Raw genomic sequence first — 57,671 nt, forward strand, 5'->3', positions numbered from 1 at the left:
TGCTATTATAAGCAGTGGTGCAAGCTTTCACAGATTTGCCAGACCCTACTTGCTGACCTCATTGTTTATTGCTGTGGTCTCATTGGGGGTCAATCACTTTGTATTACCGTGGGCGAATATCAAGAAAAATCAACTGGAAGCTTATACTTACAACACCGCAAATAAAGAAAAAATTCTGGGTACAGCTCCTGTTTCTGCTCAGCTGAGTAAAATGGAGTATATCTTTATCAACTCATGGAATAAGAGAGAGAAAAGAGGCTACGGTTTTCTCTACCAGAAATTTGATAAAAACAGAAAATTAATTTATGAGCTGAAATCTACCGATGTTTTCTGGGAACAGGAGAAAAAGAATTTTGTGCTCAACAGCTATCTGGAAAAAACCATCAACAAGGATGATTCCGAGAAACTGGGGCATGGTTTTGAGATAAGAAAAAATTTCGGACAGGATCCTGAAGAATTATTTCCAAATGAGCTTTTAGGACAGAATAAAACTACTCCGGAACTTATTAAATTCATTGAAAGAGAAAAAGAAAAAGGAAACAGCAATCTCAACTCTCACCTGAACGAGTTTCACCAGCGTACTTCAATGCCTGTTTCCATTATTATTCTTACTTTTCTGGCACTTTCGCTTTCTTCACAAAAGAAAAGAGGCGGTTTAGGAATTAATCTCGCTATAGGAATTTCTCTGGCTTTTGTTTTTGTATTTTCTTTTGAAGCATTAAAAGTGGTTTCAGAAAACAAGAGTATGTCTCCGGCATTGGCAATGTGGTTTCCAAACATTGTGTTTCTTCCGGTTACTTTATTTTTGTACCTGAAGCGAGCCAATCAGTAAAGGAGTTTAATCTCTTTCAAATAGAAAGACTGCACTCCGGTTTCTAATTCAATGCAGATTTTTCCATTTTTTTCGGCGTTTCTTATGATGCCATTTTGTTTTAATCCATCTATTTCAAAAACAGAAACTTTGTCTTTCCGGAATAAGTGTTCGTTCAGATGGCTCATAATTTCATCTTCTGACGGAATGTTTTTTAGCTTTTCAACAAAGAAAGAATGAAAATTTTCAGCAAAGATTTTCATGCTAAATCGTTGTCCTGTTTGCGTTAGAAGCGATCCGGCATTAGATATTTCATCAAAGTTTTCCTGTAAGATATTAATTCCGATTCCTGTAATGAAATAAACCTCTTGATTGATGTTTTTTTTTTCAATTAAAATACCGGCAATTTTCTTTTTATTTAAAATAATATCATTCGGCCATTTGATCTGCACTTCCTTTCCTGTGAGTTGGGAAACGTACGTCTGCACGCAAATTGCGGTATAATAATTGAACAGAAAATCCGAATTATCGAAAGCTGAATTTTTTACTGCTAATGTATAGGCAAGATTCTTTTCTGAAGAAGAAATCCATCGGTTTCCATATTGTCCTCTTCCTTTTGTCTGACAGAAAGTATAAAGAGCTGTAAAATCCAAATCATGATAAAGTAAAACATTGCTTATTTCGTCATTAGTAGAAGAACATTTATTTACGTAAAAAAGGTCATCCATTTAAGAAAACTTTAAGACTTTAAAGGGCTAAAAATAAGGCTAAAGTGAAAGAAAAACAATAAATTTGCAGATTATATATACATTAATGAGTAAAACAGCAGAAAAGCAAGCACTAATAGATAAAATTATTGAGGCTATCCAAGATGTAAAAGGGGAGGATATCATGATTTTTGACCTTTCCAATATCGAAAATTCAGTAGCAGAAACATTCATCATCTGCAACGGAAATTCAAACACACAGGTTTCGGCATTAGCAGGAAGTGTTGAGAAGAAAGTAAGAAACGAGCTTCACGACAGACCTTGGCATGTAGAAGGGACAGAAAATGCAATGTGGGTTTTGGTAGATTATGTTTCGGTGGTAGTACATATTTTTCAGAAGCAGACCAGAGAATATTATGACATTGAAGAACTCTGGGGTGATGCTAAAATCACAAAAATTGAAAACGCAATATAAATTTTAAAAGTAATAAATGAATAATAAAGGATTTAACTGGTTTTTCCCAATAATAATTATAGCTCTTTTGCTGTTTTTTGTTGCTAATTCATTTGGTGACAGCGGTGCAAAATCTATGGATGAGGATACGTTTTTCAGAACAATGCAGGCGGGAAAAGTTCAGAAAGTTTTAATAGATAAGCAGGCACAAAAGGCAGATGTTTATCTAACAAAAGAAGCAAAAACAGAAAGTGTACAGGCTAAAGATAAAGCACCCACTGCATTTCCTTCTTTTGGGATGTCTCCGAAAGCGGATTATACATTAAAGTATGGTGATCTACAGTTGTTTCTGTCAAAGTTTGAAACGCTGAAATCAGAAAACCCGGCTTTGAAAACAACCAAAGATTATGCAGAAGGCGAAAGTCCATTGATGGGATTTCTTATTCAGGCACTGGTATGGATTGGTATTTTGGGACTTTTTTATTTCATCCTTTTCAGAAAGATGGGAAGCAGCGGCGGTCCTGGTGGACAAATTTTCTCAATTGGAAAGTCTAAAGCTAAACTTTTTGACGAAAAAGAAAGAATCCAGGTGACATTCAAAGATGTTGCAGGATTGGAAGGTGCAAAAGAAGAAGTACAGGAAGTTGTAGATTTTCTTAAAAATTCTGAAAAATATACAAAATTGGGAGGTAAAATTCCTAAAGGAGTACTTTTGGTGGGTCCTCCGGGTACTGGTAAAACCTTGCTGGCGAAAGCAGTTGCAGGTGAAGCAAAAGTGCCTTTCTTTTCTCTTTCGGGTTCAGATTTTGTGGAAATGTTCGTTGGAGTTGGAGCTTCCAGAGTAAGAGATCTTTTTGCTCAGGCGAAAGCAAAGTCTCCGGCAATTATTTTCATTGATGAGATTGATGCCATCGGACGGGCAAGAGGAAAGAACAATTTTTCAGGCGGAAACGATGAAAGAGAAAATACCCTGAATCAGCTTTTAACAGAAATGGATGGTTTCGGAACAGATACCAACGTAATTGTAATGGCGGCAACCAACAGAGCAGATATTTTAGATAAAGCGTTGATGAGAGCTGGTCGTTTTGACCGTTCCATTTTTGTAGATTTGCCGGAACTTCATGAAAGAAGACAGATTTTTGATGTTCATTTGAGTAAAATAAAGATGGACGATACTGTAGACAGAGAGTTTTTAGCAAAGCAGACTCCTGGTTTCAGTGGGGCAGATATAGCGAATGTTTGTAATGAAGCAGCACTTATTGCGGCAAGAAACAATCACGAAGCTGTTACTAAACAGGATTTCCTTGATGCGGTTGACAGAATCATCGGTGGTCTTGAGAAGAAAAACAAAGCAATCAAACCTTCTGAAAAGAAAAGAGTAGCTTACCACGAAGCAGGACACGCAACAATTTCATGGTTGGTAGAGCATGCGTCTCCGCTATTGAAAGTAACCATTGTCCCAAGAGGGCGCTCGTTAGGAGCAGCATGGTATCTTCCGGAAGAAAGACAGCTTACGACAACCGAGCAAATGCTTGATGAAATGTGTGCTACATTAGGAGGAAGAGCTGCAGAGCAGGTTATTTTTAATAACATTTCTACAGGAGCACTTTCAGATCTCGAAACGGTAACAAAAAGAGCTCAGGCGATGGTGACAATTTATGGTTTGAGTCCTAATATCGGTAACATTTCTTACTATGACAGCTCGGGACAATCTGAGTACAATTTCGGAAAACCTTATTCTGAGGAAACAGCTACCAAAATTGATGCTGAGATTAAATTAATTATTGAAAATCAGTATCATAGAGCAGTGCAGATTCTTAGAGATAATAAAGATAAACTGGATGCTTTGGCAGGAAAGTTACTTGAGAAAGAAGTGATTTTCCGTGAAGATCTGGAAGAAATTTTCGGAAAAAGAGCGTGGGATCCTGAATTGACAGAGAAGCCGGTTACCAATACAATTCCGGAAAACAGACTGGAGCCAAATAATGACGAAGGCAATATTGCCGAAGGAGAAATACAAGCACCGGAAAGCCCTACACAGATTTAAAAATTTGGTTAATATTAAACATAATTCCCGATAAATAAATATTTGTCGGGAATTTTTTGTTTTTAAGTCATATTATTAGATTCTTTAGGATTATATTTTCTATTTTTGTACTAAGTTGACTAAAAATATACTAAGTTGAGTTTATTTAAAAGAATTGTAAGCAAACTTACCAATCAGCCTGAAGATGAGGAGAAGCAAAGCCTGGAAAAACTTGGAGATTCGCTGAAAAATGCTGATCTCGATTATAAGTTTGCGCAGTTGTTTACTCATTCGGGTGGGTTTTTCAACTATTGTGCAGATGAGGCTGAAGCATTGCAGACCTTGAATCAGATTATTAAGATTGAAGGAATCAGTTCGTTGTTTTGTTGCGATAAGGATTTGCAGGGCTTTCTGAATGTTTTGAAGACCAGCTATAATGCGGAACTTCAGCAGTCGAATGATGCCGCATTTATTACCTGCGAATATTTAATCGCTTATGACGGCAGGATTATGCTTTCTCATAATAATATTTTGCACTACCATTCCTCAAGGCTTCCCGGTAAGATTATCATTATAGCAAATGTTTCTCAGATTGTCAATAATCTGAATGATGCTATGGGAAAAATAAAACGTACCGGAAATATCAAAAACCTTACATCAATCAGCGGAAATCATTCTAAACTGGATGCGGCTGCCAATAACAATACGAAGCTTTTTTTACTTCTACTGGAAGATTAATAAGCAGATTAAATTTTAAATTTTGGACAAAAATCTTATTCAGAGAACACTTTCGGGGCTTGTTTATGTAGCCGTAATTTTTCTTTGTACCACTCCGTTCGGAGCGCAGCTTCTGGATGCGGTTTCTCCCGGACTTGTAAAGCAGCAGTATCTGTTTTATGGCTTGATGAGTTTCTTTTTGCTCGTAGGAACTTGGGAGTGCATCAGGATTATGCAATTTGGAAAAGGATATGAAAAATGGATTGTTTTCCCTATCGTATTATTCATCTTCTATACTTTTTCTAAAAGATTTTTTCATCACGATTTTTACTTTAATTTCAGATTATACGAAATCCTTGCGCTGTCTTTAGTGATCATTGCAATCGTTACCTTATTCAAATTTTCAAGCGAATTATATTTTGACAGCGGAAAACTCATCTTTACTGCCATCTATGTGGGACTGCCGTTTTCACTAGCTTTAGGATTACCTAAATTTTCAAACTTTGATGATACTTTTACCCTTGAAGTATTTTTTCTGTTTCTCCTGATCTGGAGCAGCGATACCTTTGCGTATTTGGTAGGAAAATTTTTTGGAAAACATAAAATGGCACCTAAAATTTCACCTAAAAAAACATGGGAAGGCTATGCAGGTGGAGTGGTTCTAACCTTAGTTTTGTCTTATTTTGTTGAAATGTATCAGCCTCAGCTTCGCGGAAACTGGATGATAGTAGGATTTCTGATTGCTGCATTTGCACCTTTGGGAGATTTAGTAGAAAGCCAGCTGAAAAGAAATTTCGGGGTGAAAGACAGTGGCAATATTATCCCGGGACACGGCGGAGTTTTAGACAGGCTTGATAGTTTTATCATTTGTGTTCCTGTCGTATATTTGTACTTTATTTTAGAAAAATTTATTTAATCGTAAAAGATCATCATCTACTTATAAAATCTACACATGAAACTACATAAAGAATCAAAAGGAACAATTGCAGTAGCAACCATAGTCTTTGCCGTCATTGCTGCAGTATCTATCTATTATCTGGAAATGTTTTCCCTGTTAATTATTGTGCCTTTACTGGTAATTTACAGTCTGGTTTTTTGGTTCTTCAGAGTTCCCAACCGTGATATTCTTGATCATGTTGAAAACGTAATTGCCCCAGTGGACGGAAAAGTAGTCATGATTAAAGAAGTAGAAGAATCAGAATTTTTAAACGAAAAAGCCATTCAGATTTCTATTTTTATGTCGCCGCTTAATGTACATATCTGCAGATTTCCGGTATCGGGAAAAGTGATTTACAAGCAATATCATCCGGGAAAGTATTTGGTAGCGTGGCACGAAAAATCTTCTACAGAAAATGAAAGAACCACCGTTGCTGTAGAAAGTTTAACCAATCATAAAGTCGTTTTCAGACAAATTGCAGGCTACGTTGCCAGAAGAATTGTTTTTTACTGTAATGAAGGGGATAATGCAAAAGCAGGACATGAATTTGGCTTTATTAAATTCGGATCAAGAATGGATGTATTCTTACCATTAGATACAGAAATCATCTGCAAAATTGGGGATAAAACAAAAGGCGGAATTGATGTGATTGCTAAAATGAGAGACTGATTTTACAGAAGATACATTTGAAAAAGCCTTGTCAAGACCTCAAACTTTGACAAGGCTTTTTTTTGCATAATACCCCAATCTTTCAATTGTCCCGAAAACTTCTTGCAGGGGTGCTACAAGCTTTCGGGAACGTCCGAAAGTTTTATTTTGCCTGTTTCTAGCAGCTTCATCATTGCCCTTGCTGTTAATGTTTTGGAAACCGAAACTACATGAAGCGGAGTATTTTTGTCAATAGGTTTTTGGTTATTTTCTCTGGCAAAACCTCGGTAATTTTCATAAATAATCTGATCTCCCTGTGCAACGAGAACCCTTCCGCTCAGATTATCCTGCGCCCAGATTTTTTTTGTAATACTGGTCAATTTATCCCGGAAGAAATTTTTTATTGGAAATCTGAATGTTATCATTTTCAAAAACTTTTTTACCAAAACCTTTAAAGGATTTAGTAAAATCCACGAAAGCTTTTTATTTTTCCTCCGTTAGCTTTTAGGTATAACAAAAAATCAACTTATTTCAACTTCAAAGTAGTGTGCTTTTCTACGCTTGTGACGTTTTCGGGAGTCCATGGGATACGTTTGACCAGCGGATGTTCCCGAACCGGACAATCCATGATTTGGCAGATAGAACATGAGATAGGTTTACAATCGTCCATGTGAAAATTAAACTCTACCGTTCTGTTAGTGTTTCTAGCCAAAAGAAGGATCACGTTTTCCATCTCATTGTGTGCCTCACGAAGACTGTAATACCAAGGCAGCGTAATGTGCGCATCAATGTGAAGGGATGACCCGAATTGCTGAATTTTCATGTTGTGAATATCTATCCATTCTGTTTTTCGGTTGTTTTCCAGGAGTTCGATGATTTTATTGAGAAGTTCAGGATCCTGCTCATCCATAATTCCGCTCAGAGACTTTCTGACGATTTTATATCCTACGAAAATGATGTATAATCCAAACAGTAGCGCAACCAATGAATCAATCCAATAAATCTTAGTGAAATATACAATGATTAAACTTGCGACAACGCCCAAAGTAGTAATGGTGTCGGACTGCAAATGCTTTCCGGAAGAAATAAGAACCAGTGAATTTTCTTTTTCGCCTTTTTTGATAGAAATATAGCCGAGAAGGTAGTTGATTATGGCTGTAGCAGAAATAATGGCAATTCCCCAGTCGAGTTCGCTGAGAATTTTTCCACGGATCAAACTATTGATCCCTTCATAGATAATCATTAATCCTGCAATAGAAATGAGTGCGCCTTCAATTCCGGAGGTGACAAATTCTACTTTTCCGTGACCGTAAGGATGATCTTCATCTTTTGGTTTTGCTGCGAGATAGAGCGAATATAATCCCATAAATGCACTGATGACATTGACAATACTTTCCATCGCATCAGAAAAAACAGAGTCGGAATCAGTAAGTTTCCATGCAATGATTTTTCCTATAAACAGAAGAATCCCAAATGCTGCAATGATTTTCTGAAATCCTATTTTATCGTTATTTATTTTATTTGCTATCATTTTACCGTTCAATTTTGAACAATTTTATTTTCGTAAATGGATTAGCCTATCCTTTTAGGGGTTGTTTTTAGGCTAACAGCTGAAAGCGATTTGCTATAAGCTTATTATTTGATAAAAAAAAGAATCTCGTTTGAGACTCTTTTTCTTTTTTGTTAGTTTATACTAAGTTGTTTGCTACCAAGTATTCTGCAATCTGTACAGCGTTGGTTGCTGCGCCTTTCCGCAGATTGTCTGCGACAATCCACAGGTTGAGTGTTTTCGGTTGCGAAAGATCTCTTCGGATTCTTCCCACGAAAACTTCATCTTTTCCTTCAGAATATAAAGGCATTGGATATTCGTTGTTTTTTACGTTATCCATTACAACAACTCCCGGAGTTTCAGATAAGATTTTTCTTACTTCATCCAGATCAAATTCATTTTCAAATTCGATATTCACGCTTTCAGAATGTCCTCCCTGAACCGGAACTCTTACAGCTGTTGCTGTCAAATTGAAAGTGTCATCACCCAAAATCTTTTTAGGCTCTTTCATGAGTTTAATTTCTTCTTTGGTGTAATCATCCTCTGCAAAAACATCGCAATGTGGCAAAGCATTTTTGAAGATTTGGTAAGGATAAACTTTTTCTGCACTGTTATCTCCCGAAATTTCGGCATTCAATTGATCTACAGCTGCTTTACCCGTTCCTGTCACCGACTGATAAGTAGAAACGATGACTCTTTTTAAGTCATATTTTTTATTCAGCGGACCTAAAACCATAACCAACTGGATCGTAGAACAGTTCGGATTGGCGATGATCTTGTCTTCCTTCGTTAGAACATTTGCATTGATTTCCGGAACCACCAGTTTTTTAGTAGGATCCATTCTCCATGCTGAAGAATTATCAATAACCGTAGTTCCTGCTTCAGCGAAAAGAGGAGCAAACTCCAGAGAAGTTCCGCCTCCTGCCGAGAAAATAGCGATTTCAGGTTTGGCAGCTATAGCGTCGTTCATGCTTACGATGGTAAATTCATCCTGTTTATACTTCACCTTTTTACCAATAGATTTTTCCGAAGCTACCGGAATTAATTCTGTGATAGGGAAGTTTCTCTCTTCGAGAACTTTAAGCATAACCTGACCCACCATTCCGGTAGAGCCTACTACAGCTACTTTCATTTTGTAATTAAAAATTTAAGATTAAATTATATTGCTTGCCTGAAAATCAAATCTGGCAAAAGATTTTTTATCCGAATAATCTGCCCCACTGGAAAGCCCAAAGCATTAATGCTACAGCTATCAACGCCATGATAACCCAACTCATATTGAGCCTGTCATTTGTTTTAAACTTTTTGTTGACAATCGTTAATAATACAGCAGCAATGATCATTGCAGTAGGATGCTCAACATAGGTATTTCTGGCAACAGCATCTTTCATCAATATTCCTGCTTCTTTCGCAGCTTTGAAACCGGGTGAAAAGAAAAAAAGCATTACCAGACCTATCAAAGCCTGAGTATGAAAAAAAATCATTGTAAAAAGCGTAGACTTTCTCAAAAGCTTTGAGATTTTCCCGGAATATCCGAACATGGCTGCCAAAAGTGCTACGACAAAAACTGTAGTGGCAAGTAAGATTAAATAAGCAAAACCACGGTGTGCCTGAAGCATGATGTTGAAATCCATAATGTATATTTTTATTAGATGCAAATATAAAAAATCCCAGCGATAAAGCCGGGATTTGGTATGTAATAAAAGTTATAATTATTAGAATCTATAAGAGATAGAAGCTGCCCAAGTAGTTCCTGTACCAAAATATACTTGATTTGCCGTAGCAACACCATTATACATATAGCCTAACTGTTGATAAGAAAGCTTTTGTGAGTTTACAGTTCCGTCTTGTAATCTTGTAGGAATATCGTCAGCATGGATTGAATTTCTACCTTCAGAAATATATACAGTATCTAGTAAGTTATAAACGTTAGCAGAAAGTATTAGTTTATTATTGTTTCTAAGGTTGAATGCATAAGAAGCTCCAAGATCAAAAATGTTATATGAAGGAAGTTCTAATGCTCCTTTTTTAGCTGCGTCAGGAACGACACCATTTACAATTTCGTAATTTCTGTTGATTGAGATCTGAGAATATAAGCGTCCTGCATATCTCCAGTTGGCATAAACATTCATTTGTTTAACAGGATGTACAGTAATACCTAAAGCGGCAGTTGTTTGAGCTGCATCTGAAACTTTTACATCATCTAGAGCTAAAGTGATTTCATTGCTGCCATTTGCATTATTTACTGGCTGGTTATTGTTGTCAAAGAAATTTCCGGTTGGGTTATTCTTATATCTCCAATCACCATAAGAGAACATACCTGTTAAGTCAATATACTCATTTACTTTATAGCTTGCTTCAAACTCTGCACCCATGTGTACTTGTTTTACTCCTAACATATTGGCATATCCGTTATCACCTGAAGCAAGAGGGATTCCTCCAATTCTAAGGAAACGGTCGTCCCAAGAGGTGTAATAAAGGTTTACGTTGGCTCTTAGTCCGGATAAGTTCCTGAATCCATATCCTAATTCTACCGAGCCTATTTTTTCGTTAGTAGCATTTGGATTTAAAACTTGTTGGTTATCAACATATACAGAGCTAAATTGAGGTTGCTTTGAATAGTATCCTGCATTTACAAAAACATTGTGATTTTCATTAATGTTGTAGTTTGCGCCTCCTTTCACATTGTATCCTGTGAAATTATTGTATCCTGTTTTTCTGTAAACAACCTGACCTGTAGGAACATTTGGCTGTCTAGTAACTCCGTCAATAATCCAATTATCAATTCTTTGGTAGCCTTGGCTAGAAAATGATCCCTGTATAAATGCGGAAATTACATCATTAGAATATTCAACCTGACCAAAAGCACCTAACCATCTAACCTGACCATCGTAATTTCTGCTGGCAATCTGTGATTTATCTTTAACGGCTTTAGCAAAAGGATTTGCAGAAGGTGTTGCGTTTTGAGAATCAGTAACACTATAAAAAGGTTGTAAATTTAAGTTTTGATTCTCACGGTATTCGTTATTTCCTAAAAAGTCGGTGATAACACCTGGATGGTAACCATAATAATATCTACCATCAATACCTACTTGGAAATTCCAGTTTTCATTTACTTTATGCTGGAAATTAGATAAAATTCCATACCAGTCATGAGAGTTTACGTGTGCTCTTCTTACTAGACCATTTGATCTGGTAGCAATTCCCGGTGTTGCATTAACCTTGTTGATATTTGCAGTAGGCTGTGCAGGATTCCAGATCACTTGTTGACCTTGATTCCAGGCAACTATATCATCCCATCTAATTTGACCATCCGCAGTTTTAGGTAGACTAAAAATACTAGTACCGTTGATATTTCCTAAGAAACCGGTTCCTCCACCTCGCCCCCAAGATCCATAACCGACCGTTGATAGTTTAGATTTTGAAGAAATATTCCAATCCCAGTTAATTGATGCAACAGGTTTAGAATAATAATTCGTGTTAGTAGAAAACTGATCACCGTTCAAAAACCCCCAGTTTGAATTGTATCTTCGGTTTGGCTCACCGTCTTTACCATATTTCAAATAAGTTTCAATAGTGTTGGTAAAGTTTTGATTATGCCATTGCGGTGCACCGGTAAATGTAAATTGAAAATCGTGTTTTTTGTTAGGTTGGAAACCTAAAGCAAAGTAATAGTTATAAGCTTCAAAATCTGAACCATCAATATACATTGCTCCTGCTGTTCTACTCATTAAGAATGATGCTGACCATCCTTTATCAGACTTACCAGTATTATATGAAAATAAGGCTTTATGATAGCCATCATTACCTAATCCTACGGTAACATTACCTTCTCTTCTTTTGTCAGCAGCTCTTGTAATAATATTAACTGTGCCCCCTACAGATGCAATCGCTAATTTTGATGCTCCCAAACCTCTTTGAATTTGCATGGCTGAAGTAACATCCGATAGACCCATCCAGTTTGACCAATAAACAGAACCGTTTTCCATATCATTAACCGGAACACCATTAATCATGACAGCTGTGTTATTTGTGTCAAAACCTCTAACATTCATACGTCCGTCTCCAAATCCACCGCCTCCTTTAGTAGCATACACAGAAGGTGTATATGCAAGAACTTCAGGGAATTCTTGATTTCCTAATCTTTCCTGGATTTGTGCTTCTTTAATGGTGGAAACAGCAACCGGAGTTTTTCTGTCTTTTGCAAGATCGGCAACACCGGTAAGTACAACCTCTTCAATGTCTTTAGAAGATGCTGCTGTATCTCTCACCTGTTGTGCATAATAAACACTCGCTGTTGATAATGTGATTATCGCAGTAAGCATTGATTTGTTGATTAATTTCATAATCGTAAGTAATAGTTAGAATTAATTTTTCTGCAAAATTCGACAAATAAAATTTAACTATTATTAACTTTATGTTAATTTTTAATCAGTCTTAATAATGGTAAAGTATTGTTTTTCAGTATATTAAATTTTTATTCAATTTTAATATGAAAAAAATCATATTATTTATTTTTTAATAAAAGGGGGTAGATTTTATTAAAAATACAATGTTTTACATAATTGCTTTCAAACTGAGATCAATATTCTCTGCTGAATGTGTCAGCGCACCAGCGGAGATAAATGTAACTCCGGTTGCAGCTATGTCTTTTAGCTGATCTCTGGTGATTCCTCCGGAGGCTTCACTTTCACATGATCCATTAATTAATTTTACTGCTTTAGTCATAGTGGCAATATCCATATTATCAAGCATAATTCGGTCTACTTTAGCATTGATAGCTTCTTTCACCTCTTCAAGGTTTCGTGTTTCAACTTCAATCTTAAGCTTTTTCTTATTTTTTTTAATGTAGTCTTTTGCCATTTTTACCGCCTTGGTAATACTTCCGTTATAATCAATGTGATTATCTTTCAGCATGATCATATCGTATAAGCCGTATCTGTGATTGGTGCCTCCTCCTATAGAAACTGCCCATTTTTCACAAACTCTGAAATTTGGAGTGGTTTTTCTGGTGTCTAGAAGTTTGGTTTTAGAACCAATCAATCGTGAATCCCAATCGTGAGTTAAAGTTGCAATTCCGCTCATTCTCTGCATGCAATTCAAAACCAATCTTTCTGTTGAGAGAATTGATCTTGCGCTTCCGGACACAATAAAAGCAACATCTCCAATTTTTGCGGTTTCTCCATCTTTGATGAATGTTTCTACTTTTAAATTTTCGTCAAATGTTTTAAATATGATTTCTGCAAGCTCAACTCCTGCCAGGATGCAGTCTTGTTTTACCAAAAGTTTTGCATTTTGCTCAAGGCTTTTAGGAATAGTAGAAAGAGTAGAATGGTCTCCATCCTGAATGTCTTCTTCCAGAGCACGTTTGATGAATTGTTTTAAAACTTTATCTGTAGCGTAGTTTGGTCTTTTCATTATATTAAATGATAATCAATTATTTAAACTAAATCCTTATTGTAAAATGCACCTCTATTCTGAGTCATTTCCATGGACTGGGTAATGATCAAATGGGCAACGGTAGTAAGATTTCTTAATTCTGAAAGCTGGGGCGAAAGAATAGAGTAGTGATAGATCTCGTCTACAGCAGCTGCAATTTCTGCGTGCTTTTGTAGCGCCATTTTCAATCTGCTGTTGCTGCGTACAATTCCTACAAGATCGCTCATCATTTCCTGAAGCTGCTTTCTTAAGTAGGAAACAATCACCATCTCATCAATGATTTTCATACCTTCTTCGTTCCATTCCGGAACTGCTTTCAGATCATCAAAGTTGAAGTTATTTTCTTTTAGCAGTTCTACGGTTTTTATGGCTGCATTATGCCCAAAAACCAGACCTTCCAGAAGTGAATTGGAGGCAAGCCGGTTGGCTCCGTGTAACCCGGAATTGGTACATTCTCCTACAGCAAACAAGTTTTTTATAGAAGACTGCCCGTCTTTGTCAATTTCAATTCCGCCCATTAGATAATGGCATGCAGGAACTACAGGTATCAGTTGGGTGAAAGGATCAATTCCTTCATCTTTACATTTTTTATAAATATTAGGAAAATGCTCAAGAAATTTTTCATGATTCATTTTACGGCAGTCCAAACCCACAAATTCGTCTCCGGTGATTTTCATTTCAGCATCAATAGCTCTAGCCACAATATCTCTGGATGCTAATTCTTCACGCTCATCGTATTTGTGCATAAATTTTTCGCCCCTTTTGGTTCGTAATTTTGCACCGTCACCTCGTACTGCTTCAGAAATTAAAAACAACATTCCGTCAATTTTACTGTATAAAGCTGTTGGGTGAAACTGATAATACTGCATATTGGTGACCTTTCCTTTGGCACGTGCAACAAAAGCAATTCCGTCTCCTGTAGCAATGGTAGGATTGGTGGTGTTTTTATAAACGTGTCCTGCACCTCCGGTAGCCACAAGGGTAATTTTGGATGTTATTTTTTTGATGGTTTTAGATTTTTCGTCTAAAATATAGGCTCCATAACAATTGATCTCATCTTCGTTTAATTCTTTTCCGGGAATGTGATGCTGAGTAATAATATCAATAACATAATGATGATCTAAAATCTCAAGATTCGGATTGTTTTTAACGGTCTGAAGTAAAGCTCTTTCGATTTCAAATCCTGTGATATCTTTGTGGTGTACAATTCTGTTTTCTGTATGTCCGCCTTCTCTGCCTAGTGTAAATTCACCGTTTTTTTTATCAAAATTGGCTCCCCATTCTACAATTTCTCTGAATCTTGCAGGAGCTTCTTTTACTACCATTTCAACAACGCTGCGTTGATTTTCGCCATCTCCGGCACGCATTGTATCGTCAATATGTTTTTCGAAATTATCATTTTTAAAATCTGTCACAACAGCCAAGCCGCCCTGTGCATACTTTGTATTGCTTTCATCTTCATCAGATTTTGTTACAATAATGATTTTCGCATCCGGGAGCTGTTCGGATATTTTAATAGCATAAGACAGACCGGAAATTCCGGAACCAATCACTAATACATCTGCTTTTATCATATAGGAGATTTCAGATATTCTTTTAATTAAATAAATTTAAACAATTTTTCGTTTGGCTTTCTCACTTTTTTCATGTGCTGGAATTGGTCTTCTTCCGAGCGGTAACCTAGAGCCAGTGTTACGGTAACTTTTTCTATTTCGGAATCAATTTCTAATACTTCTTCTAAAACATCCTGTCTGAAGCCCTCCATAGGACATGTGTCTACATTTTCTAATGCAGCTGCGTACATCAGATTTGCCAAAACAATGTACGATTGTTTTTCTGCCCAGTTCGAAAGTTGGTTTTCAGTCTGTTGGCTGATATGCTGATTGATGCTGTTCTTAAATGATGTGAGTTGCTCAGTGGGAATGTTTCTTACTTCTGAAATATGATTAAAATATCCGTTAATATAATGATCTTCAATCATTTTTTTGGAAACAATCACGATAAGATGGGAACAGCTTGTGATTTGAGAAGGATTATAAAAAGCGGGAACAAGCTTCTGCAGCATACTATTGCTTTGTACAACGAAAATTTTGTAAGGCTGTAATCCCTGTGAACTGGCAGAGAGTTTACCCGATTCTAAAATATTTAAAAGAATACTTTCAGGTACCTTTAAATCGGGATTAAATTTCTTTACAGAATATCTTCTGCTGAGTGCTTCCAAATAATTCATAACACAAATTTAGCAATTGAATATGAATAATATCGTTTTGAAAAACACTATTAGCAAAATTTTAAATAAAAAACCACCCTTTCGAGAGGATGGTTCTAATTATAATATAATAATGAAAAAAAATTATTCTCGGTTTTTTAATAATACCCATCCGTTATAAGTTGTCGGAGTATTATTTTTATCATTTTCGATCCACGAAATAGTGTACCAATAAGTTCCTGTTGATAATTTTTTACCACCGGAAGTTCCGTCCCATTTGTAGTTTCTCAGTTTTCCTGCTTCATACTTCATATTGCCATATCTGTCATACACCGTGAATGTCAGATTTTTCTTGTAAGCAAGCTCGGTGTAATCAATAATATCATTCACATTGTCTCCATTGGGTGTGATGACGTTAACAAGATTAGGAATGGTAATCTGTACCTCAGCAGGAGTACAATTATAGAAATCTTTCACATAAAACTTATTTTCCCCTCTCGGAAGATCTGTGAAAATATTAGAATCCTGCCAATTGATGCCATTGATGGAAAACTGGTAAGGAGCAGTGCCTCCCAAAACATTCACAGTAGCTGTATTGTTTTTAATATCAATGCTGGAAATGACTGGATTTACCGCAACTTTCACGTCAGCAGTCTGAAAAGTATAGCAGTTTCCTGTTTTTAGCCTTACCCAATAAGTTCCGGCGGGAACACCTTGTATTGATTGTGTGGTTGCGCCTGTACTCCAAAGATATTCTGAAAAACCAGGACCAGCATCCAGCGTTGCTCTTTCATAAATGCAAATTGTTTTATCTTTTAAAACACTTGATTTTACCGGTGGAATAACCTTTAGTGTTATTTTTTTGATAATGAAACAGTTACTAATGGCGGTTACCTTTACAAAAACTTCTGAATTAGAAGATATGTATGCGATTGGATTGACGATTTCATTGGTTCCATTTAAAGCATTGTCAAAAGAAGTGTAAAACTTCTTTGTAATTCCGGTATCACTTGTAACATCTGCTGATGTAAGATTAAACAATCCTGTTGCAGTATTTGTTTCTATAAAACAAGATTCCAGCACAGCATCCTGTACAACGGGAAGAGGATGAAAGCTTAATGTAATTTCTGCATTTCCCGTACATCCTTCCGGAGTGGTAACTTTTACATATACTTTACCAGGTCCAGAAACATAAGCTGTAGGATTGGTGATTTCGTTGATTCCGGCATTAAGATCTGCCAAAGTTTTGAAGTATTTTTTAGTAACACCGTTTACACCTGTTACATTGGCAGAGGTAAGGTTAAATACCGCAGTAGCTGCACCATTGTTATTACAAGCAGAAATTGTTCTGTTGGTTGCGCTGAAATTTCCTAAAGTAAGTTGAATGCTTCCATCAGGATTGTCACAGAGCAATGCTGAATTATCTTTGATAATTACGTTTACAGTCGTATTGGCATTAAACTGATAATTGGAAGGATTTGCAACAGGAGTTCCTCCAACCGAATAAGTGAATGTGTATCCCGAAGGATTTGCAACAAATTGAGAATTAAATGAAGTTAAATTTACAGTTCCGAAACCAGTTGTAGGATTAGGACATGCTTGTTGTGAAACAGAGGGTTGTGAAATACTTACTTTATCGGTGAAAACTTTTACATTTTTTATTGAATGTCTTGCGCTTGCAGCTCCTGTAGAAGCGGAAAATCCAAAATATCCTTGTGTCATTCCAACGGCAGCACCTGAGGGAGCAAAAGATTGATCTACTACCAGATTATTGTCAATTTTAATTTTTATAATCCAATTGTTGATATTAGCAGGGTCAACTTCACCGGTTACTTCAACATGTTTATAAGTTGTTCCTGTAAAAGGTTGTGTAGTGATAAGATCTGCAGTATGGAAAGTGCTTCCCGGTGTATTATTAAATTCAATATTAGAACCTGCAGTATTATTCGTCCCGTAAAGTACGTGGACTTTACTCATTTGTGCTTCGGTAGTATTGTTGAAAATATCAAAACCTACCATAAGACCTGTTGCGTTAGCCGGAATTCCCAATCCGCCTCCAGAAGTGTAAGATGCCGGAGGATTGGCAAGATACCAAAATGCCAGACCGTCACCTCTGCCGTAGGAAGGGGTTCCGTTTCCATCAATTCTAAAATCAAATTCTACTCGCCATTTGTCGCAATATTTTAAGTTAATAGGCGCATTAAGCTTAATACCGCCAACCTGCGATGTCTGATCTGCTGTAAGCTGGATGAAATCTGTATTTACGGCAGCAGAAGGAACTACATCCCATCCCGTTGTATTAACAGGGTTTCCGGTAAGCTGATAGGTTTGTGAGAATAGTTTTCCTAATGTACAAAAAATGAAAAAAGGTACATAAAAGAATAGATTTTTATTCATGTATTAGTTTTACTTAAAATTAGTAATGTAAAGATATTAATTATCTGCCAATAAATGAATGTGGTGTGTTAAATTTATTGAAATTGATAATTATTTCTCAATAAATTTAAAAGTAATTAATGAAAAGGGTAATAGATCTTTAAAAAAATTAGATTATTGAAATAAATTGTCCGTACTAGGGTTTTCAAAATAATGATCTATTTCTAAGTTGTGTGAAGCAGCAGCGGCTACGGCAAGTTTATCACAAAGTTCGTTTTCAAAATGACCGGCATGACCTTTTATCCAGTGTATCGTAGGTTTATGTAGATTAAAAAGAATAATAAATCTTTTCCACAAATCAGGGTTTTTTACATTTTTCCAGCCTCTTTTCAGCCATCCGGAAATCCAGTTCTGATTGACGGCATCTGAAACATACTTACTGTCTGTAAATATGTGAATATCATTTTCAGTCGATTTCAGCTTTTCTAATGCAGTGATGACAGCCAGAAGTTCCATCCTGTTATTGGTTGTCTTTCTGAAACCTTTTGAGAATGTTTTCTGATAGTTTTTTTCGGGAACTTTCATCAGGATTCCATAACCTCCTTTGCCGGGATTTCCACTGCATGCTCCATCGGTGTAAATTTCAATTCTCATAGAATAAGTCAGGATAAGGATCAGGTATAGATAATTGTTGATTTAGTTTTGCCTTAATTGATTCTTAAAATTAAAAAGGAAAATCATCTTCATCATCAAAATCATTCATAGAAGACCCTGAAAGTTTAGAATTGTCAGGCAGGTCAAATGCAGCGCCGGGCTGAATGGTCGTTTTAATTTTATCAAAACCGCTTGGTTCTCCTAATAAATTATTATTATAACCAATTGCACCTGTCCCGCCATCGAAAGCAGCTTCAATATCGCCGAATTTTGCAAAATGTTTTAAGAAAGATAATCTTACATCCGCCGTTGCACCGTTTCTGTGTTTTGCAATGATGAGTTCTGCCTGATTTTCGGTAGAAGTTTCCTGCCCTTCTTCGTCATTATCCCAAACTGCAATTTTATAATATTCTGGTCTGAAGATGAAAGATACAATATCTGCGTCCTGCTCAATAGCTCCGGATTCTCTCAAATCAGAAAGCTGAGGTCTTTTTCCCGGGCGTGTTTCCACACTACGAGATAGCTGAGAAAGTGCAATTACAGGCACATTTAATTCTTTGGCAATCGCTTTTAGGGAACGTGAAATCATAGAGATTTCCTGCTCTCGGTTTCCGGTACCCTTTCCTCCGCCACCTGCAGTCATCAGCTGAAGATAATCCACCATGATAAGTCTTACGCCATGCTGCATTACCAGTCTTCTGCATTTTGCACGGAAATCGAATATAGAAAGAGAAGGGGTTTCGTCAATGTAAAGAGGAGCATTTTCCAGCTCAGATACATTTGAGAATAGTCTCTGCCATTCTTCATCATCCAAAGTTCCTTTTCTCAGTTTTTCTGACGAAATTCTTGTCTCTGAAGCAATCATTCTGGTAATCAACTGTACCGATGCCATTTCGAGAGAGAAAAGAGCCATTGGAATTTTGTGGCCTACAGCAATATTTCTTGCCATCGACAATAGGAATGCCGTTTTTCCCATTGCGGGACGGGCTGCAATAATGATAAGGTCAGAATTTTGCCAGCCTCCGGTTTCTTTATCCACATCTCTGAATCCTGAAGGTACTCCGGAAAGTCCTTCTTTGTCTTTCAGCGATTTGATGGTGTCAATAGCTTGTTTTACTAAAGAGTTGGCGGTGTCAAATCCTTTTTTTATGGTACCGTTGGTAATTTCAAAAAAAGACTGCTCGGCTTTGTCTAAAAGTTCAAAAACGTCTGTTGATTCTTTGTATGATGAATCAATGACATTTGCTGATACATTGATTAAGCTTCTGAGGATATACTTCTCCAGAATTACTCTTACGTGATACTCAATATGCGCGGAAGAACTTACTCCCATCGTAAGCTCAATGATATAATGATCACCTCCTGCAGCATTCAGTTTGTCTGTTTTTTTTAACTCCTGAATGACCGTCATAATGTCGACCGGATGATTGCCTTCATACAATTTTAGCAATGCAGAAAAGATCACCTGATGTCTCGGATCATAAAAAACTTCAGGGGTGAGAAGATCAATAGAATAATCGAGTCCTTTTTTATCAATTAAAAAAGTACCGATTACCAGTCTTTCAAAATCTACTGCATTGGGAGGCATTTTTCCGTCTGCAATCGACAATTCTCTAGCAAAATTACCTTGTGTAAGTGAAGAGAGTGTTTCTTTCTGCGCCATATTGCAAAGATAGTTTATTTCAAAAAAATAATTTGAAATGAGTAACTAATATTTCTATGTTAATAACTTTAAAAAAGCTTTGAAATAAAGAGCTGGGATAGTGTTGATAAAAAAATCACCCCGATGATGAGGTGATATTTTTTTATAGAAAGATGATATAATTATTCTCTGTTTTTGATAAGAACCCATCCGTCATACTTCGTAGGGGTACTGTTTGGATCGTTTTCATTCCACGTAATAGTGTACCAATAAGTACCTGTATTTAGTTTCTTACCACCAGAAGTGCCATCCCATTTGTAGTTTCTTACTTTATCTGCTTGATAAATTTTATTTCCGTATCTGTTATAAACGGTAAATACTAAATTCTTTTTATAAGCCAAAGCAGAATAGTCAACCGCATCATTTACATTATCACCGTTTGGAGTGATTGCATTGACAAGGTTTGGTACGGTAAGCTGAACCTGAATAGGGGTACAATCATAGCTGTCTCTTAAGAATATTTTATTTTCACCTCTAGGTAAATCAGTAAAAACATTTGAAGACTGCCAGTTGATTCCGTCTAAAGAATATTCATAAGGTGCAGTTCCTCCTGAAGCATTTACTGTAATTGTGTTGTTTTTTATATCCACACTTGCAATAACAGGTTGAGGTGTAGGATAAACATTTACTTGCTGAAGTGTGAAGCAATTTCCTGTTTTTAGTTTTACCCAGTATGATCCCACGGCAACGCCCTGTATAGATTGTGTAGTAGCTCCTGTGCTCCATTCGTAAGCTGCAAATCCGGGACCAGCATCTAAAGTAGTTCTGTCCTCCATACAGATTGTTTTGTCTTTCAGAACAGTAGATTTTACAGGCGGAATCACTTTTAAAGTAATCGTTGTAATGTAGTAACATTCATTTTCATTAATAACTCTTACATAGACTTCTCCCGCAGCAGAAATGTAATTCGTAGGATTTGTGATCTCATTTGTACCGGCCAATGCATCTGCTTTAGTTTTATAAAACTTTTTGTTAGTTCCTGTAGCAGTTGTTACAACCGCTTGAGTAAGATCATATTGAGCCGTATTAAAAGCATTTTCAATAAAACAAGATTCTAATGTTGCAGGTGTTAAAGGAATAGGGGGGTAGTATTCTAAAGTTATCTCTGCATTTGCTGAACATCCGTCTGTTGTGGTTATTTTTACGTATATTTTTTTAGGAGCAGAAGAAGAATAATATGAAGGAGAAATTATCTCATTGGTTCCTGCGTTGAGATCAGCTAAAGTTGGGAAATATTTTTTAACTGCAGTAGGGTCTGAATACACGTTACCCGTTGTAAGATTAAAAATTGCTGAACCAGCGCCGTTGTTGTTACATCCTTTTACAGTTACGTTATTAGTTATAATCGGACCAACTTCAAATTTAATTGTGCCTGTCTGTGTACAATCGTTTAGAGGATTGGAAGGATTGGTAGGGTCAAGATAATGAATGGCATAATAGTATGTATTGGTCGTATTTACGCTAATTGGTGCTGTAATTGGATTTGAATTTGTTAATGCATCATTGGATGATGTATGGTAACTTACTGAAAAGTTCGGATTTCCATTAACTATACCCGTAGAAAGAGTTGAGAAATTGAATGTTGAGGGATTAGAACAAATATATACAATTCCGTTATTTGCAGGACCTGGAGGTAGAAAAGGATTGGGTGTAAGTGTTGGATCTGTAAAAGGGGATGTTAAAGTAGCTGTGCCACCCCAAGTTAATGAAAAACCATAAGGATTACTAGGAATATAATTGTCAATTAGCAAGTAATAAGTTTCCCCTGCTAAGACAGGAAGAGCATCTTCCCATTTATCTCCGGTAATTGTTGAACTTAGTCCTGTAGCACCAGTAGTTCCAGAAAAGTTGCATCTTATCGCATTACCAAAGTCCCAAGTTGCACAATTAATATTAGGACCGTAAACTGCAAAATCATAATCATAATGAGTGACTCCCGGAACAGTATTAGGGTCAATAGTAAATTCAATAGTACCACTGGTTGCAGCCGTAAAAACATACCAAACTGAATAATGTTCAAGTCCCAAACAACTTCCTGAAGTTTGCTCAACAACATTTCCATTACTGCCAGGGTTATAGTTAATGTTTGAGTTTCCGCACACAGGTATTGCTGAAATACAATCTGATTGCGAATAGAAGAACTGCGATAATGTTATAATAAAAAGAAGTAATATTTTTTTCATTTTTAAATGATATTTAGAACAAATTTACTTAAAAATTTATTTGTGGAATGTAATATTTATAATTATAATTAAAAAAAAGCCGCATTAAGCGGCTTTCAGTAAAGTCTGATTATATTTTATTCTCTGTTTTTTACCATCAGCCAACCAGAATATTTGATGGGTGTTTTGGCTTTGTCGTTTTCATTCCATGTTACAGAATACCAATAGTTTCCGGTAGAAACTCTTTTGCTGCCATTGGTAGTTCCGTTCCATTTGTAGCCGTTTGTTTTGTCAGCCTGATAAACTTTTGCCCCATATCTGTCAAAAATACTAAGGACAAGATTTTGTTTTCCTGCCAATGCAGAATAATCAATTTCATCATTTATTCCGTCTCCGTTCGGTGTAATAACATTTACTAAGTTTGGAACGACAATGTTTACCTGTATTGGTTCACAATCATACGAATCTTTTACATAAATGGTGTGATCGCCTCTTGTGATGTCAGTAAATACATTAGAATCCTGCCAGTTTACATTATCAATAGAATACATATAACCTGGTGTTCCTCCTGTTGCATTCACGGTAATAGTCGTTGTTGAAATATCAATATTAGATACTACAGGCTGCTCAGAAGCATATACTTTTACAGTTTGTGTAGAAGTACAGTCTCCCGTTTTCAGTTTTACCCAGTAAGTACCCACTGCAACATCAGAAATTGTCTGGGTCGTTGCACCCGTACTCCAAAGATATGAGCTGAATCCCGGACCTGCATCTAGTGTTGTCTTATCTTCAAAACAAATTACTTTGTCTTGTAAAACTGTAGAATATACCGGAGGGAAAACAATTAAATTTACTTTCGCAACAGTAAAGCACCCGTTACCATCCGTAACCCTGATATATATCACTCCTGTTGGAGCAATGTAATTGGTGATGTTAGTGATTTCGTTTGTTGAATTTATTGCATCCGTCATTGATGGGAAATACTTTTTGGTAGTTCCGGTTGGATTATTAATTAATGCAGTTTCCAGATTAAATGATCCTGTTGCAGGATTTCCTTCAATAAAGCAAGTTCTCAGTGTAGCTTCTGTAACTGTAATGACAGGGTAAAACTGCAACTTGATCTCTGCAATATCTGTACACCCAAAAGGTGTAGTAATCAATACAAAAACTGAACCTCCAGCAGATGTATACTGATAAGGATTGGCTATTTCTATATTATTGTTAAGATCATACATTGAAGCATAATACTTCTTAACATACGTAGGATCATTGATAACATCCGCTGTCGTAAGGTTGAACACTGCCTGTCCTGTATTATTGTTATTACATTCTGTAAGCGTATCATCGGTAGCAACGATAGTTCCGTCCTTGAATTTAAACTCGCCTGTCTGTTTACACTTATTGATGGGGTTATTCGGATTGGTAGGATCAGTATAAGTTATACTGTAATAATAAGTATCTGTTGTGTTTACGGTAATTGGAGTTGTGATAGGATTGTCTCCTGTCAGCAAATCATTGGTATTATAATGATAGTTTACCGTAAAGTTGGTATTGCCATTAATGATCCCGTTGGTTAAAGAACTAAAATCAAAAGTTGCCGGATTTGAACAAACAATAATTTCATTAGGAAGAGTAGGGTCTGCATTAGGTAAACCTGGAGCAATAAAAGGATTCGTAATGAGTGTAGGATCATTAAATGGTGATGCTAATGTAGCTGTACCTCCCCACGTAAGCGAAAATCCGTTTGGGCTATTTGAATAATTGTCAATAACCAAATAATATGTTTCACCGGGTAAAACATTCATAAAACCACTCCATTGTGCATTAACGGCAGGGTGTACTGTAGTAAGATTAAGTCCTGTTGGTCCATCAAGACCGGAAAAGTTACAGCGAATAGGTGCGCCTAAATTACTGCATGCTTTATTAGGTCCGTATACTCCAAAGTCATAATCATCATCGAATACATTAGGGTTTATGGTAAAAGTAAGCGTTCCGCCTGTTTTAATAGTGAAAGTATACCATACGGAAAAGTTTTCATCGTCACTCAAACATCCTCCTAAATCTTCAAGGATATTACCCGGTCCGGAAGGAGTATAGGATATTCCCGAGTTTCCACAAACTGTAATCGCTGTAGGACAGTCGGACTGTGCAGAAATCATCTGGGAAATAATTATTAAAAAAATGAGTAAAGTTTTTTTCATTTTGAAAATTTTTTAAACACAAATATAAAAAAAATAACAACCTAATGGTAAGTTTTTTATTTTGTATGTATTGTTAACGATAGATTTATTTTAATATTGCATTTTTCTCAATCTTGAGTTAGAAATCCCAACTATTGCAGCAATAAGCACGGTCATACTGCCTCCCAGAATAACCGATCTTACCACTCCAAAAAGTTTTGCAGCCAGACCGCTTTCAAATTGTCCCATCTCATTACTTGACATAATGAAAATAGAATTGGCACTCAAAACTCTTCCCCGAATATGATCCGGAGTTTTAAGCTGAACAATTGTACCTCGGATCACTACTGAAATTCCATCCAGCATACCGCTCAGAACGAGAAATATAAATGAAAGCCAGTAATATTCTGTTAATCCGAATCCTATAATGCACAACCCAAAGCCTGCAACAACAGCCAGTAAAATTTTCCCCTGATTTTTTCTTAGTGGCACCAGGGAAAGAGTTGTAATAATAATCATTGAGCCAATATCAGACGCAGCATTTAATAACCCTAAGCCATTTGCCCCGGATTTTAAAATATCAGTAGCAAAAACAGGAATCATGGCAACCGCGCCACCAAAAAGTACGGCAAACATATCCAGACAAAGTGCTCCTAAAATTTCTTTGGTTTTAAAAATATAGGAAACTCCTTCTTTGATGCTTTCCATTACTTTTATTTCTTCTTTTTTATGCTCAGAAAATTGGGGTTTAAGCTTCCAGAAAAAAAATGAAGCCAAAATCATGAAACCAATTACAGCGACCAGAGTCCATTTAATTCCGTAAAATTCAATTAAAAATCCGCCTGCTGCATGACCGCAAACAGATGAAATCAAAAATGTTGCCTGATTTAATGTAATCGCATTGGGAAGATTCACTTTTTTTACAATTTTAGGAATCATTGAAGGCACGATGGGACCGATAAAGGCTCTTGCAATTCCGGTGAGAAAAATCACTGCGTAAATAAAGTAGGTGATTTCATGTCCGGAAAAGTGAAGTTTAACATTCAGAAAAGCAGGGATGAGCAAAAGACTGATGAGAAATACATAGGCATAGTTACAGATGAGTAGTAGCTTCTTTTTCTCGTTCATGTCGATAACATGACCTGCGTATAATGCACAGCTAACGGCAGGAATAACCTCCGAAAGCCCTATTAAACCAATGGAAAACGGATCTTTTGTAAGCTGATAAACCCACCATCCCAATAATGTTGCCAACATTCTGAATGCTAAAACAATAAAAAATCTTCCGGTGAGAAGATTTCTGAATTCTATATTTTGTAATGTTTTGAGCGGTAATGAAGAAATCATGATGCAAAAATAGCCCTAAATCTTCATTTAAGGCTATGGTATTTTTTATTTTTCAAATGATAAATAAAATATCTGCTGAGAGATAAGGTCTATTTTAATCTGCACGCGAAGAGCTGATCACAATAGCGGCTGCAGCGGCTGCACCAATTACTACTGCTCCTGCTGTTACTCTTGCTTTTGATCTGTCTTTTACTGAAGCAATATTGGTTTTTGGAATTATTACTTCCGTGCTGTCTTTTTTGCCTTTTGTACCAATGATGTTGTCACCTGCTATATTTCGGAATAAAATCGTTTGCTTTTTTGAGCCGTCTCTTGGAGTCACTACATATATTTTTCCTGCTTCAAGATTAGAGTAATTATTTTTTGCAACATCTTCGCTGTATTTTGTAGTAGCGCATGATGATATCACAAATAACGACGTTAATAAAGATGATTTTAAAAGTACAGATGCTTTCATTATAATTTTTTAGTTTTTCAAATTTATAATTTTTTTTGAATATATGTTTTTGTATTGAAGAAAATATGGTTAAATTTTATAAATTTTCAGCAAATCTGCAATTTTTCTGTCATTTGCCAGTCTGGGGATTTTATTTTGTCCACCCAGTTTTCCCTCAGATTTTGCATACTCATTGAAGGCATTTTTCTTAAGCTTGGAAATCTTGAGCTTCTGCAGAATATTTCCGGAAATCAGATCATCATAATAAGAGTTTCTTTTTCTGAGCTGGTTGTCAAGTTCTGTGGTAAATAAATCCAAATTTTGCGGTTCTTTCTCAAACTCAATAAACCATTCATGATAAGGTAAATTATTTTCAGGATTAACTTCAGGAGCGAGGTGAAATTCTGTAATCTGTGCAGGATGCTTTTCCAATGCGGCTTTCATGGCTTCTTCCACTTCAAAGGCAATGACATGTTCACCAAAAGCTGAAGTAAAATGTTTGGTTCTTCCGCTTACCAGAATTCTGTGCGGTTTTTTATCAATAAACCTTACCACATCACCAATAGAGTATGCCCAAAGTCCGGAGTTGGTCGTAAGAATCAATGCATAATCTTTATTAAGCTCAACATCTTTCAATGTCAGTCTTTTGGCGTCGGGTTTACCATATTCTTCCAGCGGAATAAATTCATAAAAAATTCCATGGTTGGTTAAAAGCAATAAACCCTCTTTGGTATAATCATCCTGAAATGCAAAAAAACCTTCAGATGCAGGAAAAGTCTGGACGATATCTACGTTGCCGCCAAGAAGTTCTTCCATTTTATCTCGGTAAGGTTCGTAATTTACACCTCCGGTAACGATCAGCTGAAGATTAGGGAAGATCTGTTTGATTTTTTTACCGTGTTTTTCAATCAGTTTTTCAAAATACATAATAAGCCACGGCGGAATTCCCGAAATCAAAGTCATGTTTTCTTTTTCGGTTTCTTCTACAATTTTATCTACCTTGGTTTCCCAGTCTTCTATCATGTTGGTTTCCCAGCTTGGCAAGCGGTTTTTCTGAAGGTAATTAGGAATATGATGGGCTACAATTCCCGAAAGTCTGCCGGTTTTGATTCCAAAAACCTCCTTCAGCTCAGGACTTCCCTGCAGAAAAATCATTTTTCCGCCTACAAAATCGGCGTTATTTTTTTTTGCGATGTAATGGAAAAGTGCACTTTGAGCTCCTTTTACCTGATAAGGCATTCCTTCTTTTGAGATGGGAATATATTTCGCGCCGGAAGTAGTCCCTGAAGTTTTTGCAAAATATTCGGGAGTTTCTGTCCAGAGAATATTTCGCTGTCCTTTTTTTACTTTTTCAATATAAGGTTTCAGGTCTTCATAATCAGCGACAGGAACTCTATTCTGAAAATCCTCTACAGAACGGATGTCTTCAAAACCATGGGTTCGCCCAAAAAGTGTTTTTTCTGCATGTTGCACAAGCGAAAGCAATAATTGCTCCTGATTTTTTTCTGCATTCACTTTAAAATCTTCTGCCTTTCTTACGCTTTTCTTTGCCCAGATTAATGCTGCTTGTTTTTTGAGAAAATTTAACATGGTTCAAATTTATAAATAAGTAAAGATATGGCGTGAAAATATTGGCATGATTAGCTAAATTACTTTAAATAAACTATTATCTTGCTTATTTTTGATGATATTGAAAGTCTTAGTTCACCCAATTATGGATAGTCAGAAAATTTGATTAGATTTCAAAATGATTATAAAAAATGCTGATTCAAAAATCGAATCAGCATTATAATTACTTATTAATTTTATATCTTTTATCAGGGGTTCCATCCTTTTTCAGTTTCTTATTCTCCTTGTACCTTTTGTCTGGTGTTCCGTCTTTTTTAAGTTTTACCGAGGGTTTTACAGCTGATGTTTCGGCTGCTTTTAAGGGTTTTACCTGTTTGGTTACGATGGTTTTAGAAGTTTTTACGGCAGGCGCGGTCTGTTGTGCCGAAGCAAATCCTAATCCTATTACCAGAGATAAGGCTGTTAAGAATTTTTTCATTAGTTTGAATTTTTGATTACAGTAAAATTAAATAAAAACTCAATACAAAATTTATTTTCAATAATGAATTTGAATTTTATTACCAAAAAATCCGCTTTCTTTGAAGCGGATTTTTAAGTTTATTTTTACAATTTATTATCTTGTACAGTTAGCTCTCCAGGTTTTTCCATCTGCAGTGTAAAGCATTTTCAATTCGTTATTGTCAATTCTTACATATACCAAAGCGTTTGAATTAACCATCACTAAGGTATTGTCTCCTTGTTTTTCAAATTCAAGACCATTCAGATCAGGAATTCCGTTTGAAAATCTGAAATTATATTTTGTCCCACTGGCAATTTTTGTTACGAATACTTCCCCATTGTCTGTAGAGATATTGTTTTGATCATCTGTGTAGGAAATACTTCCCTTGTATGTTCCTGCAAAAAAGTCGTTGTCTGCGGGGTCATCATCGCTTCTGCACGAGGTGATTGACGTTACTGCAAAAAGGAGAACGAATACTCCTAAAATTTTGAATACATTTTTCATAATACTTATTTTTTTGGTTTATGGAGTAAGATTTTCCAAACATTGTGCCTAAACTTGGTTTTGATATATTTTTTTAACTCTTTTTGGAATACATTGGTTAAATTTTAAGATAAATCAAATTTTATGTTAAAATTTATCTTGTTCAATGATCATTGGGATAAATTTAAAACAAACCTTTACCTTTGCAGACACATTTGTACGGTTTCGGAAAACTCCCGAAATCGTTTTTGTCGTTTTACAGATTATTTATGCAGTTAAAAAATATCAGCGAAAACTTTTTGCCGGATTTGTTGAAAAAAGAATTTGGGAAAGAAATTTTGCAATCTACAGACAATCATCCTCATCTTTTAGTAAAAGGAAGTGCAGGCTCTTCGGCTTCGGTTGTAGCAGCAGAAGTTTTCCTGACATTAAACAAAACTATACTTTTTCTTCTTGATGAAAAAGAAGAAGCACTATATGCCAATACGGAAATGGAAGATTTGTTGGGTCATGAAAATGTACTTTATTTTCCCGCCACTCATCTTGAACCTTATCAGGTAGAAAAAACCCAAAATGCCAATCTGGTTCTTCGTACGGAAGTTCTTAATAAGATAAACTCTGATCAATCTCCAAAAATGATTGTGGCATTTATGGGCGCTTTATCTGAAAAAGTGCTTAAAAAAGAAGATTTTAAAGCCATTTCGCATCATATAAAAGTTGGCGATCAGCTTAATTTTGATTTTGTGGACGAGCTTTTGAACCATTACCAGTTTCATCAGACAGATTTTGTATCTGAGCCTGGAGAATTTTCTGTCCGCGGAGGAATTGTAGATGTTTTTTCTTATTCCAACGAAAAGCCTTACAGAATCACATTTTTTGGCAATGAAGTAGAAAATATTAAAACTTTCGACATAGAAACTCAGCTTTCGGTAGATAAAGTGAATGATTTTCAGCTGGTTTCCAATATGAATTTTTCAGTTTCGGGAACGAAAGTTTCTTTGCTTGAAATTCTTCCCAAGGATACGGTGATAGCTTCTAAAAATGCAGTCGTAGGTCTTCAGAAAATCAAATCATTTTATGAGAAGTCGCTGGAAAAATATGAAAACTTAAACAAGGATATTTCGCACAGAACGCCAAATGAACTTTTTATTTCGGATGAAGATTTCTTGTTTGATTATAAAAAATTTAAAACCATAGACTTCAGCAGTGTCGGAATTGATGCCATGAAGTCTTTTGACGTAAAATTAAATCAGACTACTCAGCCTTCGTTTCATAAGAATTTTGAAATGCTTATTGAAAATCTTCTTGAAAAGCAGGAACAAGATTATGATCTGTGGATTTCTTTTTCATCAGAAAAACAAAAAGACAGGCTCGAATCTATTTTTGAAGAGTTGGGACATCAGGTTTCTTTCAAAAGTTTTAAATCTGAACTTCATGAAGGTTTTGTAGATCAGGATCATAAAATTCTGATATACACAGATCACCAGATTTTTGATCGCTATCAAAGATACAAAGCCAAAAATGCTTTTGCCAAATCTGAGCAGTTGACGCTGAAAGATTTAATGTCTTTAAAAATAGGAGATTATATTGCCCATATTGATCATGGAATTGGTAAATTCATGGGTTTGGTGAAGGTAAACAATGACGGGAAAATTCAGGAATGTTTCAAACTGACTTACAAAAACGGAGATTTATTGTATGTAAGCATTCATTCTTTGCATAAAATTTCAAAATATAACGGTCCCGACGGAAAAGAAGTGGTACTGAGCAAACTGGGATCTCCTGCCTGGAAATCGTTGAAACAGAAAACTAAAGCCAAAGTAAAACAGATTGCTTTTGATTTGATTAAATTATATGCAGAAAGGAAAACAGCAAAAGGTTTTGCATTCAGTCCCGATTCATACCTTCAGAATGAGCTGGAAGCAAGTTTTGTATACGAAGATACGCCCGATCAGGAAAAAGCAACCATTGATGTGAAAAGTGATATGGAAGATGATGGCGTGATGGATCGCCTGGTTTGTGGAGATGTAGGTTTCGGTAAAACTGAAGTCGCTATTCGTGCTGCTTTTAAAGCGGCAACAGACGGAAAGCAGGTTGCGGTTTTGGTTCCGACTACCATTCTTGCATTTCAGCACTACAGAAGTTTTAAAGACAGGCTAAAGGATTTTCCGGTTAATATATCCTACATGAATCGTTTCAGAACGACAAAACAGAAAAACGAAACGATTGAAGGTTTAAAAAACGGAAAAGTAGATATTGTGATTGGAACACATCAGCTGACCTCCGAGAAAGTGAAATTCAAAGATTTGGGTTTATTGATCATTGATGAAGAGCATAAATTTGGTGTTGCCGTAAAAGATAAACTTAAAACTTTAAAGAGTAATATAGATACTCTTACTCTAACCGCAACTCCGATTCCGAGAACATTACAGTTTTCTTTGATGGCAGCAAGAGATTTATCGGTGATCAAAACCCCTCCTCCCAACAGGCAGCCAGTCGACACACAGATTATTGGCTTTAATGAGGAGCTGATCCGTGATGCGGTGTCTTATGAGCTGCAAAGAGACGGACAAGTCTATTTTATCAACAATAGAGTTGAAAACTTAAAAGATATTGCCGGGCTTATTCAAAGATTGGTTCCTGACGCAAGAGTAATCACCGGTCATGGTCAGATGGACGGAAAACAGCTGGAACAGAATGTTCTGGATTTTATGGAAGGTAAATATGACGTGTTGGTTTCTACTACCATTGTAGAAAGTGGGGTAGACGTTCCGAATGCGAATACGATTTTCATCAATGATGCACAGCGTTTCGGAATGGCAGATCTTCACCAGATGAGAGGGAGGGTAGGACGAAGCAACAGAAAGGCGTTCTGTTATCTCATTACACCGCCTTTTGATATGATGACTTCTGATGCGCGGAAAAGACTGGAAGCTATTGAACAGTTTTCGGATTTGGGAAGCGGTTTCCAGATTGCGATGAAAGATCTTGAAATTCGCGGAGCCGGAGATTTGCTAGGTGGTGAACAGAGCGGATTTATCAACGAAATGGGTTTTGAAACGTACCAAAAGTTGATGCAAGAAGCATTGGAAGAGCTTAAAGATGATAAAGATTTTGAAAATTTGTTTGAAAATGAAGAAGAAAGGCAAAAATTATTCAAGTCTGTAAAAGAAGTGAATATTGATACTGATTTAGAATTGATGCTTCCTGATTCTTATGTGTCGAGCACCGAAGAAAGATTACAGCTTTATCAGAAACTGGCTGAAATTAATAATGAAACAGATCTGCAGAAATTTGAATCTGAACTGAAAGACCGTTTCGGAGAGTTACCCAAAGAGGCGGTTAACTTACTGAAAAGTGTGTCATTAAAATGGCTTGCTTCAGATATTGGTTTTGAGAAAATTGTCATGAAAAACGGAATTTTTCTAGGCTATTTTCCCGGAAATCCACAAGATAAGTTTTATCAGACCGATAAATTCCGTCATATTATTTCGTATCTCACCCAAAATCCTGCTCAGGCTCAGCTCAAAGAGAAAATAGCAAAAGACGGAAATCAACTGATGATGCGAAAAGATAAAGTGAAAAATGTGGATGAAGTGAATGTATTGCTTCGATCTATTTTGGGACAGTGATTATTGTTTAGTTTATTTGATGTTTAATAAAATTATTTTTTTAATGCGAAATTTTCAATTTATATCCTTTGATTTTGAAAAATAATTATATTTGTGCCAAAATAAATTAAAACTATGATTAAAAATTATTTTGTTAAAGCTGCCGCAATTCTTGCGATGGGTTTTATGTTTTCTTGCGATAATACGACAGACGATCCTATTAACAACAATAAGAACAATCCAAATAATCCCAATAACGGAGGCGGAAGTACTGCCACAATTACTGGACCGAGGATTTTACATAAAATCACTGCAAACAACATCATCAATCAGGAGTATGTCACCAATGGGACAATACTTGAAAAAGCAATTTTTAAAGAAACAAGTGCGGCTAATTCTTATATCATAGCAAAAGTTACCTACACATCAGGTAAAATTACGAAAGTTAAGTTTGATCAGGAAGTTAACGGCTCTGTTCCTGCAAATAATATATCGCAAGAATATAATATCACTTACGATGCTAGCGGGAAAATCAATTTCACGACCTGCTATAGAACAATAGCTGGAGTTCCAAACTTTGATAGCGAATATACCTATACTTATGACGGAACCGGCAAAATGACAAAAATTGTTGAAAAGAAAAAATCAGGAAATGCTTACTCATTCTTTTTCAATTATAATATCACCTATACTGGCAACAATATTTCAAAAATGATTATGGAAAATGGAATGACCAATTCTGCGGGAGTTCCGGATATGTCAACAGTGTTTACATCAACCTATAATTATAGTAGTTATGACAGTAAAATAAATCCGTATAATACGTTACCAAAAGAATTTTTTGTTGTTTGGAGTTTATATCATCCTTTTAATTTTTATTCTTTATCGGCTAATAACCTTACAGATTTCAGTATTGTTACACCTCCAGCTCCTGCAATTCCTGGAACGCTTAACTATCTGTATGATTCTCAGAATTATCCGGTTTCTGATCAGTCACAGTCACAGAAATATATTTACAAAGCTTTGTAATTTTATATTTGTTGTATTTCTTGTGATAATATCTGCAAAAATGTAATTTTTATACAAAAAAAAATTATATTTGTAGAAAATTATATAATCCCAATTAGAAATGAAAAAACTTTTCTATTTTGTTTTACTAATAGCAGGTTTGTCTTCTATACACTCTTGTAAAGATTTGGTAAATGAAGAAGGTGATCCGCTTTTGGATCTGAATGATAATACGGGGCTTATCGGGCCAAGAGCTTTATCCAGAGAGGTTACCGATGTTGGTACAATTGCAGAATATCAATACAGTGGTCTTCTTCTGACTAAGGTATTAACTGAAAAAAATTCTGTAACCAATATTGAATGGAGCGGTGATAAAATAAGCAAAATTACTTACTATGGGTTTTTGGATTCTGATGGAGATGGCATTTTAGATACAGACAGTACTTCTTATACGCAGCAATTTACTTATGGAAATTTAGGAAGACTTACATTGATTTCAGAAAACAGAACAACTTACACAAAAGCACCGGGAACACCTCCGCAACCTTGGGTTGTTTTAGCAAAAAGAAAAGCATTATACAATCTTACCTATAGTTCTACAACCGGGAAGCTTGCTTCTATCGTGATGAAAGACGGTCCGGATGCAGGAAGTTCTTTTACTTATACCGATTATTCAAAAGCTACTTTTACTTATTTAGGAGATAATGTGTCTTCTGTTTTAAAAGAAATCGGCGTACTCAACGGTGGTACATTTGATCCTCCTACACAAAAATATGGCTTTGAATTTACCAATTATGATGCTAAAATCAATGCTTACACTCTACTTCCTTTTGAGTATAAGGTTTCAAATTTGATCTCTACAGAAATCAATGACAAAAGAAGTATGATTTTATCACCAAACAATCCTAAAAGAGTATCGGTTACAGATTTAATGGTGCCAATTCCAACTCCTGTTGTTTTCTCTACAGATTATAAATATGATCCTCAAACTTATGTTACACAAGGCTTCCTTGTAAATTATTTTTACAAACCTCTATAGACAATAAGTTATTAAAATATTTTTAGCTCAATCCTTTCGTGGGTTGAGCTTTTTGTTTTATAAACTCTTAATTTTGCAAAAAATAATTTCATGAAGTATTTAATTGTTGGTCTTGGCAATAAAGGAGCAGAGTATGAAAATACCCGTCATAATATAGGCTTTAAAGTGGCTGATAAAATCGCTGAAAATCTGGAAGTTTCTTTCAATACAACCAATTTTGGATGGATGGCGGAAGGTAAATATAAAGGCAGAAAAGTGTTTGTTCTAAAACCGGATACTTACATGAACCTCTCCGGAAACGCCGTAAAATACTGGATGCAGAAAGAAAATATTCCGTTGGAAAATGTAATGATTGTTACCGATGATCTGGCTTTGCCATTCGGAATTTTGAGAATGAAAATGAAAGGTTCTGATGCGGGTCACAACGGACTGAAGAATATTCAGGAGATTTTGCAGACTCAAAATTATGCGAGACTTCGCTTTGGAATTTCAGCGGAATTTTCTGAAGGAAGGCAGGTAGACTATGTTTTGGGAAGCTGGAACGAAGAAGAGAGTGAAAAGCTCCCTGAAAGAATTGAAAAGTTTGCAAAAGCATGTCTTTCATTTGTTTTTGCAGGAATCAATAATACGATGTCTGCATTTAACGGAAAATAAAATCCGCCGCAAGCAAAGCTTGCGGCGGAAATGATATGGATGCTAAAATTAAATTGCCTATAATGAGATTATAACATCTGTTTAAGAATTATATTGTTCTTTTGTGAGTCACTTTTACATGGGAATGCTGATCATTTGCATATTCTCTATATGAAGTCTTAAACCCTTCCAAACGCACATCTATATTATCTTCTACAGCTCTTACATTGGCAAAATCTTCTATCATTTCTATGATATCATCAGAAATGTAGGAGGTTTTACTCGCATTAATAATCACTTTAGAGTTTGATTCTATATTTTTAAGCGTTTTTTTTATGGCAGCTTTGTTTAAAAAAGAAACCTCTTCAGCAAGATTTATCCTTACCTCATCTGCGCCTTCAAGTTGCTCTTTACTGAAATAGTAAGCCCTTTTCATATTTCCTTGTAATAAGTAAAATATAGAGAAACCAATTCCTAACGCAACGCCTTTTAGAAGATCTAAAGCTACAACAGCAATTAACGTGGCAATAAATGGTAAAAACTGATACTTTCCTTTTTCCCAGAAATGTTTCAGTTTAGCAGGGCTTGCTAATTTGTAACCTACTATCAGCAGTACAGCTGCCAATGTAGCCAAAGGAATTTTATTAAGCAGAAAAGGAATTGTAAGCACACAGATCAACATAAATATACCGTGGATGATGGCAGAGCTTTTATTGGTTGCACCTGCACTGGCATTGGCAGAAGATCTTACCACAACCGAAGTCATTGGTAATCCTCCAATGAATGAAGAAATCAGGTTTCCTATTCCCTGAGCTTTCAGCTCTAAATTGGTATCTGTAATTCTTTTGTGCACATCCATTCTGTCTGATGCTTCTATACAAAGCAGCGTCTCTATAGAGGCTACGATAGCTATGGTTGCTCCTAAAAGCCAGACATCAAAATTCAGAAATCCTTTAAAATCAGGAAATGTAATTAATTTTTTGAAGTCTTCAGTAGATTCCGGAACAGGCAAGTTCACCAGATGTTCTTTCGCAATTTCTAAAGAGCTGCCTTTAAAAACTTCATTCAAAAGAATTCCTACCGCTACTGCTACTAAAGCTCCCGGAAGCATTTTTATTCTTTTTAATAGGTGAACTTTATCCCAGATGATAAGAATGGCAAGAGAAACCAGAGTAACAATTACTGCTCCCGGAGAAATGGCATTGCTAAGATTGTTTAAATATTCCTGAAGATTAAAACCGTCAAAAATTCTTTGATTACCTTCAAAATCTCTATCATAGCCCACAGAATGGGGAATTTGTTTCAAAATAATGATGACCCCAATACCTGCAAGCATTCCTTCTATCACATTATTCGGGAAATAATTGGAAATGCTGCCGGCTCTTAAAAAACCAAGAACCAGTTGTATGACTCCCGCAATAATTCCTGCTACCAAAAATAGTTCGAAGCTTCCCAAATCTGTAATTCCTGCCAAAACAATTGCCGCGAGACCCGCAGCCGGACCAGAAACAGAAACATGGGAGTTGCTCAAAAAACCAATAACAAGGCCACCTACGATACCTGCAATAATTCCTGATAGTGGTGGCGCTCCGGAAGCGAGTGCAATTCCCAAACACAAAGGAAGAGCTACCAGAAATACGACTAATCCGGATGGCAGATTTTGTTTAAAATCTGCAAAAAATGAAACTTTTTTCATTACTTAGTTTAATATAATAATTATGAAATGACAATACGCCTATATGAAAATATAAGCACATTAGATCAGGCAATTAATAACTTTTAATTGCTATAAAATATTAATGTTAAACTTCCGGAGGCGGTGAAAATATAGAAATAAAAGGACTTAGATGTGTAGAAACATCTCTTTGTACGAATTTGTTCTTTTTGTTTTCTATAGATTGTTTTAACAATATATAATCACTGCATTTGTAAGGTTTAGGAGGGAATTTTTCATTAAAATTCGCAGTATTGTTCTTTACCTCTTCTTCGATTATATTATTGTTAAGTGTGGTAAGATTCCAATCAAACATTACAGCCAAACTAGGCAATACGATAAAGTTGACAAAAATTGCCAATGTTAAAATGCCCGTGTATTTCAGTAATGTATTGATGTCTTAGTCTTTTAAGTTAATATTGTTTTTTCTGCTCATTACCCATTCAGAATTGGTAAGATCATAAACTTTCTGAATATCTTTTAATATTTTTTCAAAGTCAATATTCAGATCAATAATTTTTCCTGTTTCCAGATCGAAAACCCAGCCATGTACAATAGGATACTGTTCTAAAATATATCTTTCCTGCACCACTGCCATTTTTACTACATTCACACACTGCTCTTGTACATTAAGCTCAATCAGGCGGTTGTATCTCTGGTGTTCGTTTTCTATTCCATCCAGCTCAGCTTGATGCAATCTATACACATCTCTGATGTTTCTCAGCCAAGGATTCATCAATCCGTAATCCTGTGGAGTCATTGCCGCTTTTACGCCACCACATCCGTAATGTCCGCAAACAATAATGTGTTTTACTTTTAAATGTTGCACTGCATATTGGATTACAGCTGTAGAACTCATATCAAGAGTGTTTACAACATTAGCAATGTTGCGGTGGACGAAAATTTCACCAGGACCTGCTCCCATAAGCTCTTCTGCGGTTACTCTGGAATCACTGCATCCAATGTACAGATAATCAGGTGCTTGTCCTGAAGATAATTTCTTAAAAAAGTCAGCATCTTCGCCTAACTTCTTCTCAATCCACGTCTTGTTGTTTTCAAAAATTTTGTTGTACTTTTGAGACATTTAGTTATTTTTTTAAATTAAACGCATAAATATAATAAAAATTAATTTAAAAAATCCTTTGTTAATCTGGGGTTTCTAGTTTCGGGAACACGCTTTTCAAACCATGTGATTGATGTATCCTTCTGTAGCATTTTCTTTCGAAATAATTTGTGCAGGATTACCGATAACTAAAGAATCTGCTGCAACATCTGAGTTTACATAAGCATTGGGAGCAATAAGCACATTGTCTCCAATCTTTATTTTTCCTACAATTACTGCATTCGGACCAATCCAAACCTGATTCCCAATCTCAGGAACACCTTCATTTTTTCCTCTGTTAGCCTGTGCGATGGTTACTCCCTGTGCAACATTGCAGTTTTTGCCGATTTTTGCTTTCGGATTAATTACTACTGTTCCCCAATGTCCTAAATAAAAGCCTTCTCCTATTTCGGTTTCCGGATAAATCTGAAAGCCATACTTAATCTGAAAATGTCTTAATAACAATCGCCAGAAAATGCCTGAAATTGATTTTTTTGAATGTTTTTGACATTTTCTTAAAAGAAAGACATAATGCAGGTTCGGATTAATACATTTTATCCAAATCTCTTTGCCGGAAAGCCATTTTCCGCTTTCTCTGTAGAAATCTTTCTGTATTGTAGTGTGGTTTTTCATATTGTGCATTGTGTGAACAATAGATCAACTGAATTGTTGATTTATGTCAGTACAAAAATAAATAATTGTAATTGAAGTATGTTTAATTTTAAAAAGTGTTTTTTAGAAAAATGTTCTTCTCACCATCTGCTAGATTTTCTGCCAATAACTTCAGGCAGTGAGATGTTTGTGAATTAATTTACAAATTACTCAATCAAAATTTAAACATGATGTATGTATAATATTAAACTCATAATGAAGATTAAATAGCCTTATAAAAGTGAAACAGAAATCTCGTTAATTTTTAAAAGGTACGATATAACTTTGTTTTCAGTACAAAAATATCAGTTAGAGTGATGCAGACTCATCAATAATTTTCATAATTGAATTGACAGAATTTTCCAGGCTGAATGGCATTCGGTAATTTTTAAGGTTATTCTGATAAGTTTCAAAATAAGAAGGTATTGTCAATGCTTTTTTCATACCATCATAAATTCCTTCTTCAGAATTGTCGGTAATTAAACCCAACTTGCCGTTTTCCAGCATTTCTCTCACACCCGAAACTTCGGTAGCGATAATATTTTTTTTTAACGCAATAGCTTCAAACAAAACTGTAGGAAAACCCTCGTATCTGGAACTCAGGATATAAAATTCTGCTGCTTTGAAATAGGGATAAGGATTGTCTGTGAAGCCAAGCATTTCCGCAGTTTCATCTACACCTAATTCTGTTTTTAGTTGTTTGATGTTTTCAAAATCATAACCATCGCCAATGATCCGGATTCGGTGCTGATAACCTTCCTCTAATAACTTTTTGTGAACTTTTAGCAGCCTATCAAAACCTTTTTGTGGAAAAACAGTTCCTACACTTACGAAAGTTGGATGTGGATTGTTATTTGATTGTTTATTTTTTCTTTCTTCAGGCTTTGGATCTCTGATTTCTGATTTTTCTAAAATCTCTTGTATGTCAATAGGATTGTAAATTCTTACGATTTTACTTTTTTCTGTTTCGTTTTGGACTAATTTTTTAAAATCGTTATGAATTTTCTCCGAAATCACCATTATTTTATCGAACCCGAAAAATTTTCTAAACTCAGTTTCAGTGTAATTGTGAAATTCGGTTTTGGTAAGGTCATTGTGAATCCACACTATTTTTTTAGACGAAGTAATGGGTGAGTTTAGAATTTCGTCTCTCATTCCGTGAATGGCGGCAAATTCTATATCATATTTTTTGTTTTTAAGAATAACAGAATATAGAATTTTAGGAAATTTTTTCAAAAGTCCCTGATAAAGTACTCTAAAAGCTTTTTCCGGAAGATCTTGCAAGCGATTGGTAGTAATCATTTCGCCCTTATTCAGATAAATGATATTAATCCACTTCGGAATTTCACTCAAATATTTTCCTGAATATAAGTTTAAAAGCAAATCAATCTCATATTTATCTTTAGGAAGATTTTTCAGAAAAGTCGCTAACACTTTTTCTGCGCCACCATGACGAAGAGAGCCAATTCGAATCAGGATTTTCTTTTTTGAGGACATCTATTTTTTTATAGGTTTGTAGGTATGTGGCAAATTTTTGATAAGAAATTGGTCAAGCTTTGATCTCTCAGCTTCTAATTCTCTGGGATACTGTATGTTTTCTAATTTTTTTCGCTCATAATAATCTTTCGTAGTACAGATAAATTTAGCTGGAACTCCTGCATAAACACTATCGGCAGGAATTGATTCTGTGACTACAGAGCCTGTTCCTATTATAGAGCGATTTCCTATCTCCACACCATAAGATATGGTAGATTTAGCTCCTATAAAACATTTTTCACCAATTTTTATTCTTCCGAATATTCTTACATCTTTATAATCTTCGTAAGTACGCATGAGCAACTGCCCTCCACTATGATTGATAAACGATACGGAATTTGAAACACGGCTAAAATCTCCAATTTCTATAAGATAAGGCTCACTTCCAAAATTTATTCCATGAGATAAAGCCACGTTTGTCCCTAGTTTCATTCCTCTTTTTTCACAGGTTTTGTAATAGCTGTTCCATCTTAGAGTATCAATAATTGAAAATATTTTGGTTATAATTCTACTCAGCATTTTTGTGATTATAAAGATTGGTAAATACTTCTTCAATCTTGTCGAAAATTTTTCGATTATCAAATTGATTTTCTATGTTTTTGAGATTATTTTTTATTTCAATAATGATATTTTCTTTGGAAAGAAATAATTTCATTGCATCATAAATTTCTCCGTTATCATATTTTACTACATAGCCTGTTTTATTATGGCTAATCATTTTTGAAACATCTCCTGTATCTGTAGCAATAATTGGCTTTTGTAAAATTAATGCTTCTGCAATTACCAATGGCCATGCTTCTGAACGGGAGGGGAGTATGAAAAAATCTGCCAATTTGATATAAGGATAAGGATTCATCCTATTTCCTAGTAAAATAAAAGACTCTTCTACTTTATTTTCTTTTATTTTGTTTGTAAGATTCTCCCGTTCTTCTCCGTCACCTAATACGATAATTGTATGCTTTAGACCTTCATTATTTAATTTTTTGTGAACGTCTATCAGATTGTGATAACCTTTTCTATTGTGGAGTCTACCCAAAGACACAAAAACAGGATTTTTCGTGTTTGGAAAGTCTTGTATTGTTTCTTTCGATTTTGATATAATTTCATCAACAGGAATAGAATTAACGATAACATGTTCTTCAGGTAAACTAAGCTTTGGATAGTTTACATGCAAAATTTCTTTGATTCTTTGTGAACAATATACAATTGTGTCAAACTTAGTAAATTGTTCAAGAATTACCGATACCAGTGGCTGAAGTCCTGGTGTGTTGATTTCCGAATGAAACCATGCAATTTTTTTGGATTTGTTGTTTGTTGAGTTTAGAACTAATTGAAAATCATTATAAGTCATCCCGACTTCAATGTCAAATGAATCTTTTAATATATTATTATCAATAACCCCGGGGTTACTAAGAAGTTTTACAAGTTTATTTTTTCTTCGGAATAGCTGCAGTTTTTGAATCAGGACATTTTTGGAAAGATCCTCTCTGCCATCTGCTAAATAAACCTTTCGTACATGGGAAGGTATTTCATTTCTTAGTTCACCCTGATTAAGACTTAGCAGTACAGTTATTTCAAATTTATTTTGATCTAAATTTCTTAGAATACTTAACATTACTTTCTCAACTCCGCCCATTTCCATAGAACGGTGTCTGAAGAGAATTTTTATTTTTTTTTTTTGTGTCATATTTTCTGAAATAATATTTTCAGTTTTTTTACTATCCTGTAAAAAATTTTGTTTTGGTATGATAACAAGCTGAATATTTCCGTAGAATTTGTATAAGATTCTGGAATTTTTTTGCCATTGATATGCGAAATATGCCTTCTTTTCATAGCATTAAATATCACATGTCCCCAATATTCATAAGATTCTTTTTTGTTTTCATTTTGCGAAATACCTTTTGGGTGAGTTCGGTAAAGATAATTGGCTTCATCAATAAATTTTACTTTTCCTTTTTCATAAAGCTTGAGATAAAGATCCTGATCTTCTGAAATTTTTAAGGATGAGTTCATTTTTTCTGTAAGTTCATAAGTTTTTTTTCTAAAACTCACAAAATGTGCAATCTGTACAGGGTAATTGAAAAAAAAACGGTCGTTATTAGGAATCTGCATTGCAGATTTGAATTCAGATAAGGGTTTCATATTTTGATCACAACTTACAAAACGTGAATAAGCAAGCACTACATCTTGATTGTTTCTAAAAATATCGATAGCCTTTTGTATTGCAGAAGGAAGTAAAGCATCATCGGGATCAACAAAACCGCATATTTCACCGCTAGCAAGCTCAATAAGTTTAGATTTCGTAATGCCTACACCGGAATTTTCTTCATTTTCATAAAACTTAAATCTTGAATCATTCTGTATCAACTCTATGACAGCTTTCTTTTCGGAATCTTTTGAGGCATCGTCTAAAATAACCGCTTCCCAATTGGGATAAGTCTGGTTTTTGAGAGATTCATAACAGTCTTTAAAATAAACTGAATTGTTGTAGTGAGCAATAAGTACTGAGAATTTCATCCTACAGGGAATTTTTAAATATGAGTTCCTGTTTATTGATAACAGTTGTATTGGCTGGTACATTTTTATAAATTGTACATCCTGCGCCAATGATACTATTATCGCCTATAGTAACTCCTTTTAATATCGTTACATTACTCCCCAGCCAGCAATTGTTTCCAATTTTTACAGATGATGTAGTAAATTCTTTATGATTGGAGAACTTTATTCCGTCCCGGATATCAATTCTATGGTTGTTATCATAAATTTTTACATTTTCGCCAATCAGACAATTTTTCCCTATGGTTATTTTTTCTAGCGCTACAAGGGATGTATACTTATTGATTGTAGTGTTTTCATCAATTTCTAAAGCTGCATTTTTCCCTATTGTGATATTCACATGATTATAAAATTTGATGTTTTTTTCTATAATCAAATTTTTTAAATTACGGTTGATTTCGAAATCATGGATATGTCCCAGCTTTAATGAAGAATGCACAGACCCTGCGTCTTGAAGTTCTTTTAAAAGCGATTTTCGCGTAATGAACCGTATAGCTTTTACCCAAATGCTCATCTTAATAAATTTTTTAACGATTGTGTAATTAAGGTGCAAGATAATATTTTAAAATAATACTTTAGATGGCTAATTAAACTAAATTTTATAATTCATTGATTAAAATACTGTTTTAATAGAAAAAATTATACTTTTGCATAATTAATACAAACACTGTGAGCGAAATTACCAGAGTTCTCAAAACTTTTATAGGTTACCTTAAAAGACCTGATCTTTATCCTGAGCTGGGAAGAAAGATTTTGAAAAACACAATTAACAGAAATAATGCCTTTAAAGGAAAAGAAAAAACGCTTTTTTGGGCAGAGACGAATTCTATTTCTCAATACGATGCGATTTCTAAACTATTTGGCGTAAATATCATTTCATTCAGACATGATTATCGTGATGTTTTAGACCGGTCTTTACAAAAAGAAGAAGAATGTCCTATAAAAATGGGAGGTCCGGGAGCTTTAGAATTAATTTATTATGCCTGTGAATACTGTAATGCTAAGAATGTAATTGAAACTGGAGTTGCTTACGGATGGTCTTCATTGGCATCACTGCTCTCTCTTTCTAAAAGAAATGGGATTCTTTACAGTTCGGACATGCCTTATCTAGGACAGAATGGCGACCAATATGTAGGATATGTCGTTCCGGAATATTTAAAAAATAACTGGAAATTATTTCGTTTTGCCGACAGAGAATCCTTACCAAAAATTTTTGCAGAAACAGAAGTTTTTGATGTTATCCATTATGATTCTGATAAAAGCTATAATGGAAGACTTTGGGCTTACAACCAATTGTATTCTAAACTGAGAAAAGGAGGTGTTTTTATAAGTGATGACATAGGAGATAATTCTGCTTATCAGGATTTTTGTGAAGAAAACAACATTGAGACCACTGTCGTTGAGTTTGATGGTAAGTTTGTGGGAGTTTTTGTTAAATAAACAACAATCGCCACTAAAATAGTTAGAATATTACCTTTACATTTTCAATCATCTTACTTAATCGTTCACACAAATTTATGAAACTAGATTTTCAAAAAATAGGTCTCATTAGCTTCTTACTATTAATTATTATTTTATTTTTATTAAGCTTATTTTACTACCCTCGCTCAAGAGATGAGTTTTATTATCTTGATACTAATAATTTTCATCCTTTTAAAGAGTATTTTAATTCTTATTTCGAAGTTAATGCCAGAACAGGTCAGTTCTTTTCAAATCTGTTGGGACGAAATATTTTTTACAAACTGATTATTGGTACATTGATTTTTATTGGTTTTTTTATTGTTAGTTTCGTTGTGATTTTTCGAAGAATTCCAGGGTATGATGTAAAAAGTTTAAAAGGATTTATTGTCATTTTCGCAGTATTTATTTTTTTGATTAATTATTTTGGAGAAATGTTCATCTATGTTCCTTTTAGCACAAATTATACATTGTTGAATATTTTTTATTTGATTTATATATACTTTGCAATAAGCTATTTTATCTATCAAAAAGATTATCTGAAAAAATTTAAAATACCTTACTGGTTTATTATTGTATTTGGGATTTTCACAGGTATGGGTAATGAGCACTGTCCTCCTGTACTTATTGCTTTTACAGGTCTCGGACTTTTATCTCTTATAATCAGGGAGAAAAAAATATTGTTGCCGAAACGCTTTACTGTAGGCTATATAAGTGTTATGATAGGATATATTATTTTATTGATTGCACCTGCTAATAAAGTCAGGTTTGAAAGAGAAGGAAAGGAAGCATTTGAATTAAACTTTGCAGATTATTTTATCAACCTGAAGAAAACAGCACACATTCTTTTTCATTATAATTTAGAACTACTACTGATCTTCCCGGTTGCATTTTTTATTTTTTTACTATTGTTATTTAAGAAAAGAATTGAAAAAAAGCTATCTTATGAAATTTTTTCATATTGGTTTCTAGCTGCTTTAGGGGTAATAATTGCAGCATACTCACCGATTATTGCAACGAGATTACTTTTTTTTAGCCTTGTATTGGTTATTATTTCTCTACTGGTAATATTTTTCAGAAGTTCAAATATAATTTTTCAGAGATCCTTATTCTTCAATGTTTTTACATGCATGTCTGGAGTTTTTCTACTGTTTTATTTTATATGCGCATTACTTATTACTCGAAATGCATATAATAATTATAATGAGGTCATTTCTCAAATAGAGACTATTGCAAAAAAATCACCTGAAGTCATTTTAAAAAAGTCATTTGATTATAAGACAGATTTTTTTGGTAAGATGAACAGGAAAGTTTTATTGGATTTAGGTAAAGATTATATAGATCAGGATGAGAAAAATAATACAACAGTAGAACAAAATATAATCAATTATTATAAAATTAAAACATTAAAAGTTGAGAAATAGAATATCTGTACTTAAAGTACAAAAACATTGATAAAATTTAGAATTTAATTGAATGATTCGAAAAAAAATTTTAGTTGCAATTCCCTGCTATAATGAAGAATTAAGACTGCCTATCAATGACTATATTTCATTTATTTCTAAAAATGAGTACACATTCTGCTTTATTAATGATGGGAGCAGTGATAGAACAATTGATGTTCTTAATGGCATAAAAATTATGTATCCAGATAAAGTATTGGTAGTAGATAATCATGCAAACTCAGGAAAGTCTAATGCCTTATATCATGGATACCAATCTGTGAAAAATTTAGACTTTACACATTTTGCTTTTTTAGATGCAGATTTGGCAACACCTTTAGATGAGCTTTCCAGACTGTCAGAATATTTGAGTGAAGATATACAATTTGTATTTGGGTCTAGAGTAAATCGAGTTGGGAGTAATATTAAAAGAAAGTTATCCAGACATCTTATAGGAAGATTTTTTGCTACAATAAATAGTTTATTGTTAGATATTCCTGTATATGATACTCAATGTGGAGCAAAGCTGTTTTCGAGACAGTTTTCAGATGTAGCATTTTCAGAAATATTTGATACGAATTGGGTTTTTGATATTGAAGTTTTCTTCAGAATACTGAATTTTAAGAAAAATACAGACATAAACATTTATGCAAGAGAGATTCCACTTGAAAAATGGACAGATATTGGTGATACAAGCATAAAACCGAAACATTATATCGGCATTTTTCTTGATCTTTTTAAAATATATAAAAAATACAGATAAAACAGAATTAGTCTGATAAACTACCATAGTTCATTTCGAAAATTAATATTATATAATCCGGAACGGATGCTTTTGTAATCACAAATTAAATATTTTGCTATCATACCCCACTTTTTTAGAAAAGACGCATTAGCAATTTCAAAACTGCGGTGCGTTCTGTTGATATGAGTTTTGTATTCTTCGGGTAATTCTTGTTCGGTTTCTGCCCACTTTTTCAGTTTTTCCCAAAGCAAAATTTTTGTAGAAGAGGGTTTGGTCTGTTTGGTTTCTACCTGTGTAATTCTATTATTTTCATGAATCCCGCGTATGGCGATTGCCTGATCATTTATTCCCGTATAAAGTTGAAGATAATAGGCTAATCTGATGGTAAACTCGGTGTCTTGGTGTAATCTCAAAGAGGTCTCAAACATTTTTTTTGTTTTGTAAATGACAGATTTTCTGATAGTTAAAGTGTCTAAGTGAATCAAGCCAAAACTTCCGCGAAGATTCATCTGTCCCGGGCAAACATCTTGTGGGTCAGCTTTTTTGTACACGGTATCCAATTTATCCATATAAATGTGATAGTATTGTTCTTTAGCCTTTGTAGTGTAATAATGTACGCCGATTGCACCATAAACACCCTCTACCTCTGGATTTTGAAAGAGTTCTTTTTCTGCATCAAATCTGTTTGGTAAATAATAATCGTCTGCATCTAAAAATGCAATAAAATCACCTGTAGATTTTTCAATTCCCAAATTTCTGCTTGCACCAGCACCATGATTTCCTTTGTCTGGGTGTTGATAAAGTTTTATTCGATCATGTTTTTCGGTTAGTTTCTTACAAACTTCCAAAGCATTATCTGGCGATTGATCCTCAACTAAAATAATTTCGTATACTTCTTTAAACTGCAAAGCAGATTCCACAGCTTGGCTGATATATTTTTCGGCATTGTAAACGGGGATAATTACGGAGATTTTCATTTTTATAAAGGTTTGGCAATCCAATTGTCTTGAGATTCAGTATTCAAATTTTCTTTTGATAGATTTTTATTAAATCTTCTACTATAAACTTGGTAATTATTATCAATAAAAAAATAAAAAAATTCAGTGGAGGAATAACTACCTTCTCTATCAATCCAATTAGGGTTATATTCTGAAAATATTACCGGTGTGTTTTTTAGAATGAAATCTTTATTTCCCATGATAGCAACAGCTTCAAATCCTTCTACATCAATTTTAATAACATCAATTTTTTTATCAATAAGAATATTGGCTAAAGTATCTGTATGCACAGTAATTTTTTCCACTTCATTTTGTGCTTCACGCTCAACAAAAGAACTTGTACCAGCGTGATTTTTTACAAAATTAAAAGATTTACTTTCTTTTTTGTCTGATACCGCAATGTTATAAGTATGAATATTTTGAAATCTATTGATTCTGATGCTTTAATTAAACTGATCATATACACTTTTTATAGGTTCAAAAGAATGTACTTCCTTGCAGTAAGGTGATAAAAGCAAAGAGTGTTGCCCTATATTACTACCAATATCTAGTAAAATCTTGCTGTTATCTAGTTCACTGTAAATATCATCTACAATTTCCTTCTCATAAATGCCGTTTTTGAAAATCATCATATCTACATGACCAAATTTTCTGTTAAGCACTATTTTTGTATTTTTTTTTCGATACTTTATGGTGAAAATAGTCTTACTATTAAGATAGGTAATGTTTCGTTTTCTTTGAATGTAGTTTATGATGCCTTCTTCAAAAAGAATGCTTTTTATTTTTTTTATCATAGCATTTGGATTTTTATTTTTTTGACACTTCTTTCACTTGCATTTAAGAAGATCTTTTTCTTGTTGATATTATTAAGTATTTTATTACTGAATCCTACAGGGTGAATATTTTCTTTATAATAATGGAGAACATTTTTTTTCATTGTGTTATAATCGGCTTCAGATAAATCAAAGATATTATTTATTATTTTATTATTTAAATCATCAATGTCATTAAAAATAAATGCATTATAACCATCCTTCAAGGCAGGATATATTGTATCGGCATAGTTTTTCTGAATAACAGGAATAGTACCGCAAGATACAGCTTCTGCAAAATTGTGACTCAACGGCGCAAAAACACCAGGACAGCACAGAAAATATCTGAATTCACTGATTAGTGGTCTTACATTCTGCATAGGAATAGGGAGATTATACTTTTCTACAAAAACGTATTTTCTTTCTTCCCTATTGTTGATGATATGCGAGAGTTCATCTTCCGATTTAACTGAGATAAAATTGGTGAAAGTACTGAAAAGCTCTATGAGACTTGCCCGGTCAATGATATTAAATGGAGCCTTATTTACATTTTTATAAGCTTCACGGTCAAAGTTTCCGAAACAAAAAAGGCTGTTGATTCGTTGGCTTTTATTTATCTCCGTATTCCAATAGCCATCATGATACATTAAAGGATGAAACGTCATCGGAACGTGATAACAATCTCCGGAAGTATTATTTTGATTAAAATAAACATCATAATAATCTTCACTAAATTGGTTGTCAGTAAGTACAATGCATTGCTTTTTTTCAGAAATGTTTTTTAGCGTTAAAAATCCTTTTTCTTTTAGCATCAGAGATAAATATACATCGCCATTTCTCAAATTTCTGTAGGTATGAAAATTCATTGGATATATAATTGTATAGCCTGCTAAGTTTAAATTTTTCAGCAAAGTATAAAAATACCTGTGATAAAGTTGAGGGTTTTTAAAGTCAATAAAAATGTACTTTTCTTTCTCTGTATGATGATTTGTAAAATATTTTGCATTGATATAATAAAATATATCAAATAGAAGAACATAAATTTGAGAAAGTCTTTTTTTTATCATTTGAGTTTTTTTAGAGCATGAAATCTATATTCAGTTTTTGCAAAAACAGGGGAGGTTAATGCAGAGTATGCAAAATATAAATATTTTTTTATCCCTTTCATATTTGCGATTTTGAAACTTAAATGTCTGAGTCTTATAACTTTAATTGCTTTTTTATTCATTTCTGGAACAGATTTACTCCAAAAATAAAGTGAAGTGTAAAGTTTAAATATATTATTATAAAACTGAGCCGAATATGGTTTTATCTTGGTAATTCTGTTATCATCGTGCACACCTCTTATAGAGACAGGCTTGTCGATGATTCCTGTTTTCAAATGGCACAAGTAAGATAATTTAAGATTAAAATCTGTATCCTGATGCACTCGCAATTCTTCATTAAAACGTAATCCGGATCTCTCTAAAGCAGATTTTCTTATCGTTAATCCTATCAGTGAAAAGAAAACGCCAAATTGTTTAGGAGATAAACGCAATAATCCTAAAAAAATATCATTACCTTCAGCATGGTAGTTAACAGTAGTCAGCGTATTGTTTTTAAATTTCCGTTCAAACTCTTGTTTTCCCTTTTCAGAAAGAAAGTCGACACCAATAGCCCCAAAAACACCTTCAATTTTTTTATCGTTAAATAATTCTCTTTCGGCATCAAAACGGTTGGGAAGATAATAATCATCTGCATCAAGAAAAGCAATAAAATCGTGTGAAGCTTTTTCAAGTCCCAGATTTCGCGTAGCTCCTGCACCGTGATTTCCTTTATCCGCATGCTGAAAAAGTTTTATTTTATCGTTATTATCAGATAATTTTTGGCATACCAAGAGAGAATGGTCGGTGGATTTATCTTCTATTAGCAAAATTTCTTTCACTTCCTCAAACTGCAACGCAGAATTGACTGCATTCTCTAAAAATTCAGCAGCATTATAAACTGGTATAATTACGGATATATTTAAACTCATTCTTTAATTTCTAAAATAATACTACTCAAATAGCTTTCTAAAAATTCAACGGAAATATCAAAAGATTTTTGTTCAGCAGCTTCGTTTACATATCTTCCAGCTATAGGCAATTTTTCTTGAGCAGATTGTAAAAACCACATATATTCAATATCAATATGACCAATATCTAATGCCCAGTAATTGTCTTTTGCTAGATCGTAGGCAAGAATTGTGGCCGTAGGTCCCAATGCAATCAGAACTATTTTGTTTTCTCCATATTTTCTGGCTGACTCCAAAATTTTATCATAATGTCTGAACGCATTTTTATCAGGACATAATATCCTTTGTATTGATTTTGAGTTGTTAAATAAATTATTACCCACTCCTAATCTAGAATAGCGACCTTCAACAAGCAAAATCTCTTGATTATGCCAGATTTCTTTTAACATTTTAATGATATTATCATTTCTTTTATTTGTTTTATCCTTGTAACCCAAATAGAAACGAGACACAAAAGAGTTTCCATATACTTTATTTCTATTTAGATAAGGATTTAATATCTTGCCATAGTGGTTGATAAATTTTTTCCACCAATATTTTGTGCTAATATTAAAATTTGTAAAAGAATGAAATTGCTCGGGAAGACAAACCAAATGGTTTTCCAAATTTGACTGTAATGTTTCCTGAAGTTTTTCACTTAATAGGTTACTGTTTTCCTGAAATTCTAAATAATGTCCCTGTGAGGCAATTAATCTAAACTCTCCGTCACCAAAACGGCTGATTGATTTTTTTCTTTGATATACTTCAGCTATTGTCTTTTCAATACTCAAAACTTTGAAGCTCTTGAAATCTGACCGAAGATGTTTTGTGGAGAATAACCAACGGTAATAATAAAAATTTCTACTTAATTTTTTTTTCCAACTCATTGTAAGTATTTTTATTAATTTTTATTTGCCCAAAGTGCCAACTGCAAAATGTTCCAGTGCTTTGCGTCTTGATTGAGAAATTTTTGGGTATTTTTAAAATCTAAGTGTTTGAAAATTTTCTGTGAGGAATCTTTTAAAAGCTCGTCAGAAAGATCTTGAAGACTCTTTTCAGCAAACCAATTTTTAACCGAAGAGCCGAAACCTTGTTTTGTCCTGTTTCTGATAGTTTCTGTCCAGTAGTTTTGCATGGTATCCCGAAGAATAATTTTATCGTGATGGGTATTAAGCTTAAGATTTTCAGGAAGCTGGATACAAAACTCAGCAAAATCAAGATCAAGAAAAGGAGTTCTTACTTCAAGAGAGTTCGCCATTGCCATCCTATCAGATTTCACCATCATATTTGAAGGGACATATTTTTCCAGATCAATTCTCATAATATCATTCAGAGAACTTTCATTTATATCAAAACTAAAGGGCTGTGAATAATCAATTTCAATCCCTAATTGTTTTCGTTCTTGAGAAGAGAAATAATTTCTTACGTGATTCTGATGAAAATCAACAATAGAATGATAACGTAAATTCTGATTTGAAATAAAGGAAAGAGGTCTGAATTTCTGATAAAATTTCAGACCAAATTTTACAATACTGTTTTGATAACTAAAGTGATTTTTGAGCTGATTTTCCCCTTGATAAAAATGATAGCCTCCGAAAAGTTCGTCACCCACATCTCCTGAAAGCACAACTTTGAGGTGTTTGGAGGCAGCTTCGCAGATTTTATATTGCGGAATATAGCTCATATCTGCAAAAGGCTCATCTAAAAATGGCGATATTGATAGCAAGTCTGTTGCTATGTCATTCTTTTTCTCATAAATTTCAATATGATTGGTTTTGTATTTTTCTGCAATTTCCCGGGCATATTTTAGCTCACTGTTGACGTCATCATAACCAAAACTTATGGTTGTCTGATGGGGCAGAAATTCATTCACCATGGCAACAACCGAAGAAGAGTCTAAACCTCCGCTTAGAAAGCTTCCTACTTCTACATCCGCAATCAATTGTTTTTTGACAGCATTTTTCAGGAGAAAAGCAAATTCTTCTTTCGCTTCGGCAAGACTTATTGTTTTGTCCTGCGAAGGTAATTTGTAATATCTTGAAATATTGATCTTGCCATTCTTCCAGATGAGTTGATGTGCAGGAGGTAAAGTAAAAATATTAGAATAAATACTCTGATAGGTATTTACATAACCATATTGCAGATAGTGCGAAAGTGCTTCCTGATTGACGTGGGGTTCAATAAGACCGCTGGCTAAAATAGATTTAATTTCTGATGCAAAAATAAATTCGTCATTTTTACCAATGGCATAATAAAAAGGTTTTTCGCCAAACCGGTCTCTTGCACAGTATAGCTGTTGTTGTTCTTCGTCCCAGATAGCAAAAGAAAACATTCCGGGTAAATCAGTAATAAGTTTTTCTTTTTTTTTCTGATACATTGCCAAAATAACCTCGGTATCAGAATTTCCACGGTAGGGATAATTATAATATTCTTTTTTTATTTTCTGATAACCGTAGATTTCACCGTTTAAAACGATACATTCTTTGCGGGTATTAGAAAACATGGGTTGCTTTCCGTTATCGGACAGATCAATAATAGAGAGCCTTCGATGTCCCAAAATAGCATTATTAAGAGTTTCGAAGTGAGCGGAATCTGGTCCCCGATGTGCTATGGCATCGGTCATTTTTACAATTTCCTGTTGGTAATTCTGAGCATTTTGAGTAATGATTCCTGCAATTCCGCACATTATTTTCTTTCTTTATGTTTTAATTTACAAATTTAAGAATGTTAACCCTACATTTTTAATTTGTGTAACAATTTCTGCTAGTTTTTTTTCTTCCTTAGTGATCTTTCTATATTTTACCTGAAGCTTTTTGTATTGAACTCTGTTTCCTGAGAACATATTTTTGATCATACTTTGTCGCAATGCCTTTTTTTCCTGAGATAAAGCATTGGGATTATTAGGATTAAGTATTTTTGTTTCAATACTACGATCCTGATATTTTGTATAATCTACTTTTCCCAAAATTTGTTTTCCATCATGTACAGCTTTAGAATGTACAGCCAGTAAAACTTTTTTTTGATGAAAATGAACTCTATTTACATATTCATTATCTTCACCGTAATGGAAAAAGTAAGGATTGAACCCGCCCACTGTTTCTATGGTAGATTTGGGAATAAACCAATGCGCTGCATTGATGAAACTCATTTCGTAGAAAGGCTCTGTTTTTTGGAAATAAAGATCAGAAATAAGCCTTGTTTTTTCAAAATTAGAAGCAATGTATTTATCCAGAAATATGTCAAGTTTTTTTTCGGTACCATCTATGTGTACAGGACTCAGGATACCGATTTGTTTCTTATCCGGATGATTTATATATACCTCCAGAAGTTTTTGAATGGTGTCTTCGTATAGCCATGCATCCTGATTCATCAGATAGAAAAAGTCTGCATTATTTTTATAAGCTTCTTCAATTCCGATATTGTTGGCTTTTCCAAACCCGAGGTTTTGTTGAGACTGTATCAAATTTACCTCCGGAAAACGCGTTTTTATGAAATCCTGAGTTCCGTCTGTTGAGCCATTGTCTATCACGATACAGTCTATCGGTACCGAAGATTGTCTCAAACTGCTGAAGCATCTTTCTGCCCATTTTATGGCATTGTAGGTGACGATGATTATATAAATTTTCACGATAAGAATTTAAAAATTTTATATCTGTATTTTAAATTGAGTCTCTCAATAAATCTTTTAGAAACAGGAGTTTGGGATAAATATTCCTGATATTTCTTTATACAGATTGTTTTATAATCTTCAATAAGATCAGTATTTAATGATAGTTTTTCAACAATACTTTTTATATATTCTGCTTTTCTAAAAACTGAATATAATTTTTGGCGGGTCTGCCTATCTTCATCACTTTTTTTTGAAAATCTTTTAAATCCTATCTTTTGATCTTTATGAATTCTGTATTTGCTGAGAACCTGATGGTTTATTTTGAAAGTTCCGTTATTTAAAGCTAAAAGCAAAAGTTCATAATCATGGATAATCTGAGGATTAATTTTTTTTAGAGGAAGATGCTTTTCAAGAAAAGTTTTTTTAACAGACATGCTCATGCCAGGAAAAACATTGCCTTCAAAAAGCAGTTTTTGCAACAAATCCTTATTGGTCATGTATTTCTCCGGATTAAAACCTTCCAGTTCCCAATAAGTTATCTTTTTACTCACAGCTTCACCAAAAAGCAAAACATTATGGCATATTATATCAGTCTCAGTTTTATCTAGGTAATCTTTGATTATTTTTTCAATTTTGTCTTCCATCCAAATGTCATCCTGATCACATAAAAATATTATGTCTTTTGTGCAAAGTGATAAAGCCTTCTCAAAATTTTTCACATATCCAAGATTTTCAGAATTGTGGTATATCTTAATCAAATCAGGATATTGAAGAACATACTGAGCTAAAATATCTCTTGTTGTATCTGTAGAGCAATCATCGCAGATGATAATTTCATTTGCGGAAAGGGTTTGACTGAGAATGCTTTCTATCTGCTCTTTAAGGTGCTTTTCGCCATTATAAGTACAGAGTGCTACGGATACAGAGGTCATTTAGAAGTAATTTATTAAGGAGTAATTCTATGAATATAATCAAGTATTCTGCTTATTGTCTTGTATTTTTTGCTGTTTAAGATTTTATGATAATATATATTTTGGCTTTCTAGTTTTGCCATTTGATTGATCACTGTAAAATAATCGCCGTAAAACTTATCATAAAGGTTTTTATGTTTATTGAAAATATAAAATTTTGTTTCATCACTTTTCTCTTTGTTGTCTGTTACCGACTGATTTCTGGAAACTTCTTTTATTCTGTAAAAAAAATGGACATCAGGAAGCTTAAGTACCTTTATATTATTTTGGGAGAGATAACTTATCCAAAATTCCCAATCTTCAAGACCATGAACCAAGTTCTTATCATACCGAATACTGCCTAAAACTTCTTTATTGAATAGGGCAGAGCAGAATATAATATTGTGGCGTAAAAGTTCTTTGAAAGAATATTCCGGAAGGTAGAGCGGGGTGTTTTTCATTCCAAAATGCATCCCTGAACAATAAATAAGCCCATATCCTTCCTCGGTTTTTTTTATAGCCTCGGAAAGATAGTCTTTTCCAATTTTGTCATCACCGTCTAAAGGAAGAAGCCAGCTGCCATTGGATTTTTCAATTCCTAAATTTCTTGCAGAGCAGACTCCTCCGTTTTGTGTTTTATAATAAAAAAATCTAGGATCTTTTTTCAGCCATTTATCGACAACTTCATCTGTATTATCAAGTGAGCCATCATTGATGATAAGACATTCCCAGTGAGAATAGGTTTGATCTAACACAGACTGAATACATTCATCAAGATATTCTGCCTGATTATAGCAGGGTACAATAATACTTACCAGAGTTTCAGCCATTATTATAAGTCTTTATAATTTTTAAATAAACCCAAAAACGCACCCATCTTCATCCACTTCGATTTTTTTACCTTGGTGATTTTACTCTTAAGATAAGCTATCTCCTGAGTCCTTTTTTCTTCATATTTTTTTCGGGTAAATATTTCCAAAAAGATATTTTCAGGATTTATACCCAATCGGTTACATCTATCCTGAATCACTATCCAATGCCAGTAAAATGCTTTTTCAGCGTTAAGATTCGTAGAAATTCCTCCTTCGTGTATTCTGTATAAATAGAGTTCTTTCTCAATATGTTTTACTGGCGCTATATCGTACAGTTTAAGATACAGATCCTGATCTACTGCCCGCATCAGGTTTTTATTGATTCCCGATGTTTTGCTATACAATTCTTTTTTAAAAGAAGCAAAATGAGAGATTGATCCTTCAAAGTTATAGAAATCTGTTTTGCCATTGACTACCTGATGGGTTTTATTTGCAGAAATCGTATTCAGTTTTTCATCACAAAACAAAAAATTTGAGTAGATGACTGAACACTTTGGATTATTATTATGTTCATTTACCATGATTTCTATAGCATTGGAAGTAATCGCATCATCAGGATCCAAAAAACCGCAAATTTCTCCTTGTGCTAACATTACGCAGCGATTTTTTGTGTATCCACACCCTTTATTTTTCTCGTTAGTCCAAAGTTTAAAGCGGGAATCTTTTTCAATCATCTTTTCGATCGTTTTTACAGAATTATCTGTAGAGCAATCATCTATAATGATAACTTCAAAATTCTGGTAGCTTTGGGATAATAAACTATCAAAGCAATCCTGGAAATGCTTGCCATTGTTGTAATTGGCAACTAATATTGAAAATAAAGGCAGGCTCATATCTGTGTTTTGTAATAATCATTGATGATTTTTCTCAGGTAGCTTTTTTTATCTGTAAGTTTATATTTTGTAAAATAATCTTTGGCGTAAGGAATATCTATTTCGTAAGCATTTCCAATAGGAAGTAAGTTCAGGGTAAGATTTGCTTTATATAAAAGTTCAAGTTCTTCTAAAATCTCAATTGTAGAAAAATTTTCTAAATAAGCCAGGTTGATAATTCCGTTGAATTTTTTCTGTTCAATAAGCTGTAAAACTATATTTTTTACATCTTCAGCATTAATAAGGTTTCTTTTTGCCTTAGTATGCACGGTAATTTGTGAGTCATTTTGTACGCTTCTTGTAAGATAGTTCATCAATAGATTAGGATTGCCGCCATTTCCTACCACATTACTTACTCTCAAAACAAGGTGTGAAGTCTGATGATTGCTTACTAAATGTTCCATATTGAGTTTATGAAGCACGTATGGGCTTTCAGATTTTGAAGAATCGTAGATGCTGCAGGTCGAAAAATAAAGAATTTTTTTATCCGGATTCTCATCCATTATTTTTTTCAGCAATTGCTCTTCTCTCTTAAATTCGGATAAACGTGTTTCTAAAGAATTGGAAACACCCGATGCAAAGAAAACAGTGTCACTGCGATCTTCTTCTTTGAATAAACTGGCAATAAGTCCGTTTCCTATGATCATTTTATATAAGCATCAATTTTTTGAAAATTATGTATTGATTTGATTTTCAATCTTACGGAATTTTTCTTCAAAATTTGTATCATTATAATCAATATAGTAGGCAAATTTATCTTTAAAAATTTCAGGAAAACTATGTAATCCGATTTCATTGATAAAGATAGTTTTCTTTTTAAACATATATGCTTCTAGAGCACACCCTGAGAAGTGAGTAACACTAAAACTGCAATTTTTGATAAGCTGAGGTAAAGAAATTCTATTAGCATCATCAAAATTAACCTTATGTAAAATATTATTTTTTTCTATAATAGTAATGATTTCTTGTATTTCTTCATCTTTTTGTCGTGGATGAAATCTAATATACCATTTTTTTTCTGAACTTCTTATAGTCTCTATAAGAGTTGGAAATATTAATTGAGTAACAGATAAAGGAATTGGTTGCATGCAGTATAGCACATAATCTTCGGATATGTTTTTGATT

General features: G+C 34.3%; 54 protein-coding genes (2 of these 54 cut by a window edge). 13 read left to right on the forward strand and 41 right to left on the reverse strand.

All coding sequences use genetic code 11. The annotated features are described in order from the left end of the window. Positions 1-832, forward strand: the 3' portion of a protein-coding gene (locus FOL89_RS03655) for an LptF/LptG family permease (protein WP_144281489.1). Its footprint begins 281 nt before the window's first position; 832 of the gene's 1,113 nt are visible here — the last part of the coding sequence; its start codon lies beyond the left edge, outside the window; it ends in the stop codon at positions 830-832. Here the strand turns inward: FOL89_RS03655 and FOL89_RS03660 are convergent. Next, complete coding sequence (locus tag FOL89_RS03660; protein ID WP_144281490.1) at positions 826-1,539, reverse strand: biotin--[acetyl-CoA-carboxylase] ligase; 714 nt, start codon at positions 1,537-1,539, stop codon at positions 826-828. The genes FOL89_RS03655 and FOL89_RS03660 overlap by 7 nt on opposite strands. A gap of 85 nt (positions 1,540-1,624) precedes the next feature. On the opposite strand from FOL89_RS03660, the gene rsfS reads away from it, so the two are divergent. The 5 genes from rsfS (at position 1,625) to FOL89_RS03685 (ending at position 6,321) form a co-directional block, all read left to right on the forward strand. Further along, positions 1,625-1,993: a ribosome silencing factor gene (gene rsfS / locus FOL89_RS03665; protein ID WP_144281491.1), complete on the forward strand. Its 369-nt coding sequence runs from the start codon at positions 1,625-1,627 to the stop codon at positions 1,991-1,993. Positions 1,994-2,009: 16 nt separating this feature from the next. Further along, positions 2,010-4,019 carry an ATP-dependent zinc metalloprotease FtsH gene (gene ftsH, locus FOL89_RS03670; RefSeq protein WP_144281492.1) on the forward strand — a complete coding sequence of 670 codons (2,010 nt, stop codon included), beginning with the start codon at positions 2,010-2,012 and terminating at the stop codon, positions 4,017-4,019. A 135-nt stretch (positions 4,020-4,154) separates the two neighbouring features. Next, the gene (locus FOL89_RS03675) at positions 4,155-4,736 is read left to right on the forward strand and encodes an LUD domain-containing protein (RefSeq protein ID WP_144281493.1); all 582 of its coding nucleotides are present in this window, start codon (positions 4,155-4,157) and stop codon (positions 4,734-4,736) included. 22 nt (positions 4,737-4,758) lie between these two features. Next, positions 4,759-5,631, forward strand: a complete 873-nt coding sequence (locus FOL89_RS03680) for a phosphatidate cytidylyltransferase (RefSeq protein ID WP_144281494.1) — start codon at positions 4,759-4,761, stop codon at positions 5,629-5,631. 36 nt (positions 5,632-5,667) lie between these two features. Beyond that, the gene (locus tag FOL89_RS03685; RefSeq protein WP_144281495.1) at positions 5,668-6,321 is read left to right on the forward strand and encodes a phosphatidylserine decarboxylase family protein; all 654 of its coding nucleotides are present in this window, start codon (positions 5,668-5,670) and stop codon (positions 6,319-6,321) included. Positions 6,322-6,434: 113 nt separating this feature from the next. On the opposite strand, the gene FOL89_RS03690 is transcribed toward FOL89_RS03685, so the two are convergent. From FOL89_RS03690 to FOL89_RS03775, 18 genes are all read right to left on the reverse strand, one after another. After that, entirely contained in the window at positions 6,435-6,725 is a 291-nt protein-coding gene (locus FOL89_RS03690) for a serine hydrolase (RefSeq protein WP_144281496.1), read from the reverse strand. Between the two features lie 101 nt (positions 6,726-6,826). Next, a complete protein-coding gene (locus tag FOL89_RS03695) occupies positions 6,827-7,831 on the reverse strand; it encodes a cation diffusion facilitator family transporter (RefSeq protein WP_144281497.1) in 1,005 nt (334 codons plus the stop codon). A 157-nt stretch (positions 7,832-7,988) separates the two neighbouring features. Next, complete coding sequence (locus FOL89_RS03700; protein WP_144281498.1) at positions 7,989-8,981, reverse strand: aspartate-semialdehyde dehydrogenase; 993 nt, start codon at positions 8,979-8,981, stop codon at positions 7,989-7,991. A 67-nt stretch (positions 8,982-9,048) separates the two neighbouring features. Continuing rightward, positions 9,049-9,483, reverse strand: a complete 435-nt coding sequence (locus FOL89_RS03705; protein WP_144281499.1) for a hypothetical protein — start codon at positions 9,481-9,483, stop codon at positions 9,049-9,051. An 81-nt stretch (positions 9,484-9,564) separates the two neighbouring features. Then, positions 9,565-12,195 (reverse strand): TonB-dependent receptor, encoded by a 2,631-nt coding sequence (locus FOL89_RS03710; protein ID WP_144281500.1) that lies wholly within the window; start codon positions 12,193-12,195, stop codon positions 9,565-9,567. A 211-nt stretch (positions 12,196-12,406) separates the two neighbouring features. After that, entirely contained in the window at positions 12,407-13,267 is an 861-nt protein-coding gene (gene nadC, locus FOL89_RS03715; RefSeq protein ID WP_144281501.1) for a carboxylating nicotinate-nucleotide diphosphorylase, read from the reverse strand. A gap of 23 nt (positions 13,268-13,290) precedes the next feature. After that, positions 13,291-14,862, reverse strand: a complete 1,572-nt coding sequence (gene nadB / locus FOL89_RS03720) for an L-aspartate oxidase (protein ID WP_144281502.1) — start codon at positions 14,860-14,862, stop codon at positions 13,291-13,293. Positions 14,863-14,888: 26 nt separating this feature from the next. Continuing rightward, positions 14,889-15,518: an NAD(P)H-dependent oxidoreductase gene (locus tag FOL89_RS03725; protein WP_144281503.1), complete on the reverse strand. Its 630-nt coding sequence runs from the start codon at positions 15,516-15,518 to the stop codon at positions 14,889-14,891. Between the two features lie 123 nt (positions 15,519-15,641). After that, positions 15,642-17,894 carry a T9SS type B sorting domain-containing protein gene (locus tag FOL89_RS03730; RefSeq protein WP_144281504.1) on the reverse strand — a complete coding sequence of 751 codons (2,253 nt, stop codon included), beginning with the start codon at positions 17,892-17,894 and terminating at the stop codon, positions 15,642-15,644. 153 nt (positions 17,895-18,047) lie between these two features. Then, positions 18,048-18,527: a ribonuclease HI gene (gene rnhA, locus FOL89_RS03735; protein WP_144281505.1), complete on the reverse strand. Its 480-nt coding sequence runs from the start codon at positions 18,525-18,527 to the stop codon at positions 18,048-18,050. 70 nt (positions 18,528-18,597) lie between these two features. Next, positions 18,598-20,190 (reverse strand): replicative DNA helicase, encoded by a 1,593-nt coding sequence (gene dnaB, locus FOL89_RS03740; RefSeq protein ID WP_144281506.1) that lies wholly within the window; start codon positions 20,188-20,190, stop codon positions 18,598-18,600. A 161-nt stretch (positions 20,191-20,351) separates the two neighbouring features. Next, a complete protein-coding gene (locus tag FOL89_RS03745) occupies positions 20,352-22,412 on the reverse strand; it encodes a T9SS type B sorting domain-containing protein (RefSeq protein ID WP_144281507.1) in 2,061 nt (686 codons plus the stop codon). A gap of 116 nt (positions 22,413-22,528) precedes the next feature. After that, complete coding sequence (locus FOL89_RS03750; RefSeq protein WP_144281508.1) at positions 22,529-24,592, reverse strand: T9SS type B sorting domain-containing protein; 2,064 nt, start codon at positions 24,590-24,592, stop codon at positions 22,529-22,531. Positions 24,593-24,682: 90 nt separating this feature from the next. After that, positions 24,683-25,918 carry an MFS transporter gene (locus tag FOL89_RS03755; RefSeq protein ID WP_185146905.1) on the reverse strand — a complete coding sequence of 412 codons (1,236 nt, stop codon included), beginning with the start codon at positions 25,916-25,918 and terminating at the stop codon, positions 24,683-24,685. 94 nt (positions 25,919-26,012) lie between these two features. Further along, complete coding sequence (locus FOL89_RS03760; protein WP_144281509.1) at positions 26,013-26,375, reverse strand: hypothetical protein; 363 nt, start codon at positions 26,373-26,375, stop codon at positions 26,013-26,015. 69 nt (positions 26,376-26,444) lie between these two features. Beyond that, positions 26,445-27,944 carry a GH3 auxin-responsive promoter family protein gene (locus FOL89_RS03765; protein ID WP_144281510.1) on the reverse strand — a complete coding sequence of 500 codons (1,500 nt, stop codon included), beginning with the start codon at positions 27,942-27,944 and terminating at the stop codon, positions 26,445-26,447. Between the two features lie 202 nt (positions 27,945-28,146). After that, on the reverse strand, positions 28,147-28,401 hold the full coding sequence (locus FOL89_RS03770; protein WP_144281511.1) for a hypothetical protein: 255 nt from the start codon (positions 28,399-28,401) through the stop codon (positions 28,147-28,149). 135 nt (positions 28,402-28,536) lie between these two features. Beyond that, positions 28,537-28,926 (reverse strand): hypothetical protein, encoded by a 390-nt coding sequence (locus tag FOL89_RS03775; RefSeq protein ID WP_144281512.1) that lies wholly within the window; start codon positions 28,924-28,926, stop codon positions 28,537-28,539. Between the two features lie 248 nt (positions 28,927-29,174). On the opposite strand from FOL89_RS03775, the gene mfd reads away from it, so the two are divergent. The 4 genes from mfd (at position 29,175) to pth (ending at position 35,217) form a co-directional block, all read left to right on the forward strand. Next, complete coding sequence (gene mfd / locus FOL89_RS03780; protein ID WP_144281513.1) at positions 29,175-32,537, forward strand: transcription-repair coupling factor; 3,363 nt, start codon at positions 29,175-29,177, stop codon at positions 32,535-32,537. Between the two features lie 114 nt (positions 32,538-32,651). Then, positions 32,652-33,545, forward strand: coding sequence for a hypothetical protein (locus FOL89_RS03785; RefSeq protein ID WP_144281514.1), 894 nt, complete (start codon positions 32,652-32,654; stop codon positions 33,543-33,545). Positions 33,546-33,645: 100 nt separating this feature from the next. Continuing rightward, positions 33,646-34,563: a hypothetical protein gene (locus FOL89_RS03790; protein ID WP_144281515.1), complete on the forward strand. Its 918-nt coding sequence runs from the start codon at positions 33,646-33,648 to the stop codon at positions 34,561-34,563. A gap of 90 nt (positions 34,564-34,653) precedes the next feature. Next, on the forward strand, positions 34,654-35,217 hold the full coding sequence (pth, locus tag FOL89_RS03795) for an aminoacyl-tRNA hydrolase (protein ID WP_144281516.1): 564 nt from the start codon (positions 34,654-34,656) through the stop codon (positions 35,215-35,217). Positions 35,218-35,305: 88 nt separating this feature from the next. Here pth and FOL89_RS03800 read toward each other — a convergent pair whose 3' ends face one another. The 9 genes from FOL89_RS03800 to FOL89_RS03840 form a co-directional block, all read right to left on the reverse strand. Next, entirely contained in the window at positions 35,306-36,892 is a 1,587-nt protein-coding gene (locus FOL89_RS03800; RefSeq protein WP_144281517.1) for a SulP family inorganic anion transporter, read from the reverse strand. 106 nt (positions 36,893-36,998) lie between these two features. After that, complete coding sequence (locus tag FOL89_RS03805) at positions 36,999-37,271, reverse strand: hypothetical protein (RefSeq protein ID WP_228444851.1); 273 nt, start codon at positions 37,269-37,271, stop codon at positions 36,999-37,001. Between the two features lie 39 nt (positions 37,272-37,310). Beyond that, positions 37,311-37,994, reverse strand: a complete 684-nt coding sequence (locus tag FOL89_RS03810) for a carbonic anhydrase (protein WP_144281519.1) — start codon at positions 37,992-37,994, stop codon at positions 37,311-37,313. 96 nt (positions 37,995-38,090) lie between these two features. Beyond that, positions 38,091-38,645 carry a serine O-acetyltransferase gene (locus tag FOL89_RS03815; protein ID WP_144281520.1) on the reverse strand — a complete coding sequence of 185 codons (555 nt, stop codon included), beginning with the start codon at positions 38,643-38,645 and terminating at the stop codon, positions 38,091-38,093. Positions 38,646-38,972: 327 nt separating this feature from the next. Next, positions 38,973-40,160 carry a glycosyltransferase gene (locus FOL89_RS03820; protein WP_144281521.1) on the reverse strand — a complete coding sequence of 396 codons (1,188 nt, stop codon included), beginning with the start codon at positions 40,158-40,160 and terminating at the stop codon, positions 38,973-38,975. Further along, on the reverse strand, positions 40,161-40,718 hold the full coding sequence (locus FOL89_RS03825; protein WP_144281522.1) for an acyltransferase: 558 nt from the start codon (positions 40,716-40,718) through the stop codon (positions 40,161-40,163). It lies immediately after the preceding gene. Beyond that, the gene (locus FOL89_RS03830; RefSeq protein WP_144281523.1) at positions 40,708-41,886 is read right to left on the reverse strand and encodes a glycosyltransferase; all 1,179 of its coding nucleotides are present in this window, start codon (positions 41,884-41,886) and stop codon (positions 40,708-40,710) included. Before FOL89_RS03830 ends, FOL89_RS03825 begins: the two co-directional genes overlap by 11 nt. Then, entirely contained in the window at positions 41,883-42,716 is an 834-nt protein-coding gene (locus FOL89_RS03835) for a glycosyltransferase family 2 protein (RefSeq protein WP_144281524.1), read from the reverse strand. The genes FOL89_RS03830 and FOL89_RS03835 overlap by 4 nt, the downstream gene beginning before the upstream one ends. A gap of 1 nt (position 42,717) precedes the next feature. After that, positions 42,718-43,269 (reverse strand): acyltransferase, encoded by a 552-nt coding sequence (locus FOL89_RS03840; protein WP_144281525.1) that lies wholly within the window; start codon positions 43,267-43,269, stop codon positions 42,718-42,720. A 155-nt stretch (positions 43,270-43,424) separates the two neighbouring features. Here FOL89_RS03840 and FOL89_RS03845 point away from each other — a divergent pair, with 155 nt between their 5' ends. The 3 genes from FOL89_RS03845 (at position 43,425) to FOL89_RS03855 (ending at position 46,418) form a co-directional block, all read left to right on the forward strand. Further along, on the forward strand, positions 43,425-44,195 hold the full coding sequence (locus FOL89_RS03845) for a class I SAM-dependent methyltransferase (RefSeq protein ID WP_144281526.1): 771 nt from the start codon (positions 43,425-43,427) through the stop codon (positions 44,193-44,195). A gap of 77 nt (positions 44,196-44,272) precedes the next feature. Continuing rightward, positions 44,273-45,637: a DUF6056 family protein gene (locus tag FOL89_RS03850; RefSeq protein ID WP_144281527.1), complete on the forward strand. Its 1,365-nt coding sequence runs from the start codon at positions 44,273-44,275 to the stop codon at positions 45,635-45,637. 52 nt (positions 45,638-45,689) lie between these two features. Next, positions 45,690-46,418, forward strand: a complete 729-nt coding sequence (locus tag FOL89_RS03855) for a glycosyltransferase (RefSeq protein ID WP_144281528.1) — start codon at positions 45,690-45,692, stop codon at positions 46,416-46,418. 20 nt (positions 46,419-46,438) lie between these two features. Here the strand turns inward: FOL89_RS03855 and FOL89_RS03860 are convergent, their stop codons facing one another. The 13 genes from FOL89_RS03860 to FOL89_RS03920 all read right to left on the reverse strand — a co-directional run. Further along, positions 46,439-47,377 (reverse strand): glycosyltransferase family 2 protein, encoded by a 939-nt coding sequence (locus tag FOL89_RS03860; protein ID WP_144281529.1) that lies wholly within the window; start codon positions 47,375-47,377, stop codon positions 46,439-46,441. Positions 47,378-47,379: 2 nt separating this feature from the next. After that, on the reverse strand, positions 47,380-47,838 hold the full coding sequence (locus FOL89_RS03865; RefSeq protein ID WP_144281530.1) for an FkbM family methyltransferase: 459 nt from the start codon (positions 47,836-47,838) through the stop codon (positions 47,380-47,382). 3 nt (positions 47,839-47,841) lie between these two features. Then, the gene (locus FOL89_RS03870; RefSeq protein WP_144281531.1) at positions 47,842-48,192 is read right to left on the reverse strand and encodes a class I SAM-dependent methyltransferase; all 351 of its coding nucleotides are present in this window, start codon (positions 48,190-48,192) and stop codon (positions 47,842-47,844) included. After that, complete coding sequence (locus tag FOL89_RS03875; protein WP_144281532.1) at positions 48,189-49,277, reverse strand: hypothetical protein; 1,089 nt, start codon at positions 49,275-49,277, stop codon at positions 48,189-48,191. The genes FOL89_RS03870 and FOL89_RS03875 overlap by 4 nt, the downstream gene beginning before the upstream one ends. Next, on the reverse strand, positions 49,274-50,224 hold the full coding sequence (locus FOL89_RS03880) for a glycosyltransferase family 2 protein (protein ID WP_144281533.1): 951 nt from the start codon (positions 50,222-50,224) through the stop codon (positions 49,274-49,276). The genes FOL89_RS03875 and FOL89_RS03880 overlap by 4 nt, the downstream gene beginning before the upstream one ends. After that, positions 50,221-51,033 (reverse strand): GT-D fold domain-containing glycosyltransferase, encoded by an 813-nt coding sequence (locus FOL89_RS03885; RefSeq protein ID WP_185146906.1) that lies wholly within the window; start codon positions 51,031-51,033, stop codon positions 50,221-50,223. The genes FOL89_RS03880 and FOL89_RS03885 overlap by 4 nt, the downstream gene beginning before the upstream one ends. A gap of 110 nt (positions 51,034-51,143) precedes the next feature. Next, positions 51,144-52,928, reverse strand: a complete 1,785-nt coding sequence (asnB, locus tag FOL89_RS03890; protein WP_144281535.1) for an asparagine synthase (glutamine-hydrolyzing) — start codon at positions 52,926-52,928, stop codon at positions 51,144-51,146. A gap of 24 nt (positions 52,929-52,952) precedes the next feature. Next, positions 52,953-53,870 carry a glycosyltransferase family 2 protein gene (locus FOL89_RS03895; protein WP_228444852.1) on the reverse strand — a complete coding sequence of 306 codons (918 nt, stop codon included), beginning with the start codon at positions 53,868-53,870 and terminating at the stop codon, positions 52,953-52,955. Then, positions 53,867-54,784, reverse strand: coding sequence for a glycosyltransferase (locus FOL89_RS03900; protein ID WP_144281537.1), 918 nt, complete (start codon positions 54,782-54,784; stop codon positions 53,867-53,869). Before FOL89_RS03900 ends, FOL89_RS03895 begins: the two co-directional genes overlap by 4 nt. 14 nt (positions 54,785-54,798) lie before the next feature. Further along, positions 54,799-55,632 carry a glycosyltransferase family 2 protein gene (locus tag FOL89_RS03905; protein WP_144281538.1) on the reverse strand — a complete coding sequence of 278 codons (834 nt, stop codon included), beginning with the start codon at positions 55,630-55,632 and terminating at the stop codon, positions 54,799-54,801. A gap of 2 nt (positions 55,633-55,634) precedes the next feature. Then, positions 55,635-56,507 carry a glycosyltransferase gene (locus FOL89_RS03910; protein WP_144281539.1) on the reverse strand — a complete coding sequence of 291 codons (873 nt, stop codon included), beginning with the start codon at positions 56,505-56,507 and terminating at the stop codon, positions 55,635-55,637. Then, positions 56,504-57,193 carry an NAD-dependent epimerase/dehydratase family protein gene (locus FOL89_RS03915; protein ID WP_144281540.1) on the reverse strand — a complete coding sequence of 230 codons (690 nt, stop codon included), beginning with the start codon at positions 57,191-57,193 and terminating at the stop codon, positions 56,504-56,506. The genes FOL89_RS03910 and FOL89_RS03915 overlap by 4 nt, the downstream gene beginning before the upstream one ends. 27 nt (positions 57,194-57,220) lie before the next feature. Then, positions 57,221-57,671 carry the final stretch of a hypothetical protein gene (locus FOL89_RS03920; protein ID WP_144281541.1) on the reverse strand. The gene runs 989 nt beyond the window's last position, so 451 of the gene's 1,440 nt are visible here — the last part of the coding sequence; its start codon lies off the right edge, out of view; it ends in the stop codon at positions 57,221-57,223.

The organism is Chryseobacterium echinoideorum (genome assembly GCF_007474535.1).
GTDB lineage: Bacteria > Bacteroidota > Bacteroidia > Flavobacteriales > Weeksellaceae > Chryseobacterium > Chryseobacterium echinoideorum.

Coding starts and splice junctions, on each gene's coding strand:
- FOL89_RS03900 (WP_144281537.1), bottom strand. CDS start 54,784: ATGACCTCTGTATCCGTAGCACTCTGTACTTATAATGGCGAAAAGCAC.
- FOL89_RS03705 (WP_144281499.1), bottom strand. CDS start 9,483: ATGGATTTCAACATCATGCTTCAGGCACACCGTGGTTTTGCTTATTTA.
- rsfS (WP_144281491.1), top strand. CDS start 1,625: ATGAGTAAAACAGCAGAAAAGCAAGCACTAATAGATAAAATTATTGAG.
- FOL89_RS03870 (WP_144281531.1), bottom strand. CDS start 48,192: ATGATAAAAAAAATAAAAAGCATTCTTTTTGAAGAAGGCATCATAAAC.
- FOL89_RS03760 (WP_144281509.1), bottom strand. CDS start 26,375: ATGAAAGCATCTGTACTTTTAAAATCATCTTTATTAACGTCGTTATTT.
- FOL89_RS03685 (WP_144281495.1), top strand. CDS start 5,668: ATGAAACTACATAAAGAATCAAAAGGAACAATTGCAGTAGCAACCATA.
- FOL89_RS03830 (WP_144281523.1), bottom strand. CDS start 41,886: ATGACACAAAAAAAAAAAATAAAAATTCTCTTCAGACACCGTTCTATG.
- FOL89_RS03700 (WP_144281498.1), bottom strand. CDS start 8,981: ATGAAAGTAGCTGTAGTAGGCTCTACCGGAATGGTGGGTCAGGTTATG.
- FOL89_RS03835 (WP_144281524.1), bottom strand. CDS start 42,716: ATGAAATTCTCAGTACTTATTGCTCACTACAACAATTCAGTTTATTTT.
- mfd (WP_144281513.1), top strand. CDS start 29,175: ATGCAGTTAAAAAATATCAGCGAAAACTTTTTGCCGGATTTGTTGAAA.
- rnhA (WP_144281505.1), bottom strand. CDS start 18,527: ATGAGAATTGAAATTTACACCGATGGAGCATGCAGTGGAAATCCCGGC.
- FOL89_RS03755 (WP_185146905.1), bottom strand. CDS start 25,918: ATGATTTCTTCATTACCGCTCAAAACATTACAAAATATAGAATTCAGA.
- dnaB (WP_144281506.1), bottom strand. CDS start 20,190: ATGGCGCAGAAAGAAACACTCTCTTCACTTACACAAGGTAATTTTGCT.
- FOL89_RS03875 (WP_144281532.1), bottom strand. CDS start 49,277: ATGATAAAAAAAAGACTTTCTCAAATTTATGTTCTTCTATTTGATATA.
- FOL89_RS03840 (WP_144281525.1), bottom strand. CDS start 43,269: ATGAGCATTTGGGTAAAAGCTATACGGTTCATTACGCGAAAATCGCTT.
- FOL89_RS03695 (WP_144281497.1), bottom strand. CDS start 7,831: ATGATAGCAAATAAAATAAATAACGATAAAATAGGATTTCAGAAAATC.
- FOL89_RS03710 (WP_144281500.1), bottom strand. CDS start 12,195: ATGAAATTAATCAACAAATCAATGCTTACTGCGATAATCACATTATCA.
- FOL89_RS03775 (WP_144281512.1), bottom strand. CDS start 28,926: ATGAAAAATGTATTCAAAATTTTAGGAGTATTCGTTCTCCTTTTTGCA.
- FOL89_RS03770 (WP_144281511.1), bottom strand. CDS start 28,401: ATGAAAAAATTCTTAACAGCCTTATCTCTGGTAATAGGATTAGGATTT.
- FOL89_RS03660 (WP_144281490.1), bottom strand. CDS start 1,539: ATGGATGACCTTTTTTACGTAAATAAATGTTCTTCTACTAATGACGAA.
- FOL89_RS03915 (WP_144281540.1), bottom strand. CDS start 57,193: ATGATCATAGGAAACGGACTTATTGCCAGTTTATTCAAAGAAGAAGAT.
- FOL89_RS03765 (WP_144281510.1), bottom strand. CDS start 27,944: ATGTTAAATTTTCTCAAAAAACAAGCAGCATTAATCTGGGCAAAGAAA.
- FOL89_RS03910 (WP_144281539.1), bottom strand. CDS start 56,507: ATGAGCCTGCCTTTATTTTCAATATTAGTTGCCAATTACAACAATGGC.
- nadC (WP_144281501.1), bottom strand. CDS start 13,267: ATGAAAAGACCAAACTACGCTACAGATAAAGTTTTAAAACAATTCATC.
- FOL89_RS03815 (WP_144281520.1), bottom strand. CDS start 38,645: ATGAAAAACCACACTACAATACAGAAAGATTTCTACAGAGAAAGCGGA.
- ftsH (WP_144281492.1), top strand. CDS start 2,010: ATGAATAATAAAGGATTTAACTGGTTTTTCCCAATAATAATTATAGCT.
- nadB (WP_144281502.1), bottom strand. CDS start 14,862: ATGATAAAAGCAGATGTATTAGTGATTGGTTCCGGAATTTCCGGTCTG.
- FOL89_RS03690 (WP_144281496.1), bottom strand. CDS start 6,725: ATGATAACATTCAGATTTCCAATAAAAAATTTCTTCCGGGATAAATTG.
- FOL89_RS03905 (WP_144281538.1), bottom strand. CDS start 55,632: ATGGCTGAAACTCTGGTAAGTATTATTGTACCCTGCTATAATCAGGCA.
- FOL89_RS03800 (WP_144281517.1), bottom strand. CDS start 36,892: ATGAAAAAAGTTTCATTTTTTGCAGATTTTAAACAAAATCTGCCATCC.
- FOL89_RS03860 (WP_144281529.1), bottom strand. CDS start 47,377: ATGAAAATCTCCGTAATTATCCCCGTTTACAATGCCGAAAAATATATC.
- FOL89_RS03745 (WP_144281507.1), bottom strand. CDS start 22,412: ATGAAAAAAATATTACTTCTTTTTATTATAACATTATCGCAGTTCTTC.
- FOL89_RS03785 (WP_144281514.1), top strand. CDS start 32,652: ATGATTAAAAATTATTTTGTTAAAGCTGCCGCAATTCTTGCGATGGGT.
- FOL89_RS03850 (WP_144281527.1), top strand. CDS start 44,273: ATGAAACTAGATTTTCAAAAAATAGGTCTCATTAGCTTCTTACTATTA.
- FOL89_RS03825 (WP_144281522.1), bottom strand. CDS start 40,718: ATGCTGAGTAGAATTATAACCAAAATATTTTCAATTATTGATACTCTA.
- FOL89_RS03810 (WP_144281519.1), bottom strand. CDS start 37,994: ATGTCTCAAAAGTACAACAAAATTTTTGAAAACAACAAGACGTGGATT.
- asnB (WP_144281535.1), bottom strand. CDS start 52,928: ATGTGCGGAATTGCAGGAATCATTACTCAAAATGCTCAGAATTACCAA.
- pth (WP_144281516.1), top strand. CDS start 34,654: ATGAAGTATTTAATTGTTGGTCTTGGCAATAAAGGAGCAGAGTATGAA.
- FOL89_RS03790 (WP_144281515.1), top strand. CDS start 33,646: ATGAAAAAACTTTTCTATTTTGTTTTACTAATAGCAGGTTTGTCTTCT.
- FOL89_RS03820 (WP_144281521.1), bottom strand. CDS start 40,160: ATGTCCTCAAAAAAGAAAATCCTGATTCGAATTGGCTCTCTTCGTCAT.
- FOL89_RS03880 (WP_144281533.1), bottom strand. CDS start 50,224: ATGAGTTTAAATATATCCGTAATTATACCAGTTTATAATGCTGCTGAA.
- FOL89_RS03725 (WP_144281503.1), bottom strand. CDS start 15,518: ATGAATTATTTGGAAGCACTCAGCAGAAGATATTCTGTAAAGAAATTT.
- FOL89_RS03750 (WP_144281508.1), bottom strand. CDS start 24,592: ATGAAAAAAACTTTACTCATTTTTTTAATAATTATTTCCCAGATGATT.
- FOL89_RS03855 (WP_144281528.1), top strand. CDS start 45,690: ATGATTCGAAAAAAAATTTTAGTTGCAATTCCCTGCTATAATGAAGAA.
- FOL89_RS03730 (WP_144281504.1), bottom strand. CDS start 17,894: ATGAATAAAAATCTATTCTTTTATGTACCTTTTTTCATTTTTTGTACA.